Here is a 57,671-nt window from a genome sequence, read left to right as displayed (position 1 = left end):
CGGATGTCGACGGGTTCGTCGAGGCGTTTCAGTATCTCACGGCGCGCGTCGACGGGCCGTGCGTGGTAGCGTTAGACGAGTTCTCGTATCTCGTCGACGAGGACGACACGATCCCGTCAGTGTTTCAGACCGTTGTCGACGACGTACTCGCAGGAACGGACGTCTCGCTCGTGTTGTTGGGCTCGTCGATTTCGATGATGGAGGAGGGCGTGTTGAGCTACGAGAGCCCACTATACGGGCGCCGAACCGGACAGTGGGAGCTCGCTCCACTCTCGTTCGCGGACGTTCGCGCGTTCTTCCCGGACGACGATCTGGAGACGCAGATCCAGCTGTATAGTGTGCTTGGAGGCGTTCCCGCGTATCTCGAACAGTTCGATCCAGGACTGAGCCTCCTCGAGAACATCGAGCAATCCATCCTCTCGAAAGGTGAGTTCCTGTACGAGGAGCCGGAGTTTCTCCTGCGGCAGGAACTCCGTGAGCCCGCGACGTATATGGCGATCCTCGAAGCCATCGCCGGTGGCGCGACACGCGTTACCGAGATCGCCAACGAGATCGGCCGTGATGCAAGCAGTCTCTCCCGGTATCTCCAAAACCTCACGCAGTTGGCAATCCTCAACCAGGAGCATCCGGTGACGGACCCTGGCGGCCGGGGACTGTATCGGCTGACGGACGATTTCCTTCGGTTCTGGTTTCGGTACGTGGCACCCAATCGAGGAACGCTCGAACAGGGACGGACGGCACCGGTCCGATCGGCGATCGCCGAGACGCTACCGACACACACGAGCCAGAACTTCGAAACTGTGTGCCAGCAGGCGGTCCAGACGCCGGCGTTCCCCGTCTCCTGCTCGCGGATCGGCCGCTGGTGGTACGGCGGCGAGGAGGTCGACATCGCTGGGGTTGATCGGGGGACTGGGACCTTGCTCCTCGGGGAGTGTAAGTGGACCACGGAACCAGTGGGTCGCCGGGTGTTCGACGAGCTCACGACGCTCGAATCGGAGGTCCGGTGGCAAGGAACCGACCGAGAGGTACGGTACGCGCTCTTTTCGCGGGCCGGCTTCACGGACGAGTTACGGGCCGTGGTCGACGATCGTTCCGACGCGTGGCTGTATGGCATCCCGGAGCTTGCGACGCTGTTCGACTCCGATCGGTGAGCGGGCGGTACTCTGCGACCCGAGTTTCCTAAGAGAGGCGATTCCAGCAGGAGTCACTCGGGCCGCGGCATCGATTCGAGTTCGGCGACCTCACCGGTCTTCTCCACACGAGCGTCCTGCCGCTGCCACGCGTCTGCCGGAAACGGGTCGTTTCGGTCGAACAGCGCTCGCGCCTGCGAGGTGAGCTGGTAGAACTTGTACGGGTACCCGCGCACGCGATTGCCGGGTGCAACGACCAGTTCCGCGACGACGCCGACCTCTCGTAAATCTCTCCGCCTTACAGCGATTCAATGCAGCCTGTCAACCCGTCGGCGGAGGACCTCTGGGATTGTGATCAGCCCTCGACCGCTGATGTTCTTGAATCACTTGGCGTGATCCGTGTCGACCGATCTGGCCGAGAAAATGGAGTTCAAATCGATCCGGCGATGCTCGTCAAAGCAGACGATCCGATAACAACGATCCCACAAGCGGAGTACCACGCACCAGTCAGAACTGCTCTGTTGAATCCGATGACTGCACGGGGATCACGATCTCTGAAGAGGTGATTATCTCACGCTTCGTCATCGAGGAGTTGGATCGCTCCGCCCAGTGACCTTGGTCCTCACTCTCTCTGTCAAGATTCCATCTCTGAATTCACTCGACAGCGCTCCAGAACCGAGTACAGAGTGACCCGATCCCACCGCCTTCTGCGGATTCAACAGAGCAGTGTTAGAGTAATTTGTGATCGGTCCAAAGTACTATATTCCTTCAACGTATCTGTCTGAACATGAACAACCAACGCCCGCCAGCGGAGTTTACAGATATCAACGAGGCGGTTGGGGAAAAATGGGAAACGGAAACGACGCCCTACGAACGTATTCGACACGTCATTGGACATACATATCGTCCTCTCTCAGCTGAGGCGGTCGCTGACGATGCACGGACCGCTCCGAAGACCGCTCGAAAGCATCTGAACACACTTGCAGACGAGGGATTCGTCGAGACGACACCCGGCGAACACGGTAGCACGCTCTATCGGCGCTCACCCGAATCGCTCGTCGTCGAACAGGCTGCCGACATCCTTGCACACGTCTCGACCGACGAACTGGCCACACGTATCCAAGAAATGCGCGAGCAGCTCACCGAGTATCAGGCTGAATTCGGTGTCGATTCCCCTGAAGAGTTGGCCATCAACCAAACGAATCAGGCTCTCGCCGAGTCCGGATCTCCACAAGAAGAGATCGACCCCGAGCGGATTCGTGAGTGGAAGACGCTCCGTCGGAACCTTGCGTTCGCGAACGCGGCCCTCTCGATTGGCAACGCCGAGCAGTTTGTCGACGGCGATCGTTCAACAAATGATAGCGTCCCGGCCTGAGCGATGGAGGACTCCGCAGATCAAAACGAACACCATACGCTTCGCGGAGCGACGGACCGTCCGGCACTTCTGACGATTCGCGACGTTGTCGAGGAAATGGAGCCGCTTGCGACAGCCGAACTTGACGACTATCTTCATCCATCTGTCCTCGAAGTTGTGCTCGACGACGGGTTGTGTGTGGCAGACGAGGCTCGGATTGACATCCAGTGGACGACACGAGCTGACTACAAATTTCACTACACGGACACGGACGGCGTGAATTTCTGGTGGGGAAAGCATCCACATGCGGGAGACTACATTCACGTCAGTAGGCTCGAACACTATCATTCGCCGCCGACTGCGAGCTCAGATCTGGACGCCGTCGAAGAATCCTGTATCAGACAGTCTCCCGAGGAACTAGTCACTCGCGCCGTCTGTAAACTCTGGCGGGTCGCCTACCACAGAAATTCGTATGCGCCGCTCAATGCTGGTCAAAACCCACCGTAAGCCGCCTCGGGTGAGCGACAGCAACTCGTCCAGCTGTGTCTCCACTCGTTCGGTCTATCGGCACTACCCACCAAGCATGTCCGTACGATGTCGTGGTGGACCTCCTCCGAGCGCTGAACGACCCTCATTCTCCGACGCCTGCCGACATTGAACGCGCCGCGGCGACACTCCCGGCCACACGCTTCCGCCCCGACCTGACCCCGACAGCAACGAAGCTGTACGCCACACTGTTCAAAGCGGATCAGTCGCTCGGCCGCTCCAGATCGAGCGAGCCGGGATCTCCACAAGGAGCTATGACCATCGTCTGAGTGATGTTCGCGACCTTGATTGGGTGAGCGCCATTCAAGTGGCCGGCCACGGTGGATTGTCGACAATATCTCACCGCGAACCACAGCGTGGGAACCGCCAGTGACCGTGCCGTTGAACAAGAGATACGACCACTTCACTGAGTGCCGATTCTGGTGACATGGTCAGTACACGTCGCGTCGTTGAAATAGAAATCCCCCCTCAAGGAATCTACGTTAGCAGACGAGTAGGGTGCGATAGTTCACTGGTGTGGCTTTTATCGGATTGATGTAACCGGACTTTGCCCTAACGTCTCAGTATCTCCAATCTCATCGGGGTCAATATCTGACTTATCAATGAGATGTACAATGACTTTTTCGAGCATCTCGACCCGATGCTGGAGGTCAACCTGTGTGCGTTCAAGCTCCCGTGCGCGGTTCTCACCATCTGACAGGCGTGAATAGACTTCCTCCATCTCTTCGTGTTCGCTCATCACACCCAACTCATCATGCTCGGAAATAAAGCTGGCCATATCATAATCTCTTTGACAGCAACATGTGCTGTCAAATAAGATTGATTGCATTTTTTGCCACTATTAGTTCCACAGAAGTAACCGGAATAATGTTCTCAGCGGTGATGCTGACAGGACGGTGTTCAGATACGGATGGAGAGTGAGGCGAAACGATCTGTGAGTGGTTCATGCTGGAAACCGCCCTCCTCCACGGAGATAGCGACTGTTTCGAATTAGATTTCTGGAGAGGCAACACCCGAGTGGGCGATAGATACTTTTTGTGGGGTGTGAACCCGACTCATTGTACACGCTGCATACAACTCTCGGCCACACGTTGACCGTGTATGCGCACTGGCGAGATGACCGCAACCGAATTGACAGCCGATCCGTACACCCGACAGCGGCTTGCACTGACACTCACCCCGCCTAAGATCCCGCCACGAGTTGGCGAAGCACTCCTCTTACAGTTCGTGAGCGCGCCGGTGGCGACCGTCGATCAAGCGGTGCGCCCGCTGCATCTCGGGCTCAGACTCGACAGACGAATCCCAGCGAGTTCCGCGTTCACCACACTCCGTACAGCCACTGGTAGCGTCGGGCTCATCTACTGTGAGGCGGCCGACCACACAGCCGCTCTGCACACGGGCGGTACGAGCCCGATTACGGATCCAGACACTGCCTTGACGGCGTATTCGTCGATCAGGTTTGCTGGGCCAGATCTCCAAGAGGCAATTGCACAAGGGATGACAACGGGCGAGGTTCCAGAGTGGACGACTGACGGCACCCATCCAGCACCGGGCGCCATCACCGTGACGTGGCGGACGTCTCCTACCCGGCGCCGTGGTGCGTCCGACGATATTATCCCCGAACTGGCGCTGGCAGTTGACGGGGTGGTCACTGCAGATCGCACAGCTGATCGCTGGCTCACCGACACGCGGCTCCCCACGATCGATCCGGTTGAGCCCGCATTTGCCGGCGTGTATCTCGAGTACGCTCGGCAGCGACCAACACCACTCTCTACGGCGGCCCGCGAGCAGCTTGAGAAGATGAACACCGCGACGGAGATCGCCCACGATGTCGACGCCGACAGTACCGAGTCACCGACACAGACCGGCGGAACAGACACCATCGAACGACTCGCAATCGCAAGTGCGCGACTCGAACTCTCCGACATGGTCACGCCAGCCCACGTTGAGACGGCAGCGGACCTGTATGCCAATATGTTGCATGTCGATTAGTCGTCGTGAGTACTAGTGATTGCCTCCTCGCCGTTTGCCGCGAGGAGAGGGTCACAGACAGCGAGCGGTATCCGACCTCACTCGTCGATGAACTCCCAAGGACGTAGCGAGCCAGTTGATCGACTACACTTCTGGTTACGAACTACGGGCCACGATGATCGCCACAGTGACCGTAGCGTGTGTCTCCCGGACGCCTCACTGCACTCGTGGGGTTCCTGTTTCGATGACCCACTGTACACGAGATCGAGGAGAATGTCCACGACTACGTGGTGGGAAAAATCACAGCCACACCATCGAACGCCGCCGCCGCCGAGTTCCCCTACGCGCCTACCAGCGCCCCAACAGCAATGAGCGCGAGAGCCCACCCATGGGTCGGCCCGGCGTGAAGCCGGTCACCAGACCGAGTGATACAGCCAGCCGCCTCCAACGGCTCAAGATGACTCCGTTTGAGATTCGTCTGCAGAATCGTCACAGAGCGTGTTGCCGCAGCCGTGGGGGTCACGTCGTGTTCGATCGCGTACTGGAACTCAGCAACCGTCCGCAACTGCACGCCAGCGGGCGCACAGGCAACGGCGAGGATGATGCTGCGACGACGCGCATGCGAGAGCACATCGAACAGCGTTGCCAACGAAGTGTCAGTGTCAGTCATGGTGGATAGTGAGCTGGATATCAGCAACCGGTTCTCGGTCAGTCACGCGCCACGCACACCCTGTCCACTCGTCGACGATACGCCACCAGCCATCGGCGTGCGTGCGTGGTTCATACCGGACCTGACGCCGGGGTTGACGCTCGGGTGTGTACTGAATCGCGAACCCGGAGGCAAGCACCTGTACACACGGTTGATCAGGAGTCGAGACGACGCTGTCGGTCGAATTTGGTTCTGCGTGGTCAGTCATCTGTAGACACGGTCAAGCGAACATGACCGCACCCATTCCGGATCCACAAACTGCAGTCACAGCCGCAACCAACACATCCACGAACCGAACGCTCGCAGGCCACGGTTTCGTCGCGTGCCGCGGTCTCACCGCGGCCGACAGAGTGAATCGAGATCAGCAGCACTGGCGAGAGCATCAACAATACCAGACAGTGACCCGATCGCGGTCAATACAGGGGACTCACGAATTGCTCAGGATAGATTAACAATAGTTGGTAATACAATCTCGTTGTTCCGAAGTGTTCATGAAAGTAGAGTGTCCGGGAGATACTGCGAGCAATCGACCGGGATCGCTTCCCACGCTGCCTGAATCGCTTGATATCCTGTCCAGCCTTCCCCTCGAAGCATCTCGCCACAGGCCTGACAAAACTCCGCTACAGTACACTCTCCGTCGTCTAGTAGCAGATACAGCAAAAACGTGGGAGCAACTGCTTTTCCAGTCGTCTCGTCGGTGTCACCGAATACTCGATTAATAGCCCGACGCCCGTGCGTATCCATCAAAATAGCGAACCGATACACCTCTGTATGCTGCTCACTTTCCATCTTCACGGACTTCTCCCCAGCATCCTCTCCATGCGGTCGAGGAACACACGGAACCGTCGTAAACGACTTCTCCTCGTCGTCGAACGGCTCAAGTGCCCGCTTACTCCCGTCGTGGACCCACCGCTCTCTCGTCCCGTCAGGCGCGTACTCAGACATCTCCCGAACGTGGCGCTTGAGTTCGTGATAGCACACGTTAGTCGTCGTCAGCTGTATATTATCCGTAATTCGAGACCAGAGACCCGTGTTCGCGACAGCAATTAGTGCGTCTGTATCAACGATAACTGGATGGCGTACATCATCCACCATCTTCACTTCTGGAACACGCCAGTCGTGTCAAGCTCCGCAGCCTCCTCAAAGGCCTCCCGCTCCCGCTCAATTTCTCCCAAGGCATCACCAAGAAGAATCTCTGCAACGTCTTCAGAAAGCTCTCCCTGCTTGTATCGCTGGTGGAGGGTGATCTTCTCCTCGTCCGAGAGGACTTCTCGGAGTTTCTCTTGAAGACCCTGTCGAGCAAGCTCACTGATGTTGATCCCACCAAGACGCATCTGATCGACAATCTGAGTCGCCTCCTTCTCACTTTCTCCCCGGAACTGGATTTTGTCGTTGTTTGTGGCCATCTTACCTCATATTCTCTCTCCGCTGTAATAGACGTTGTGACGCGCCATCCATGTCAGTACAAACTCACAGTAGTCAATACGTAGTCTTTGGCGACCGGCTGTTTCAGGCGGGAATATATCTGAACACTGGGATTTCAACAAAGCCGTTGACCGCATACACGCGTCGGCTCACGGCGTTCACCGGCTAGATTTGTTGATGTCGATGACCAGCCTCACAGTGTTGTGGACTCGTCGCTGGGGTCGTTCGCAATGAGCGCAACGTGGAACTGGATACGGTCGTACGGAAGGTACGGGTGCCTTGAGCGGTTGTCGTCATCAGTCAACTACCCCACCCTACTTCGCTCGGGCAGGTAGACTGCCACTCGCTCGTTGAGGGTGGGGCTTGTCGGTGGACGCCTAGTCCATACGGGAAAAACTCCCGGTGGGCGTGAGCGTCCCCGACACCAAGGCCAGTTGACTGGTGGCCTTCCCAGACAAACACGTGCGGCTCGCCGGGAGTGTCTCGAGGAATTTCAATCCGATATTCTTTGCCGCGTTCAAGTCCGCATTCAATGCATACCCACACGATACGCAGTTGAACTGCTTGCCAGACCGATTGTCTTCATCCACGCAGTCACAATCCGTTCGACTACAGGACCGACTCGTATACCGTGCGGCCACTTGCTCGAAGCTGATTCCATACTCCTCGAGCTTGTATGCGACGTACTCTTGGACACGTCAGAACAACCACTGCTGGAATTTCGGCTCGTTCGAGATGCGCTGTCGAATCCGAGTCAAGTCCTCAAACACGACGTTGGTTGCTCCGACAGCAACGGCGTCTGCAACGATGCAATTTGCCATGTGGTGAGCGTACTGGTCGAACCATGCCCACTCGACGCCTTGCCGAGACTGTAAGCGAAGGTGTGCAGATCGTGTCCCCGTTTCTTGGAGTTCGCCACGCAGCTCCTCGTAGGTGCTCCGACGGTGGTTGAGGTAGTCTGCGTTGCCGTGGAAGCCACCGGCGCTGGTGACTGGTGAGTGCCCGTTGACATTGAGGTCCACGCCGAGAACTCTTGTGAAGTCCTCTTGCGTGTTTGAACCATCGGCTGTCGGTGGGTACTCTGGTGCGTCTGTGTAAGAGCGGTTCATCACGGCATGGAGCCAGAACTGCTCGCCGTCGAAGACGAGCTTGCTCGTGCTGAACCCCCATCGAGAGTCACGCACATACTGGTTGTACGGCGTGGCGTTGAGGGTTGCAGGGAGTTCGTAGCGACAGTGCACGGGATCTCCATCGAGTACGGCGAACGAGGCTTTGTATCGGTGGTATGTCCCCGCTCGCTTGTCATACGTCATCGTGTACGACTCGTCAGCACGGTCTTGGAACTCGGGTTTGCTGATGCGGTCGCCGTTTTCCCATGAGGTCTTGCATGAACCGACTGCACTCACTGCGTCTTTGATGGCCTTTTGGACGAGGTTCGCGTGGAGTTCGTTGTCTGTTTTGTCGCGGAGATCGTCGTAGAGGGCGTCTTCGGCGTCGCCTTTGCTGGTCTTGAGGTCGTCTGGGTGTGTGGGGGTGTCAGGCCAGCACCAGTCGACAGTTCGGTTTTGACAGTATTGATATAGGTTATGTGTGGCGTGAAGGTCGTCCACCCAGTGATCGGGGACAGAGAGTGGGATACGCACAGTGCGGTTCGCCTTCACGCTCATGTTGTATTTATGAGACTACTAGTATTTGAAGGTGAGGTTGTAGCCATGTCGGTTTCCTCCTCGCCCTACTCGCATCACTTCGTTCGCTCCGTGAGGACGGGGCATCCACCTTGATTTCTGGTGACATCCGCCGCCGCCTGAAGGTGGAAAAATCCCGACCGCAGTTGGGATATTACGGTTTGCAGTCTACCACTTGTGCCTGCGGTTGGAGTCCGCCGGACAAGTCGTGCAGGGAGACTCCGGGCTGTGCCACCCAGCCGGTACTCCCATCTCCACCCAAACCAGGCGGAGACTCGGAATCAATTGCTGGACACCGTCCGGGTCGTCACAAGGAACCGGAGACCCATCGCAAACCGAGACCCAGCCTGAATGTGGCCTGTGTCGGTGACGGTAACGAGCCCCATGGCTGCAAGCGCCGGCAGATGCGTCTGTTCGAGTGTGTGCTCGAGTATTTGCACGGATTGCTGTTCGATTCCCTGTGGTGTCACACCAATTTCGAGAGTCCGGATCAGTTCTACAGCAGTCTGCAAGGGAACTCCATGGTCGGGTGCGATCGCAACCACCAACAGGAGGGCGCGACGACGCGGGTGACGCACCAGCGCACACACCCGCCGTCTCTCGGGGACGGCCTTACGCATCGGAGTCACCACCAGACCATGCTGACAGCGCCGATGCAGCGTCCGTAGCGGGTGGCTGTTCAGTCCGCTCGGCGGCGGGATCAACCCAGCCGTCGGCGTCGACGCGCCGCTCGTACTCGACACGCCGGTGGGGCGCGTGTTCGGGCGTGAATCTGGTGGCGTCGTCCAGTGTGGGCACTCCCGGAGGGTGTGACAGTTCGTCGGGCAATGCGATCTCGTCAACGGAAGTCTTCTTCGTCATGACAACACGGTCGAGTGAACACGACCGCACCCATTCAGGCACATAAACAGCTGACCGATGGAATTCGACACGATCGGTGCCATACGTCATGCTCCCGGGAGCATCACCATTGACGGAACCCGTGTCAACACGCCTCATTGTAGTCGCTGCAGATAACACCAACACGGCCGAGCCAGTACATATGGACCCATCTGATGCGGTCGCGGAACTCGCAGCCGATCCACAGATCTTCCGTCGGCTAGCAGCGACACTAACGCCACCAGGAATGGCTTCTACTGCCGGCGAAGCCGTTGCGCTCCAACTTGCCAGTGCTGGCCGGTCAAGCATCGACATGTCACGAGAGGAACTGCAGGTTGGCTACACAGCGACTGTCCCGACATCAACGGCGTCGCTGTGTCGACACGTGCGTGAGACGTGTGGACAGATTGCCACCCTCGGGTGTGAAGCCGCAACGAGAGCTCATGCCGTTGGCGAGCCACTCCAGCAGGGGCCACAGGTCGATACCGAGGTGCGACTCACCATCTATGACGCGATTGCACACGCCACCGCCGACCTGCACATGACGATCAGACGGGCACTCACCACCGGTGAGGTGGCGGTTACCAGTGAGACACAGTATACCACACAGTCGTCAACCGGCGCTGTGGCCGTTACCCACACACGCGCAGCTAGTGATCAGGCGCCGTTCGATCCACACCTTGCGGCGTGTCTCGATTTCGTCGTCGACCTCGACGCCGCAGCTGCCGACGAAGCGCAGCCGACCGATCAGACAGCCGCTAACCCAGCCCCAGCAGACTGTCGCCCAGTTCCGACAGCAAGGCTTGATGCGTATCTAACGGCAGTGCAGGAGACAACCCTGACAGTCACCAGCGCCGCCAAAGAGCGATGGAGTCAGTACAAACAGGCAGCTGACGCGGGTCCCGCGTGGACGCCACCTGGATCACCTTCTCCAATCGAAACGGTTCCGAAAGTTGCGGCCGCACTGGCACGGCTCGAACTCGCCGACAAAGTCTCCGCTGACCACACCACAACAGCCATCGAATGGATTGAAACTGCTACAACCTACTCGACAGTCACCGATCCCTGTCCCGACACAACCGCCGTCGAGCACCCCTGAGCAGCCGCCGCGGTACAGCGAGACCGACATATGTGCCCGCCTTCGTCCCGGTTCAACTAGGGTGGGTTCGCGATGTGTGTCACTGCAGTAGTTATCTCAGAGTCTTCCTGTCGCTGTGGTGTCGTCCCCGGTGGGGGCCAGCCGGACTGTGGGACTGTCGCTGTACGGACCGTCGGAATAGCCCCGACTGAGACAGCCACCGGAGGATGGCCATCGACCGGTTTGTGTCCACCGGTCAGTCACCTCCCACAGATCTGCATGAGAGAGATCAGCGGACCGCCTCCGCAAGGGACAACTCAGGGGACAGCTCCCGCAGCTGCCCCACATGGCCCAGCGATCCCACCTCACAGCCATCCGGTGGACACCTCGCTGTCGGAGTCGCCATACAGACAAACCGATACTCCGGCTGTAGACGGTTTGTTGCGGCCGATCACTGTCTATCGATACTGTCCGTGTCCACTGCGCGGGAGACACACCTGATAGAGATAGCGACGGGAGTCGCGAACTCCATACCCTCACAACCCTGTGGCGTCGGACCTGGGGGCTGTTCCTCCGCACCGTCCAGCGTCATCAACGCTGCCAGCCGTGAGACAGCCAGCGAGACCCGTCTGTCTGTGTGAGACACACCGCTCACGGTATCGACGGTTGCGTGAGTCACGGGAAGCCACTGCTGCAAGACAACAGTCGCGTCACCGTGTCTCCGTTCGTGATGGCCCGCTGGTCGTGACCAGTCAGTTGCGTCCAGTGTGGCCACGCTGGAGACAGACCCGTAAAGCCACGCAGAGACGCAGAGAGATGCGCTACAGTGCTGTACGCCCGTCAGCCACCACAGACAAACACTGTGGTGGTCCGCTTGCAAGCGGGTCGCCGACGCCGCCACGCACCACGGGTTATCGACCAGTGACTTGTGGTCAAATGTGTGACGGCGCCCACATAATGAGACGGCGTGAGAGTAGCTGTGAACCAACAGGTGCTCTCACGACGCTGAGCGCGCTGGCCAGCGATCATGGACGCCACTCGCCAGCGCGCCCGTGTGGACCGCTGAGTCGTCGATCCACAGGCTGTGCGACATCGGGCACTCTCACGCTGACGCGATCACACACAGGGGTCAGCCGGCCACACCGACTGCACCGTGTCACTGCACAGTGGATCCCTCGTGGCCAGCCAGTCTTGGCTCATAGATCGCGTCAGTGTCACTGCCGGTGCATCGGCATCGATCACGCCGAGCCGACGAGTCGCTGGGTAATTTAACACATCGGGCGCCACTATCCACGCTCTCACCGCACACGGATGCCGGGAGAAGACATCCGTCGGTCTCGACGGACACACCGTGTCCATTTTTCTCTCTGGCTATGCGTGGGCTGTACAGTCGTCTCGACGTCGACGAGCGCGACGGCAGTCCAGAGCGCGTCGGGTGCCCACCCAACGATGCGCGTGTAACAGCAGCGTTCGTACGCTACGTCATCACGCGTCGTCAGGTGTGTTGCCGAATGCGGGATGGCTCGCCATGCCGGACGACACCCTCACCGTGTTCTACTGCTTGGGTTCGCGGCCGTCTGTCTCACAACCATCGTTGGTTACGACACCCCACACTGACGCCTGGACGCACAGAACGACCCGCGACACCCGGCCTGTTCGGTCCGTCGACGCCTCAGAGCCGACACAGAGCGATACTGACGATGGCGAACGGTCTCTCAGCCGGACCAGTGTGTGACGCCAATACGCTTACACTCGGCACCGTCTTGTGATGAGAGATGGCCACGATGTCCCATCGCAGACCCTCGTACACAGACACCCACGGCCACTGTGCACCGGTCCGACAGTGTCACTACTGGAACCAGACAACACCTCCAGTCACAGCAATGGTGGTGTCCGACTGCTCGCTCACTACCCAATGCTCGCTCATGCGACGGCACTGTAGCCATGCACCGTGTAATCTGGCTCAGGTGACAGTGGCGTGTTCTTGATGAGACAATACAGGCCAAACAGCAGACAAACCGGACCCTCCAACAGTCTGTCTAGATAATTTGGCAAGATTAAAACAGAGAATAGTTCGTATAAATTGATCTGAGTTGGTCAATCAGTTTGTCTGTGTAGATCATAATTGCTGTCGGAGACAACGTCAGTAGGACTGTGGTAGATCGCGATAAGGTGGAAAGGTTCACTGTGTGACAAAGAGTTTGATGTTATCGACGACCTACACCAGTGCGATGTCGCGGAACTTATGAAACCACGACCGCGCTTGAGCGGCGAAGCCAAGCCACCGATTCCCTGCCAAGTTCACAGCTCCGGTCAGAGTGGGTGATTGTAGCTCATCGCTGATTTTTCTCGCTATTGACTGTCCTGTGAGCACTGGTGCGTGACGGGTAACCGCCGTTGTGAGCGGCAGCCGCCAGTACGACGTTCGCGTCAATCTTCTGGCCGACGGGTTCGACCCGTGGTGTACCTGCCCGTACGACGGCCCAGGCGCGTGCAAGCATGCTGTCGCCGTGCTGCTTCGGTGTGTCGACGAGTTCCCGCCGGACGAGGGCAATCGGGCTCGACACCGCAGACCACGACGATCTCCGGGCGTTCCTTCGCGACGGGTTGGCGACCGGCACTATCCCCCGTGAGCGGTTCTTCGCCCGGTCCGGTGAGTGCTCGACGCGGTCGGTCAACGAGTTGCGCGCCGCTATCGACCGGCGGTTCGAGGAGACGAACCCCGAGTACTACGTCGTCTTCGAGCCGATCGAGTTCACGCAGTGGTTCGACCTCGCGGACGAGTACCGCGAACAAGGCCGAGACGCGTCGGCAGCGACCGTCTACCGGGCGTTCGTTGAGTCGCTCGACGACAACATGGAGCGCGTCGACGGCGCGTACGACCACTTCTCACAGGCATTCGCGCGGGTCCTCGACGGCTACGTCGTGTGCGCCGCGACCGCGGACCGCAAGGCCGGTGGAGCCACGGACGCCGTCGGCTTCCTCAAGGAGCGAATAGAGTCAGGAACGCCATATTGTGCCGACCAGTTCGAGCGAGCGGCGTCCGAACTACGAGCGGAACTGACGACGGAAGCGGACGGGTGAGACCCGGAACCAACAGCGCGATCGCTGACCGTCTGGGAGCGCTAGTCGTTGATAATTGACTTCGGCCCGCTCATGCCCGACCCCTCAGCGACGACTGGAACACGATGTGCGGAAGAGTATCTATTGTCTGCTGAGGCTCCAATAACTGAACAGGAACAGACGAAACGAGGGGTGTTTCGCGCCGGCGAGCCGATCGCGTTCGGAAAGATACGAAATCGGACTGATCTGCTGCTGAGGTGGGTGACCCCTCATTTCGTCTGTTGTCTGCAGGATGGACGGAGGCAGAGACTGTCGATCTGACACCCCTCGTTTCGTCTGTTCTCCCGGTAGGAGCACGGAGTGTAGAACGATCAACCGGCAGTCACACCCCTCATTTCGTCTGTTCTGCCGGACACATTCGGGTGTGGACCTCCTGGTCGATTAGAGTAATCAAACAGGCGAAGCATAAGAAACAGACGAACAGTACAGTTAAGTCACCAAGTGGTGTTCATCGGAGTATCAACGATGTCTGAAGAACTTTTCACGGAGATAACTGAAACACTCTTCGCGGACAAATCAATACTCTCGGAGGAGTATCGCCCGGATGTAATCGTTGAACGGGACGACGAGATCGACGCATACCGATCGGCGCTCAAAGACGTTCTCTTCGGCCGAAACCCCGCAAACGTATTCATCTACGGAAAGACCGGAGTCGGAAAGACGGCCGTCACGGAGTACATGATGAGTGCGCTCCAGCAGGAAGTGAACCGACGGGAAGACGCCGAGGAACTCCACGTCCATTTCCGGAACTGCAACGACGACAGTGTCTATAGGACCGTACGATCGCTTATAAATAGCATCCGTGGCGATGAGGAAGAGACGTTTCCGGAAACCGGTCTATCAACGTCACACGCCCTAGAAACGCTGTACGACGAGATGGAGGCTCTCGGCGGTACCTTTCTGTTCATTCTCGACGAGATCGACCACCTTTCCGATCCCGATTCGCTGCTGTACGAACTCCCCCGTGCACGGGCAAATGGGCACCTTGACGCGGCACGCGTTGGCGTGATCGGAATCAGCAACAACCACACGTTTCGCTCGTCGCTGAGCCCGAAAGTCAAGGACACGCTCATGGAGAAGGAGCTGGCCTTTTCGCCGTACGACGCAGACGAACTGCAGTCAATCCTCACTACCAGAGCCAAGAAGGCGCTCGTCGACAATGCTTACCAAGACTCCGCGATTAGGCTTGCAGCCGCTAAGGCGGCGAAAGACACCGGAAGCGCACGACAGGCGATAGATCTCCTCCGGGAGGGCGGCGACGTTGCCGAAGAACAGGGAGCGGCAGCGATCACTGACGACCATATCGAAGTGGCCGCGGCACGTGTTCAGCGAGGTCGCGTCCAGGACAAACTGCGTGATCAGACCATGCACGGACAGCTCATTTTGGAGTCTCTTGCGCGGATCGAGGCGAACGGCAACGTCCCTGCGCGATCGAAGGAGATTCAGACCGTCTACGAGCGCGTCGCGCGAAACTGGGGCCACGATCCGCTGACCACCCTGAAAAGTATCCAGAACCATCTCGCCGATCTCACCATGCTCGGGTTCCTCGAACGATCCGAACAGAATGAGGGGCGCGCAGGCGGTGTCCACTATCGATACGAACTCGCGTTGGATCCTGAGATCATTCTGGAAACGCGCGAATTGATCGAGAAGCAGCCGTAGCCAGTTCCCCTGAACGAACAGACAAAACGAGGGGCCACAGAAACGCCAAGATACCGACCCTGACGACTGAGCAAGAACAGACGAAATGAGGGGTGTGTGAGTACAACGATATCGCTGCCACTCACGAGTCGGATAACGCGAGCGTGCCCTTCGTCTCCGCTACAGAGAGTACGTTTCGTCCGTGTGTTCCTGAAGGCAGCCTCCACTGACCACCTAGGGATACGGACCTATTCCACCGTCACGCTCTTCGCTAAGTTCCGCGGCTTATCGATCGGCCGCCCCTTCCCGTTCGCCACGTGATACGCAAACAGTTGCAGATACACGTTGGCCACGAGCGGTTCAACGACACCTACATCGGGAACCTCGAACGACGCGTCCAGCGTTGCGTACTCTTTACCGGCCGAGACACACCCCAGCGCCGGCGCCCCGCGCGTCTGCGCCTCGGTGACGTTGTTCATCGTCTCGTCGGCCCGCGCGCCGTCGGTCAACACGGCCAGCACGGGCGTCTCGGGCGTCACCAACGCCAACGGCCCGTGTTTCAGCTCGCCCGCCGCGAACCCCTCGGCATGGTCGTACGAAATCTCTTTGAGCTTCAGCGCACCCTCCAAGGCCACGGGCACGCCCAGCGCACGACCGACGAAGAAGAACGCCTCGCTGTCTTGGTACTCCTGTGCGGCCTCTCGAACCTGTGGTTCCTCGTCTAACACCTGCTGGACCGCGCCCGGCAGCCCTTGCAGATCTTCCAGTACGGACCGCGCGTCAGCCGCCGCCAACGCCCCTCGATCGCGGCCCACGGCCACCGCGAGCATCGCCAGCGTCGCCACCTGTGAGGCGAACGTCTTCGTCGCGGCGACGCCGATCTCCGGCCCGGCCCTGATAAACGCCGTCCCGTCGACTTCGCGCGTCACCGTACTTCCCAAAGTGTTCGTCACGGCGAACGTCCGCGCGCCCGCGGCGTTCGCGCGCCGGACCGCCCCGAGCGTGTCGGCGGTCTCTCCGCTCTGGGTGACGGCGACGACGAGCGTCCGGTCAGGGGTGCGACCCGCGCCGAACTCGTACTCGCTCGCGATCTCGACGGTCGCGCGCACCCCTGCGAGTTCTTCGAACAGCTGCGCCGCGTACCGCCCCGCGTAGTAGGAGGTCCCGCAGGCGACGATCCGAATCTCTTCGAGATCCGCAAGGAAGCCCGGCGGGAAGGAGACATCGAGATCAACGTCTCCGGCGTCCACGTCCAGCCGTCCGGCGAGCGTCTGTCGGAGCGCCTCGGGCTGTTCGTGGATCTCCTTGCGCATGTAGTGGTCGTACCCACCCTTCTCGGCGGCGTCGGCCTCCCACGTCACTGTCTCGATCTCGCGGTCGACGGGCTCCCCGTGTGCAAATATCTCGACGCCGTCAGGCGAAAGCGCCGCCACGTCGCCGTCTTCGAGGTAGGTCACATCACGAGTGTGTTCTAGGAATGCGGTCACGTCGCTGGCGACGAACGCCGCGTCCTCGCCGCGACCCAACACGAGCGGACTGCCGCGACGCGCGACGACGATCCGGTCGTCGCCCTCGCGAACGGCACAGATCGCGTAACTCCCCTCCAACCGGTCTTCGACGCGCCGGACCGCGTCGAGCAGGTCGGTGTCGGGATCGGCCGCCAACTCCTCTTCGATGAGGTGCGGGATGACCTCGGTGTCCGTGTCGCTCGTGAACTCGTGGTCGGACAGCTCGTCTTTGAGCGCCTCGTAGTTCTCGACGATCCCGTTGTGAACGACCGCCACGTCGCCGACGCAGTCCGTGTGCGGGTGGGCGTTCGCGTCCGTCGGTGGCCCGTGCGTACTCCAGCGGGTGTGCCCGACACCGAGGGTCGGGTCCGGTACGTCCGGCAGCGTGAGCGCGTCGACTTCCCCCGAGCGCTTTGCCACGGTCAGTCCGCTTTCCGCGCCAACGAGCGCGACGCCCGCGGAATCGTAGCCGCGGTATTCCAGATTTTTCAGTCCGGTGTGAACGATGTCGCCGACGCTCGCGGGTGTCCCTCCGTTTGCCGTCCCACTGTCTGTGCCACCGGCGGCCACGTGCAACTCGCCGATATACCCGATAATGCCACACATGATTACCCCCTCCGCACCACGGCACCCGGCTCGATTCGCCCGTCTATCACGACCCCCGCCTCGGCCTGCACGTCGTCGCCGACCACGGCGCCGTCGGTGAGCGTCGCGCCGCCGCCGACCGAACTGTTGTCGCCGACGACGCCGCCGAGCGTCACGCCGCGATGGACGGCGTCGCCGACGACGACCGTCGACAGCCCGCCCGTGACGGTCGCGTTTGGTCCGATTCGGGCGTTACCAGCGACAACGGCGTCGCGGACGACCGCGCCGGGACCGATGACGGCGTCGGGGAACACCACGCTGTTCTCGACGACAGCATTGGCCGCAATCGAGACGTTGCTGCCGACCGCTGTCGCCCCGCTCAGCGTCGCGTTCGACCCGACGCGCACGTTACCGGCGAGCACCACGTCGTCGGCGACGGTGACGGTGTCGCCCACCCGCTGGCTTGTTGCGGGCGCGTCGCGAGCGTGGTCCGTGTCGTGGATCAGCGCGGCGTTCACCGTGAGCACGTCCCAGAGGTTCGAGACGTCGAGCCACCGCCCGTCGTATTCCACGCAGGTCACCGCGTCTCGCTCGGCCAGGTCGTTCAGCGTGGCCGTGATGGCGAGTTCGCCCGTCACGTTCGTCGCACGGATCGCGTCGAACACCGTCGGCGAAAAGCCGTACACGCCGGCGTTGATACGGTTAGTGTCGACCGGCCCCTCGGGCTTCTCGTCGATCTCCGTGACGCGGTCGCCGTCGAGGTGGACGACGCCGTAGTCGCGAGGCGACTCCACGGCGGTCGCGGTCACCAGCTGCGCGTTGCCGTCGCCGAGTCGCTCGCGGACGGCGGAGACGGCCGCGCTATCGACGATCCGGTCACCGTTGAGCACCACGAAGGAACCGTCGACGACCGGTTCGGCCTGCAACACCGCGTGACCGGTGCCGAGCTGCGTCGACTGCTCGACGTACTCGATCGTCACGCCCCAGTCGTCGCCATCGCCGAAGTGGTTCCGGATGCGTTCCTGCTTGTACCCGACCACGAGGACGATCCGGTCGATCCCCGCCCCGGCCACGGCCTCGACGACGTGTTCCAAGAGCGGCCGGTTTGCCACGGGCACCATCGGCTTGGGTCGCCGGTTCGTCAGCGGCTCTAACCGCCTGCCCTCGCCCGCGGCGAGGATCACCGCGGTCACGGGCTCGTCGTTCATGTGGCAACCGTCGCCCGCCTGCGGTTTAAATCGCTCGCGGTCCGTCAGCGCTCCGGGCTCCGATCCCGAGTTAGCGTCTCTCCGGGGGCGGTCGTCTCGCCGGCGCCCAGTTTGACGCCCGCATTCAGCGAGGTGTTGATCCCCGTCTTCGCCTCGTCGCCGACGATCGCCCCGAGCTTTCGGCGACCGGTGTCGACGCGGTCGCCCTTGACCGTCACCCGGACGTGCTCGCCGTCGTGCCGGAGGTTGGCGACGTTCGTGCCGGCGCCGAAGTTCACGCCGCGGCCGAGCACCGAGTCGCCGACGTACGAGAGGTGTCCGACCGACGCGTCCGCCATGAGCACCGAGTTCTTCACTTCGACGGAGTGACCGACGTGCGCGTTCGGGCCGACGACGGTCGCGCCGCGGAGGTAGGCGTTCGGGCCGACCTCGGCGCCCTCGCGGATCAGCGCGGGGCCTTCGACGTAGACCCCGGACTTCACTCGGGCGCCTTCCTCGACGACGACCGGGCCGTGGAGGTGAACGTCGTCCTCGACGGTGCCGGCGCCTTCGACACCATCGCCCAACTCCGCGAGCGCGAGCTCGTTGGCTTTTAAGAGTTCCCACGGGCGCCCGACGTCGAGCCACGTTCCCTCGTAGGGCGCGACGTCAATCCGGTGGCCGTCGTCAAGGAGGAGGTCGATCGTCGTCGTGATCTCGTACTCGCCGCGGTCGCTCTCGGGCGTGCGGTCGATATACGCGAACACCTCGGGGGTGAACGCGTAACAGCCCACGTTCGCGAGCGTCGTCGGCGGGTCGTCCGGCTTCTCGACGATCCCGGCGAGCGCGCCGTCGGAAGTTGTCGAGAGGACGCCGTACGCCCGCGGGTCCTCGACCTCCGTCGCGGCGATCGCCGTCCCGTCCGCCTCGGCGAGCGCGCGCGGGAGCGACGCGTCGACTACCACGTCGCCGTTTAAAACGAGGAACTCGTCGTCGACGATCGGTTCCGCCTGTGCAACTGCATGAGCCGTCCCCAGCGCTTCGGGCTGTTCGACGTAGTGAACCGGCAGCCCTCGGTATGACTCGCCGATCGATTCGCGAATCGCCTCGCCGCGGTACCCCGTGACGACGACGAACTCGTCGACGACGTCGCGGGCGGTGTCGAACACCGATTCGAGAAGCGTCCGGTCCCCGACCGGCAACAGCGGCTTTGGCCGGCGGTCCGTCAGCGGTCGCATGCGAGTCCCGCGACCCGCCGCGAGTACGACTCCGTACATGTGCGGTGTCGACGGCGGGATGGGGCTTATCGGCTGCGGTGTCTGATGATTTTCACGGCTCCCCTGCAGAAGCTGAATTTGAAGATATATCTACGCTATCAAATTTATTTATCCTTTAAGCCACTATCACACGACATGTCTGGCGACAACACCGCGAACCCGCCGTCGGGCGAGACCGCGCGGCGTCGGTGGAAGCGCAACCGGACGACGTTCCAGCGGGTGTACGACGTGATAACGGGCGGCACCGAGTACGCGCCGGCGAGCGACATCGCTGAGCGCGCGGACTGCTCCCCTGACGGCGCGCGAACCGCGCTCACCCAGCTGGCCGAGATGGGAATCGCCAATATCCGAGGGAGTCACCCGGCGGAGTATCGTCGCAACGAGTCATACTTCAAGTGGAAGCGCGTCGAAACGCTGGCCGACGAGCACACCCCGGCGGAACTCCGGGAGCGCTTGGACGACCTTATTGGAGAGGACGCTGACTTCCAGCGGTCGTTCGGTGTCCCAGACCCAGACGCCGCCGCCGTCACAGGGATCGAAGACGGCGACCACGAGGCGGTCCACGACCGACTCGAATCGCTGTCGCGGTGGCGTATGGTTCGTCACGATATCGAACTCCTCCAGCGGGCCGTCTCACGGGCTGAAGCGCACGGGCGCGACAGTAGCGACCTTTGAGCGTCGGCCTGATACCTCGATGCGGATGTCGGACGACGACGCACCCGAGGATCCGACGGCGACCGATCGCCTTGACCGGACGACGATGCGGACGCTCGGTCGACGGGCAGAGACGCACCCGCTGGTCGAGTCCTGGCGATTCGAGCCGGACTAGATTACTCCCCGGTCGCTCATCATCTCGCTTCGTTCGACCGCGTATCCGGCCGAGACCGAGGCCGCACGGATCGAAGTCCACTGGTTTGTGACGAGCGATTACTATTTTCACTACGTCGAGGACCGCGGCACCACCCGGTTTCAGTGTCGGTGGGACCGCCACCCGAAGACCGACGCCCCGCGGAGCCACTTCCATCCCCCGCCGGGCGCGAACGGCGTCGAACCGTCGCCGCTCGACGACCACCATCTCGACGTCCTGTTTTCGGTTCTCGACTGGGTCGCCGAACGCGTCGAGCGATTCCACGACGAGCCGAACCGCACCGATTAAGCCGTCTTTCTGGCCCGCTCGATCAGCTTACGCGCCGTCTCGAACAGCGCTGCGGCGTCGTCCTCATCGCGCGCCTCGGCGGTCAGTCGCACTAGCGGCTCGGTGCCGCTCGCGCGCACGAGGAACCAGCCGTCCGCCGTCTCGACGCGGATACCGTCAAGCGTCGTCACGTCGTCGAACCGTTCGCGAGCAAGCGTCGCAACTCGCTCGACCACGGCGGCTTTCTGCTCGGTTCGGACCGAATCGCGTCGGATCGGATACGCCGGCAGGTCGTCGACGAGCGCCGCGAGCGACCCCTCCCCGCCCACCAGCGCGGCCAGCGTGCAGGCGGCGAGCGGCCCGTCCGGACACCGGGTCTGCTCGGGCCAGATCCACGCGCCGCTCGGCTCGCCGCCGAACACCACGTCCGGCCGCGTCGTCTCGGCCGCGACGTACGCGTCGCCAACGGGCGTGTATATGACCTCGGCGTCGACCTCGCTGAGCGCGTCGGCAACGAGCAGGCTCGTGTCGACCGGGACCACCACGCGGTCGCCCGCTCCCGCCTCGCGACGTGCGAACAGCGTGAGCAGCGCGTCGCCGGCGACGAACCGCCCCCGCTCGTCGACCGCCATCATCCGGTCGGCGTCGCCGTCGTGGACGATCCCGAGGTCCGCGTCGGTCGCGGCGACGAGTTCGCACGCCGTCTGGCAGTTCGCCGCGGTCGGCTCGCTCGGCCGGCCGGGGAATCGCCCGTCGCGCTGACCGTTGAGCGTCTCCACGTCGCAGCCGGCCGCGTGGAGCGCGTCGGCGGTCACGCGACCGACCCCGTTGCCGAGGTCGACGACGACGGACAGATCGTCCGGGATCGCGACCGACTCGCGGAGCGCGCGTTCGTGCCGCCCGCGCGCGTCGTCGCCCTCGCGATGCTCGCCGAGGTCGTCCCACGCGGCGAGTTCGAACGCGCCCTGTTCGACTATCTCCGCGATCCGCGCGTTCGCGTCCTCGCCGAACGCTCGGCCGTCCTCGGCCCAGAGCTTGATCCCGTTGTCCGGCGCGGGGTTGTGCGAGGCGGTCACGACGACGCCAGCGTCGGCGCCTTCGTCGACGACGGTTCGCGCGACGGTCGGCGTCGGCTGGACGCCGACGTCAATCACGTCGCCGCCGCACTCGGTGACGCCGGCCGACACAGCGCGGCTCAGCGTGCGGCCGCTCTGCCGGGCGTCGCGTCCGAGGACGACCGCCTCGGCACCGTCAGTGGCCAGCGCGCGCCCGATGTCGAGCGCGAGAGCAGCCGTGACATTCTCGCCGACCGGGCCGCGAACGCCGCTGGTTCCGAACATACCGCGAGTTCACTCGCGGGCGAAAAGACGCTTCGGGTCGATCCGGAGCTGATTGAAGTGCGTAGGTGTGCTCTCTACCATCGGACGATCTCTTACACGACCTCGCTCTCCTCGTTCGGCGGTGAGAAACGCCCGATGGGCCCAGCGGGACCACACCCGAAACGGACCTCCGGGTATCGCGTGACCGCCGTCTCAACGCCACCCGTCTACCGTCGAGGCGGCTTCGAGGTATGCACGAACGTACTCGTGACACGGCTCCGGTGGCGACCGAAACACTCGAAACTCGTCGTGTTGGTCGTCCGGATCCAGCGTTCCATCAACCACGTCGACCACGTAGCCGTTCGCGAGGTAGTGCTTGGAGTCGACGCCCGCGATGTCTGAACTCTCGTACCGGTGCTCGAACGCGCCGAGCGATTCGACGATCTCGACTTCGAGTGCTAACTCTTCTTCAGCGACCCGATGGACGGCTTCGCGGCGCGTTTCCCCTTTCAGAACGCGTCCGCCGGGCACGAACCAGTATCCCTTCACGGGCTCGTTCGTCCGTCGGCCCAGCACCACGCCGCCGTCACGCCTGATCACCAAGTCGACGGAAACGATCGGGACGTTGGCGACGATCGTCCGCCACTCGTCGTCCGGAATCCAGTGGTCGTCCTTGACATCCTCCCCGCCCTGAAGGGCGAGGATTCCCGAGCGTTGGGATATTAAGGTTCGCACCCCACCTGTTCTCTCGGGTGGAACGACCCAGAGGTTTGGTTGAACAGGTAGGCTACTGGCCGTGCCAAACGACCGTTACTCATATCCCCTGTGGGGGGATTCTGAGTTATCTTTCTGCGAATATTCACCGCACCATTCACGTCCGCGTTCATCGTTGTACCGCACGACTCACAGACGTACAAACCACGCTCGACACGGTTTGAGCCACACTTCCGACCACAACACGAACACGTCTTCGACGTGTCGCGCTCGCTCTTTCGGTCAACGAGGATACCGTGTTCCTCAGCCTTGTATTCAAGCAACGTGGTGAAGTGGTCGAACTCCCAACCGTGGAGCTTCTTGTTTCCACTTCGACCCCAGTTCCGAGACTCATCGTTCTCGTCCTCACGAATCTTGCTCAAGTCACCGATGGCGATGCGTCCGACCTCGTGGTCGATACACCGCTCTATGACGTGCTTGGCGAGTGAGTGAAGGAAGTGGTCTTTCCGGCGTGAGAGTTTCTGGCGGGCACGAAGGGCACGGCGTGACGGGCCATTCTCGCCCTCCGTGTCGTACTCGTCGCGGGTGAAGTAGTGCTTGTCCTGTTTCAGCACATTCCCCGGATATAACTCTGCCTCACCGTCGTCGTAGACGATAGCGAGGTAGTTCTTGATCCCGAGGTCGATCCCCGCCGTGTTGTCTCCCGGTGCGTCCTCAACAGGTATCTCGACCTTGCAGACGAGGTGAAGTTCCCAGTTGTCGCCGTTCCACACGGCTCGCACTTGCTGGATGTTCTCCACGGTCACGTCCGGTCGCGTCTCGTACTTACACAGGATGAAGTCTGAGCGGTGGTTCTTCAGGTTGAATCCCTTGCTCAGTCGGAGTTTGTTGTGTTTGGAATCGTGCTTGATGCCCTTCTGCTTCCACGTCACGGTGGAGCGCGGGTGTTCGTCGCCGTGTTTGCGATAGCCGGGTGGGTTGGCGTCCTCATCTCCGCGTTGGCGTGCTTTGTACCAACTGGTGAACGACTCAGCAAGCTCTTCGAGAACTCGCTGACTTGACTGAGAATGTAGGTCACTGTATCGTTCGTGTTCCTTGAGTTCGGATTTGAGTTCGCCGTCGTCGGGTATTTCCCCGTCTTCATCCCACCGACCTTGTATGTAGTATCGGGCGACGTTCCACAGTTTTGATGCGGAGAACCCACACTGGTCGAAGTCGTCACTCACCTGAGAGCGGTTGACGATTTTCGCCCGATAGGTACGAGTGGTCTCCAGCATCAGACTGTGATTATAACTAGTTATGAAAGAATGTATATTAAAAGTAACGGCTGAGTGTGGAATATCCAGCAGTGCCATCGAACGTGGTTAGTGGAGGAATTGTCGGCTGTATCCCCGCTCTGAAGGGCGGGGTTTTAGCCTTGAATCTTCCATAATCGACCGAGAGAGTACAGACGGATAGTGTTGTGGCGAGCGGGATCGAGTGGAGAAAGCGACCTGCGATGGCCGCAGTACGATCACTGCGGTTTTCAGTGTAAAGATTAACTACGTTGCGGACACAACCGACACGTATGTCGACAGCGGTGAAAATGGACGAGGAGGCGAAGTCCAAACTCGAGGAACTCCAGGCGGAGATCAAACTGAAGACCGGGAAGAAGGTCACACAACAGGAGATCCTCACGCGGCTGATCGAATCGGTCGTCGAGTCCCGAACGGAATTCGTCGATTCGTTTCGCGACGGGAAGACGAGTCTGAGTGAGACGGAGGTTCGAGCGTTCAACGAGGGAACGATCGCGTCCGGTGTGAAGACGGACGAAGAAGATATCGACGACGTACTGTACGGATGAGCGTCTTCGTCGATACCGGAGTGTTCTACGCGCACCACGATACCGATGCCGGCCGGCACGAGACGGGGATGGCGGCACTAAACACCGTTCTCAGATCGCCCGAATACGGTCACGTGATGACGAGCGACTACATTTACGACGAGACGGTAACGCTGACCCAGCGACGAACGGGTGACGTCGAGGCCGGACTCGAAGTCGGCCGACGAATCCGGGGCGAGGGATACCCGTCGGCTATCAACCTGCTCCACTCGTCCCAGACGCTCTTCGACCGCGCGGTGACGATACAAGAGGAGTACGCCGAGCACCGTCTGAGCTTCACTGACGCGATGACCGTGGTCCACGTCGAACACCACGATATCGACTCCGTGTTGAGTTTCGACGACGATTTCGACGGTGTCGTTACCCGACTCGTGCCGAGCACGCTCTCGTCCGGAGAGTAGCAGCTGGCGATCTCCAGCTGAGAGGACCCATCGGCGACAGCGAACCGAAGCCATAATCCTCCGGCCCTGACGACACAAACCTATGCAAGACAAACGCATTCTCGTCACGGGCGGCGCGGGCTTCATCGGCTCGAACCTCGCGAACCGGGTCGCGGCCGACAACGACGTGATCGCCGTCGACGACACCTACCTCGGCACGCCCGAGAACCTTGACGAAGACGTGAAATTCGTCAAGGCCTCCGTGGTCGACGACGACTTCCCCGCCGACGTCGACGTCGTCTTCCACCTCGCCGCGCTCTCTTCGCGGAACATGCACGAGTCCGATCCCCAGCGCGGCTGCCGCGTCAACGTCGAGGGGTTCGTCAACACGGTCGAGCGCGCTCGACAGGCGGGCTGTGACACCGTCGTCTACGCCTCCACCTCCTCCATCTACGGCAGCCGCACCGAGCCGTCGCCGGTCGAGATGGACGTGGAGGCGCACACCGCCTACGAGGCCTCCAAGCTCGCCCGCGAGCGCTACGCCGAGTACTACGCCAACCACCACGAGATGGACATGGCGGGGCTCCGCTTCTTCTCGGTCTACCAAGGCTTCGCCGGCAACGAGGAACACAAAGGCGAGTACGCGAACACGGTCGCGCAGTTCGCCGACAAGATCGCCGCAGGCAAGGCGCCCAAGCTGTTCGGCGACGGCACCCAGACGCGCGATTTCACGCACGTCTCCGACGTGGCGCGCGCCTGCGAACTCGCCGCCGACCACGAGCTGACGGGGGTCTACAACGTCGGTACCCAGGAGGCGTACACGTTCAACGAGATGGTCGCCATGATCAACGACGCGCTCGGGACCGACATCGACCCGGAGTACATCAAGTGTCCCTTCGACGGCTACGTCCACGATACGATGGCCGACTACTCGGCGTTCCACGACGCGACCGGCTGGGAACCCGAAATCGAATTCGAGGAGGGCGTCGAGTTGGTGTGTGAGCCGTACCAGTAGCCGATAGCGAATCCCAACCGACTCATCAGGATCCAATTTTGGAGATTTTCCTAGGTTGAATTATCACTATCAAGAAAGATACTACACCCGGTTCGCCATCCTTTACCTCGGCTTTAATACCGATCTAAACTTGTGACGCGTTCGATGGAACTGTGAGTGTTGGTGCAATTTATCGCCTCAGATATCGAGTGTAATCGGTAAGGCGAAACTCTGCTTGCCTGAAATGGGCCTTGTTTAGACGCCGTACAGATCGTGTTCTACAGTCGTTGTCCAACGAACAAGGGTGGGTAAAGAGCTACTCTCGGAGTGATTAAGTCGTCCAACAGAGCAACTAACCGCAGTCGACGAGAGCGTCTAAAAAAGGCTCCTGAAGTGTAGGTATGAAGTAAATACGAATTGCAACAGTACAAAGAGCAACAGACTACGATGCGGTCGAAAGCAGACACACGGACTCTGTTTTAGTCCATCTAAGTTGGGGATTGGAGACGTATTAGACGTGCGTACTGATGATGGGACGTTGAATGACGGGAGTCATCGTGCTAGATCTGGCGGCTGAATATCGGAATTTCACATCTGATTATCATCAAAGATCAAGCCGCGAAACACTAAACCGGTAGAACAGGGTAGCCTACCTGATTCGGGTTGGGCCGGCGATCGTGGTATCATTTTGGCGGATCGATACCTCAATTGTGAGGTCGCTCCCGGATTCAGATAGGTCGAATCCACAACTGATTTTCCCGTCAGGTTGAACTGTTGCCACACAGTTTTGCACCTGACTAATTCCACCAGCTTCTTCTTGAGCGTCAATCCGAATAATGACTGTATTCCCGGGCGCGAGGTTCGTGTTTGCGGTGACAGAAAGCTGTGAGCCTTCGTCAATAGAGTGATTCGTGATATCTGCAGCAGGCTCGACAGTAGTGAACTGTTCTGTAAGGTCAACCTCTGGGAGAGCTGTAGGCGCGGTCTCTTCGGTGTGAAGTCGAATTGCATACTCTCCTGGTGCAAGCACTGATGTGTCTGTATCGGCGATGAGTTCACTCGTAGCTGTATCGTAAGTGAGATTCACCGCCGACAGCGGGGCCGTCGGCAATGACTTGTCTGTAGTCGATTCGAGTTGGAGGTTAACGCCGTACCCAAGCGTACCCTGTCCAGCTGGTCCGTACAGTATGGTTCCCGATTCGTGGTAGGTCGCTGATTCTCCAGTTAATGTAGTCTCGACAGTCTGTGTCCCCAGGGTATCGGGGTTCTCGGCCTTATAGGTCGCTAAGAGGCGTTCACCCGGTGAGACAGTAATCGGCCGGTCAAACGTAACTTCTATTTGACCGTTGGTGCTTGTCTGGATATTTCGGATCGCGATCTGTACGGACCGATCGACATAGCCGTCACCGTTTTCATCGATGCCAAGTGTCTCAATATCACTTTCTGTGAGTCGATAGACTTTCGCGCTCATGTCACTCTCACCGGCGCCGTAATTGATCAGTAGCGAACGCATGGTGACTGTCTGATTTGGTGAGACCTGCATTGTGTGCGTCGTGCGGGCGCTAGGGGAACTGTCCGCGGAAAATATTAGGTTATGTGCAGGTGGTGACGCATCAATGGCACCTCCAATACCTCCAACTGAAAACCGCGTCCGGACAAAATCACCAATGGCTGCCGTTGGAACCTGATTGTCTGTGGTCGATGACTCGGCGTTGGAGTTGCTTGGAGCAGCTTCCGTTGACTCGTTTGCGGGTAACGTAGACTCCGAGGGCGGAGTTCCAGGTGCAACGATATTAGTGTAGCTCTCCGCCTCGCTTGGAGGGGTGATATGGAGCACCGCTGAGACACTTGTCGTCGCAGTCGAAGCAATCATATTATACCGGCCAGTGTCAAGTACAGTTTCTGGGTTATCTGCTGATTCAACGAGAAGTTCGGCGCTATCAGCGCCACTAGTAGCCGTAAATCCGGCAGTATCGTCACTGTTGGGGCCGCGGAACGTGTTGATTTGGACGTTGACGGTCCCATCATTGTCTCCATCCACCACCCGTACCGTTGCCCGGTACCGCTGGTCTGCGGAGAGAACGCGCAAGAGCGCCTCATCAGTGTTACGCAACTGGATTTCAGCCGTCGCAATATCTCCCTGCGTCGTTGTAGTTTCCGCAGTTCCAAAACCAACTGCGGACCCTGACTGCGCTGCCGCTGGAGCGGCAAACGGCGCAGCAACGCCAATAAGGAGCAATGTCACGACGACGGCGATATGTGTATGCATATGTATGTGGATGCCTACGCATACTGCTGTGCTGGGTAAATACTTTCTGTCACAGGGGTTGTTCAGGTGTATCTCAGGACTGCATAGTTGTAGAAAATAGCCAGCTGAGTATTGGGCGGTGGACTGTATGAGGTAGCCTCGAATTCATCCCTGCGCTAACCTGCAAGGCATCTATTCGGTTCTCTGAAATCCCACAGTAATCGTAGTAATAGAGTCACTCAGGGCGTCACATCGGGCAAAAAATGAAGCCGCAAACTGCGAAAGGCCGAACGGAAGGTCCGCTCGGTAGTTAGTCTATATTAGTTGTTGCGACGGGTCGCGAGCAGCGCAGCCGCGATGAGGGCGACGAGCGCGACGATGGCACCGAAGCCGGGCGTTCCGTCTTCAGAGCCGGAGTCGTCGGAGCTACCGGAGTCGTCGGAGCTACCGGAGTCGTCGGAGCTACCGGAGTCGTCGGAGCTACCGGAGTCGTCGGAGCTACCGGAGTCGTCGGAGCTACCGGAGTCGTCGGAGCTGCCGGAGTCGTCGGAGCTGCCGGAGTCGTCGGAGCTACCGGAGTCGTCGGAGCTACCGGAGTCGTCGGAGCTACCGGAGTCGTCAGTCTGGCGCTCTTCGACAATCTCGACAGTGACACGGTCCGTACTCTCGCCATCGTCAGCTTCGATGATGTACGTGCCGGTCTCAACGTCAGATGTGTCAAAGGAAGCGCTCCACTGGCCGTCGTTCTCCCACTCGTCGGTGGAAGCCGACGCAACAGAGTCATCTTCCTGCGTCAGGAGTTCGAGCGTGATCGCCGCGTTGTCGGGCTGACGGTTGGTGTCACCGTCGACAACGAGCGTCTCGCCGGTCGCGACCGGGTTGATGCCCGAGGCCTCTGCCTGCTCAGGGTAGACATCGTTGATCGAGAGCGTCGGATCGTTCAGCCGGAAGTTCTGGTTGACGATCAGGTCGTCGCTCCCAGTGTCTTCGACCGTGTTCGAGAGGATCTGACTGCGGATCTGGTCGCCGGTACTGCTACCGTCGCCGAAGTCTGCAATCTTGCCGGCAACGGTCTGCGCATCAGTCCCGAATTCGTCACCGTACTCACCGTCACGGCCGGGTGAGATCACGTGACCAGTAACCGAACCCTGGGAGATGTCGCTGATGTCGATATCGTCTTCTTCGAATGTCTCATCGCTGTCAACGGTTGCGGTCGTGGTGACCGTGTCACCACGCTCACCAACGAATGCGATGACCACTTCGTCCTGACCCGCTGCAGTACCCTCAACGTCAATTTCGGAATCAACGTCGTCTATCTGTCCGTTGATCGTGCCGAAGTTGGCGGTCAGATCACCGGGCTGGACACTGAGCGTGTACCGAGCACTCGATGCACTGCTGAACTGCGATGTGGTGAGTGTGCTGGCGTCGCCAACATCGGCACTGCTCAGGTCAGAGGTATCGACGACACCGATGTCATACTGACCCTCGAAAGAGTAGATGTTGCTGGCCGACGAGAGCCGGACATCTTCCTCTTCGAACGTGTCGTCCGAGTCGACGGAGATGTAGTCATCCTCAACGTCGCCATCTTCGCCGTCGATGTCAAGCAGTTCCCAGTCGCTGTTGTCACGAGCGTAGATCGCAACTTCGTCGGCGCTCTGGGCAGTCCCATTGATGTTGACTTCAGAGCCGACCGTGTAAGTATCGGTCGGGTTGTTGAGGGAAACTTCACCTTCTTCGACATCGAAGCTGACATCGTCTGCAGACACCATGTCACTCGCGTCATTCGGAGTTGAGTTGGTGTAGACATCGATATCGATTGAGGAGTCATCGAGATACGCTGTCTCGATAGAACCAACGCCCTGCGTACCATCAATCTCGACAGTGGCGTACGCGTACTCCATGTTGCCCGTTTCAGAGTTGTTGTGGACGCCAGTGGCGTTGACATCCTGAACGTTACGGAAGATGTCCTCCGCATTGTCGAAGCTGACACCGTCGCGGAAGTCACTTGCGTCAATGCCAACAACGTGTTCGACGCCATTCGTTCCGCCGCTCAGGGTGTATTGGAGATTGTCACCGCGCGTGACAGAGTCCTCTGCAGTGTCGATCGCAAGCTGATCCTGTGAGGTGGTCTCGATGGTGTACTCTTGGACCACGCTGCTCTGGTCAAGATTGTTGGCACCCTCGAAGATGACGCTGTATTCACCGGCATCTTCGGTGCTCAGGTCGAGGGGGACGCTATCGCCGCTGTTGTTGAGTTCACTTCCATCTGTGAGGACCTCACCAGTAATCTCGTCACCAGACGGATCCTCGACAGACACTGACAGATTTTCAGCGTCGTCGAAGTTCCACTCTGCGTAAACGCTGAGATCTTTCGCGTTCTCAGTGGAAATCTGCTCAACATCGCTGTTCTCGTATTGGACCTCCGCGGTGGTGATCCGAGGCGTGACGACCGTTACGTTGAACGCCCCGTCAGCTGCGTCCGGGCCACCTATCGCGTAGGAACCAGTTTCCTGGTCTACTGGAATAGGCATCTGCAACGGAGTACCTTCTCGGTTTCCGGAAGTACCTTCTAGATCACTGGCCGTGACTTCTTCGCCATTAGGGCGAACAAAGGCAAGGTTTTCTTCGCCTTGGTAGACCGTATTTCCACTTGTGATTGCGATACTTCCGTCAAGATCGCCATTTGTTATCTCATCACGATTCTCTGCATCGTCTGCATTAACCGCAGCAGCAGGTGCAGCCGCAAATCCAACGGCCACCATGGAAATTACCATGAGGACGCTGAAGAAGACCGCATTGGCCTTCGTGCGTGTGTTATTTTCGTTTGTCATTGTATGTTCTTTTGGTCTGCATCGCGACAGTGTGCTTTGTCCGCGCCTTACTCGCCCGTTCGTCGTCGACCAACACTGCATCGAGGGCACGACCGGACTCGGGTTAGATTACTCGCTCCCATGTCGCATTCGCATTGAGCAGGGGTTCGCAAACAAACCTTAATGTGGCGCATATATATGCTTTGTGTGGATCTGCTTCAGTGAGAATGACACACATGGCAGTCTAAGGCAGTCAGACTCCATTTTCCAAATTGGGGTGGTCATTGGATAGCCGCCGACCGTGACTGTGGGTCGCAGTCCAGGTCTCAATTCTACCCTACTTCTTCACGTTGAGGAGGCATTAGTTGGACGTACGGTGGGGTCACTACCTGTCCATTCTCTCCGACTGCGGCGCCACAATCTACGCCGACGAACTCTCCTCCCTACGAATGGTCTAACCAATTAAGGAAGTCTATCGGGAAGGCCATCCTCCGACAGGGAGAGTAGATAATTAAGCACATCAGTGGCGGGGAAGCGCAAAAGAGGACTACAGCCTCCACAAGGTTGCTCAACAACTTATGAAAGCTCTCAAAGGGGGAACCAATCATTGCCATGGGTGATATCTGCAGGATTCGCACGGACAACGACAAGCGGACCTCAACAGCCCACCAATCTTAGAATCAACAACTGAGAGGACAACTATTGATCACATTGGTTCCTCTACGTAGGTGTACTCAGTGACAGATTCATCTGAAATCCGGTGCTGTCGGCGGCCAGGAATGTTCAAACAGTAATTTGACAGGAAGACAGGTCAGAATCCACTTTGGGTAAGTCCGTGTCGGTATAGGAGATAAGAAACGTGTAACACTGCCGGATGTGTGTCTCCGTCAGACCTGAGGGCTGTCGTCTACGCGAGTGGTTGTGATTCGGTGTGAAATGCGAGTACGTTTCCAGCAGTCACCGACCCCCGGTGCGATGTTCAGCACGGACGAACTGATCAACAAGTCGGGCTTTACAGCCACCAACCCCAAGAACCGCTAGTTTCATGAGTTCAGCAGCAGCCGAAAGCGATGGCGGCTAACAAGATGGTGTTCCGTCTGTGGGACGGGCCGCTGGCCACATATAGGCTCAGACAATCGGGTCCAGATCATTGCCGTCATCGGTAATCAATGACGAATTTATCCTTTGCGAACTGCATCCTGTTCTCGAATCTTATTTTCCGCGTTAACAGCTTTGTCTTGGATTTCACTGATTCGTGGCGTGTCAGTTATATTCGAGAGTGACACCACTACCGCAAGCGTAGAGGAGTCCGGGCGAGGGTCGTCACCAGCAAGGACATCAACAGTGTCAGCCTTTTCCTCAAGCCATTCGCGGGCAGACTCCACGCCCTTCCGAGAAATCACATCCGGCGGCCCAGCAAACACGATCAGCGCACGGTCCGCACTCAAGACATCACACGGAACGGTGAGCCGGGAGTTCGTTGCGCGCCCAATCAATCAGATTGATTTTTTCAGCATCTGTTGACTCGCTTTGCGGCTCCTCGGCTTCTTTGAAATGAGCCAACCCTTCTTTCGCAGGCGTAACGTCAGTAGAAGCATACCCAATTGAGGAGACTCCGCCAGTATCAAGCGTTCGGGTAATGTCACTTGTATTCATCGCGTTTTCGCCAACCACTGACTCATCAACTTCGCCAGCGACAAGTAGGGTGACGATGCGTGTTGCAAGCGCTTCGTTCATGTCCTCGTAGCCCTGTTCGATTGTCTGACCGTGAGAGCGTCACGCGTCGTTATCGAATGCGATGAAGTTGTCACCTTGGTGACGAATGACTGAAGCGAGCGGGCAGCATTAAGTCCTGGCCGACCGTCCCTGTACGTGCTAGGTAACACTCCAAGTCTATACACCGGCTCATCATACATTTTCTGTAGCCCCTCCATGACAACCGGGGCAGCGCCACTACCAGTTCCGTCACCGAGCCCGGCTGCAACTAAGGCAGCGTCGACCTCGTGGATTTCAACGTCGTCGAAGACGCGTCGGATCTCATCGATATCCCTTTTGGCTACCTCCGCGCCAATCTCAGCATCACCACCAACACCGTGCCCACGGGCTTTCTGGCGCGTGTCGCCAATCAGTACGCGACGGTCCTCATCAAGATGCTGTGGTTTGGCGAGATCTGTTTTGAGCCGTGTTAATGGCAATTGCGTGGCGGCACAGGTTGCGACCCGTCTCGAACTCAAACTCAGTCATCTAGTCGATGAGCTTGCTTCCAGCGTTACCGACTCTCAATGTGGCTAGTTTCATTGGCTACCTCTTCGTTGAGCCGTATGTAGATGGACTGGTTGCGAGTGGGGCTTATGACGCTTTGTGTAAGTCTTATAAAACAACACATTGAACGCCCATCTGTGTGGTCCCAGACGTATTAATCTGCTTCGGGCAGAATTTGGAGTAGATATCAATTTGATATGAAAGGGTCTCAAAGACCGAGATGATCCGTGTGATCGGGCCGTGTCGAGCCCGGTCTTCCGGCGTCATTCGTGTTGTGTGACCGGACACCGAGCCTAAAATGCCCACCGTGCGGAATTCCTCTTTACAGAGATGCTGGAGTCAATTCGCCCGGACTACTGTGTGATTACCGCTGAGGACGGCGTCAGTGGGTATGGTCACAGATTGGGAACCAACCTGATACTCCCCAGGATGGGCAACCCGGATCGTTGCGGTTCCATTCGTGACAACAGCGCGACGAATGTACTCGAACGTTGTGCCGTTAGATGCGGCTTCGGGAGACGAATCGGGAACTGTCACGGTGGTGGATGCGGTCACCGTCCCGTTTGCGGCGCCGACAGAACTGGGCTCAGAAACCTCGATCGTCGCGCCGGGGACGACCGCAAACGTTTGGACACCCTCCGTACTTGTGAGCAGTTGATAATGGCTGGTTGCGGCGGTGTTGTTGATACCGATACCAAGCCCGTTATAGAGCGAAGTGTAGGTAGACCCCGCTGGCGGCGTGGTTTCACGCTCGGTAACGACGATGTATCCGACACGATCTTGAAAGCGGTTGTACCAGTCGTCTGGGTGCGCAGCGGTAAGGAACTGATCGTAGTTGCTTCGTGCATAGCCGTAGCTTCGGGCTTCACCGTTCACGAAGTAGTTGTACATTCGATTATCTCCCCACTGGCTCAACACGAAGTTGCGTGGATACTCGCGGTCGGCCTGCTCGGCGTGGGCGCTAATCGCCTGGGTGGCGTCGAACTGCGCGCGGTCATAGGTCGTCTGGCCGACGAGCGACGGGACGAGAAGAAGGTTGAATAACAACACGAGCGCAACCGTCGCGGCGAGGTACCCGCGCAGGCGGGTCTTCTCCGGAACCGCAAGCGACGTGATCGACTGCCCATCCTCTACGTTATCATCGCCCTGATGCCGACTTGGCCGAGAAGTGGTATTGCTCTCATCGTCCTGACTGAGAGCCACGACGGGACGCGCGATATCGATTACCGACAGGAGATAGACGAGGCCAATCCCCGCGAACGGAGCGATCATGATCGCTAACTGCCCGGCGAACCGCACCTGAATCGTCGCAAGCAGTGTGTAGTACCACGCAAAGCAGACAAGAACCAGCCACCCAGGCTCGTCGTGCCGCGCGACGCCCCATGTCGCGACCACGAGGACGGCAATTGCGAAGTAGAATCCGAGCCCGAGCTGGAGCAGCGGCCCGAAAACCACCGCGAAGTCCGGCGAGAAAAGCGAGACCGTCTCAGAGATCCCCTCACGAAAGAACAGATCATCGGCGCGCGTCCATATACGGTCGATGTCGCTCGGGCGCAAGCGCGCGTAGGTGACAAGTCCGCTGATAGCGACGACCACCTCGCCCGCGATGAGCCCCAGCGGCGGCAATGAGACGCGACGCCACAACTCACCCAGCCCGGCAACGACAAGCGCCCCGCCCGCGACGAGGGTGGGCGTGACCGCGGCGATCGACTCGTGCCAGCCTAACACGACGTGTGCGGCGACCGCTCCCACAGCGCCGAGCGCGAGCCCAGCAATCAGCGGCGCGTTCGCGTAGGCTGGAGAGCGGCCGTGCCGAACGTCGAGTGCGACGCGGAGCCCGACGATGGCCGCAACCGGGACGAACGTGAGCGGCGAGCCGCCATATACGTGCGCGGACGCCGCCACGGCGACGGCAAGCGCAAGCGCAATGAACCACATTCGCGCATCGCGTGCGTGATCGCGAGCGGTCGCCTGTGGATCACTGTTGTCCCGTCGGGCGACGTTGACCCCGAGCGTGGTCAGCGCCGCGACGAGCAAGCCGAGCCATAGATACTGATGTGCCTGGTGGTCAAGGAAGCCAACAGACGTATACACAACGTTGACTGGTGCGAGCCCGTAGAACAGCACCGCGGCGAGCGCGACGCGAACGTCATCGGTGAGCAGACGCGCGGTCCGGTAGACGAGGTACCCCAGACAAACAGATGCGACGATCGGAAGCCACGCGGCGACCGCGGGCGCGGCGTCGACACCGCCGAGTAGGACCGTTATCCACCAGTTCGTTGCGTGCGCGAGCGGGCGAGTGCTCGCGGCGCCGCCCATGTCTGCGAACAGCCCAAGATCAAAGAGCCCGTCCGCGCGAGCCGCGAGTCGTTCCTGCCAGTAGCGGAAAAAGTACGTGTCGTTGCTCGGGGAGACGATGAATCCGTTACGAAACACAGCAGGGGCAGCTACGAGCCGCGCTACGGCAACTGTGAGGAGTGTCCCGATAAGTCCGAGTGTAGTCCATGGATCGACAGAAGTGTGGGTAGTAACGTTCGATATCGCGTCGCTGTTGGTATCATGAGCTGGTCCGGGGTCAGGACGCGTCGTTGCTTGTTCAGATGTCGACAGATGAGCGTCATCAAGTGTGTCAGACTCCATCTCAATGGCGGCTCGGATCGCATCGGGATGTTCCAGCCGATAGCCACCATCTACACTGGTCGCGAGGTCACGAGATACAAGTTCTCCAAACCGGCCGGAGTCGAGATCGATTTGATCAAAGGTCCACGGCTCGCCGCGGGCGTCACGCTCGACGAGTGCTTCGAGCGGTTTCTCGGCTTGAGGGTGTTCGTCGAGAAACGCCCGGGCGTTTGCAGTTGTCTCCTCGGGCGAGGGCATTGTTCATTCTGTGTGTGGGGGTGCCGATTATCGTTTCGGTCACAAGAGCGGACAGCAGTATGGGCTAAGGGGCCGCAACCCCGCTCGGCTCCCCCGACCAGACAAGCATAGTGCTTAACGAGATGTTCGTACCAACTCGTTGATGATGAATACCGGCTGCCGATATTGGCTCGTGAGCGTCACTGGCGTTGCGCTGGTAGCGGCGGTTTCAGTGGTATTTGAGAATATTGGGCTGTGTTGAATCGCTATACAGCAGCGGGGTAGGCCGCTAAATCAAAGTGTCTGAAACGGGTGACTTCAATTGTCTACCCAAATCTCTCGCTTCATCGGAAAGGGTGTGCCGGTTGCTCAAAGAGTTACCGCCGATTAAGCACTCCATTCCACCACTGTACCCGGATTTTCCTCGATACATTGTACCGCATGACGATCGACTTGTTCAAAGAGATGCCACAAATAACCAGAGAGGTCTGCCTCAGCGCAGCCGACCTCCCCCCCTATCCACGCACGTTGTGTAAGGCGTTCGATCGGATCAGCATGAGCGTCTGTCGAGTGCTGCTGCGCCAGTCGGCGCAGCTGCACGATTTTTCCGAACACGCCGCGGTTGACGCTACGTCCTACGACCGCTCACCAGCGAACCGCCACTACTGCCAGCGAATCAAACGGGACCGCCAACATCTATACCAGTGCTGTTGCCGTCGTTATCGATATTCTCACTGGCGAAGCGTCTGGTGGCTACCAGCAGACTCGCGATACGTTCATTCAGTCTCATCCTGATACGGGGGGCCACATCAAGTTCGCCATTCCGGAGTGGGAAGCAGTGCTCGCGATGGCCTCTTGCGCTGCGATCTCCAGCGGGCTTGGATTCGCCGGTGTTGGCATAGTCCTTGATGAGGCCAATGGACCGATGGTGTTCAAGATGAACCGGCGTCCTAGTCTGGGCATCCGAAACGCGAATATGGACGGCTTGCTTTGCCGTCTTCGCTACGTCGAAGACCACGGCGATCACGGCCAATTCCAATCTGCGACCGATCGCGTGCGACGCGCGCAAGAATGGGCCAAACAGGATTGCGAGACGTTCACCCAGCCGTCGACAGACCTCGAAATCAGTTCGGAGGTGGGGGCCTGGTGTCTTCGACAGATAGCGGCGACAGATTATGGCCGTACACGCGATTGACGGCCGCGTTGATGTTCAGTACGTTCCTGTTCATCCCCATTGTTCTCGCGGGGGTGCCTAGTGTCAACAGAAGTGCGATCACCGGGCTGTTCACGCGTGAAGAGGTACTCTTGATCTTCTTCATTGAGACCCCCATTGTGTTCTCTGCATTCGCTGTGTATCGTGTTGGGCAATTTTATCGGCGGACAAGGCGAATACCCCGAGGCTTGACCTCGGAGATGAAGCCGACAACTCGTGATACAAACCACTAAATGAACACATCACTAATCAATAGACAGCGATGGAACACAGTCACCGCTACCACGCTTACCCGACACAAAAGGTAGCGGCTGGACTGGAACACCATCTAGATGTTCATCGCCAGCTCTACAACCACGTCCGCTGGGACTACGAACAAGCCCCGGAAGACAATAAGCCGAGTGAGTACGACCAGAACAACAAACTTCCCGACTGGAAGCGAGAGTGGCCCGTCTTCAGTAAACTACACTCGAAGGCCGCCCAAGCCACCGTCGCACGCTTCTATCGGAACCTCTCGAACCTTCGCAAGAAGAAAGAGAAGGGATACAACGTTGGTCGGCTCAAACGGCAAGCACCCACCGATTATCGAAGCGTCACGTACAACCAGTCTGGTTTCGACCTCGATGAAAAGAGGGGCCAAGACAGGTTCGCGTACGTCCGCTTCAGCAAAATCGGTTGGATGAAGATTCGTTACCACCGCCCGATTCCCGACCACGCCAGCATCAAAGAGATCACGTTCAAGAAGGAGACGACTGGCGAGTGGTTCGTCTCCTTCGGCCTCGAAACCGACGACGCCGATCTCCCCGAGAAACCCGACGTGGAATCGCTGGACGCGAGCAACAGCGTCGGCATCGACCTCGGAATACTCAACTACATCCACACTAGCGACGGCAAACCCGTGGAGTGGCTCGACCTCGAAAACGACTACGAGCGACTCGGACGCGAACAGCGTAAGTTATCTCGGAAGGAGAAGGGGTCGAACAACTACGAGAAACAACGAGTCGAAGTTGCCAAACTCAAGTGTCGAATTCGCCGGAAGGTGCTGGACTACCAGCATAAGATAACGACATGGCTTGTCCGCGAGTACGACGCCGTATTCGTCGAAGACCTGAACGTGAAGGGGATGCTTGAACAGTCGCACAACACTCGAAACAAGCAGGATGCGGCGTGGCGACAGTTCATCACCCTGCTCGAATACAAAGCAGAATTGTACGGCAGTCACGTCGTGCAGGTCGAAGCCCGAGGTACAACCAAAGAATGCGCGTCGTGCGGTGTGGAGACAGCGAAACCCATCTGGGTCAGGGAACACTCCTGTCCGTCGTGTGGATTTGAGACGGACAGGGACGCGAATGCGGCGATGAACGTCTTACAGAGAGGCTTTGCTGAATTAGGGCTGGGATGGCCCGAAGACACGCCCGTGGAGACTGTGACCGCTACGGACACGACTCACTTCGAGTCCGTGTCTGCAAGTCATGTCGTGGAAACGGGAAGCCTCGGGGCTTGACCCCGAGGCGATTCACGAGATTAGTGGCGCTTCTCGATCGAGGTTGAGACAATAACGCCTGACGGTGGGTACTTATCATTGAACGCATCGGACCGCGCGGAGGAACCTGAAATCACAGTAGATGATTTGTCCTTGCAGAGACCGTGACCGGCAAATCACATTCTCCTAGTAAATTAAAAAATATGTGCCAAGTCCACTTCATCGAGGAGCAACACAGGGACCGAAGCAACCGGAGAGCGAAATACAGTGGAATAATTCACACAGCACCACGCTGCTGTCACCGACATCGCAGTTCATTTATATAGACTCGTCCTTACATACGACTAATGCTTTCCGGGTGGCAGTATCGACTGCGCAGCGTTGGCGGCGTCGCAGTCGTTACTGCCCTTGCGGTTGCAGTCGCAAACAGCACCGTAGTCCACACGGTGCTCACTCAGTTACCAGTGATCGGTCGGCTGGCCGTGGACGCGCCGATGGGCACCGAGTTTGTGTTCGAGATGGCGACGACGGTCCTCATCGTCACGGCGGCGTTTCTGCCGTTGTACAAACCCCGGCCGCGGCGCATTCTTGACACAGTCGCACTCACGCAAAAGCGGGTGATGGTTGCCGTGTTGACGCTCGCCGCAATCGGTTACTTCGATTACACGTATCGACTCCCGCGGGCGACGCTCATCGTGATCACGCCGCTGTTGCTCGTCATGCTACCTGCGTGGTTTGTTTGGATCCGAGGGCGGCCAAGTGGTGACGCCGAGCGCGCAATCATCGTGGGCGACGACCCGGGCGAGATCGAGCGCCTCGCGAACGATATCGAGATGCCACTGCTCGGACATCTGTGTCCCACGAGTGTGTTTCTAACTGAGCGGTCGTCAACTCCGGTGACGGCTGTCGCGGACGGTGGGTTCACACTCGGGGGGCTGGATCGACTGGGTGGGCTCTCTCGCATTGAGGACGTGCTGGTCGAGTGTGACGTTGACACAGTGGTTCTGGCGTTCGAGCACACAGACCGGGCCGAGTTCTTCGGTGCACTTGATGCCTGTTACGAACACGGTGTTGACGCGCTTGTCCATCGCGACCACGCCGACCGGGTGTTGACTGCCGACGACGATGTCGGAACGCTGGTCAGTGTCGATGTCGAGCCGTGGGACATCCAAGATCACATCCTCAAGCGTGGCTTTGACGTCGTGTTTGCGGCGGTTGGTTTGGTGACGTTGAGCCCCGTCATCGGTGCAATCGTGGTCGCGATCAAACTGGATGACGGTGGGTCGATCTTGTACAGTCAAGAGCGCACAGCGGTGTTCGGGGAGACGTTCGAGGTGTTCAAGTTCCGGTCGATGGTCCCTGAGAGAGAGTCTGTCGAGCCGGTCGATGACGAGGTGAATGATCGGATTACGCGAGTCGGGAAGGTGTTGCGACAGACGCATCTCGACGAGATTCCACAGCTGTGGTCGATCCTTGTCGGGGACATGAGCGTCGTCGGGCCGCGTGCCGTGTGGACTGAAGAAGAGTCGTTGTTAGAGGCCCAAGAACGGTCCTGGCGTAAACGCTGGTTCGTCAAGCCGGGACTGACGGGGCTTGCGCAGGTGAACGACGCAAAAAGTACGGACCCCGAAGAGAAATTACGATATGATCTACAGTACGTCAAACAGCAGTCGTTCACCTACGATCTGAAACTCGTCGTTCGCCAGATTTGGAAGGTCGGACTGGATGTGGTGGCGACGATCCGCGGGACGCCTACAGAATGAGAAGTTGGTGTTTCTGTCACCCCACCGTGTCGAGTGTTTTGTTAACGACACGGTGAGTTGTGGACTTGAGACCGAACGAATGTGTGGAACTGCGTAGTCACTTGGGGTGACCGGAGCTCAGTCGTCAGATTCGGCCGTACTGTCTGTACTCTGTTCTCCGCCGCTCTGTGAGCCACCAGTGAGACGCTGTTCGGCCTCGTCACGGTCTTTGGGGTACCCCACGTCGATGCGCCAGCCGTCGAGGCCGATGGCGTCGATGGTCCGACCAGACTGGATGAGGAGGTCGACGGCGTCGCTGATCTCGTACTCGTCGCGGTTCGATGGTTGGACGAGGTGACACGCGTGGAAGATGGCGGGCGAGAAGGTGCAGAATCCGGTCATAACCAGATTGCTTGGCGGGTTCTCGGGCTTCTCGACGACGTCTCGCTCGAAATTCGCGCGTACACGAACAGCGACTTTCACGTCTCGTACCACGAGACATACGCCGGCGTCCGACGAGGGTGTCAATGGGACCGGCACGACCAGCCACACAACGCCCGGGATCACTACCATCCGCTTCCGGACGCGGGCACGGCTGCCGCGGTCGACCGGAACTACGCGACGGATCTCACGCGCGTTCTCGAGGAGACTGTGCTCCCGTGGGTTGACGAGCGAGTCGGCACGCTGTGGGAGTCGACCACCGACTGAGCCCGTTCGAACCTAGGCGAGACGTTCCGTCCTACCTCTTATTCCGACTGTAGCAGGTCGAGTTAACTCAGACCCAATGTCCAAGTAAGTAAGTCCCTCCCACAACGACGATTCCACCAAGAGCATCACGTGTGCGGATTGGGAGAAGCGTCGGAGACTCTGGTCCAGTGTCCGATGGTGGCCCGTCCTCGCCAGTGCTCTCTGTATCGTTGACGCTTTTGTTACGTGTGTCCTCACTACGTGCGTTCTGTATCGTGGTATTCGTTTCCGTAGAATTTGTTGAGTTTATGGTAGTAGCAGATGCTGTGTCAGTGTCTGCGTCTGTGTCCTGTTGTGTGTCCGATACGTCTGGAGTGATTTTTGTTGAGTACTCTCCAGTACGATAATTAACCAACACGTATACCAGTGTATTCTCAGGAGAGGCTTTGAGCTCTTGATCAATATTTACTTTATCAGTAAATCTCCCTGCGTCATACAGCCGAACGAGGTCAGTCCGTTCACCAGTGCGTGTATCAACTGTCTCAACCGTAACCCGACTAATCTCTGCTTCCGAAACTGTCCCGGTAACACGGACTGTTTCTGTTTCTACATTAGTAGTCGCCTCTGTAACACTCACATCTGGCTCAGGCTCATACCGAATTGAGAGCGTCCTATTCCGGATGTTCCCCGCAGCGTCTTCTGCTGTGATTTGAAACTCGTTGTCCTCGTTATTATCATATAGATCTACTGTCGTATCAAATTCATATCTCAGCATATCTGGGTTTGGCTTTGCGTTTCCACTCAACAGCAGTACCTGTGACCCATTATTGGAGGTCCGGTTTATTTCAACGCGTGTGAGTTTAGTCTCATCCCGGATTACTCCACTGATGTGCGCGGTGTCAGTATAGCTTTCATTTTCGGCTGTGAACTCAATCTGCGGGTCGGTTTCATCGTCGAGGATAATCGAGAACCGATCGGTGTTTGTGCGGCCTCGACTGTCCGTGTACTCCGCAACAATATCGTTCGTTCCGTTTGCGAGTAACAATTCTTGAGAGAATGAATCCCCAGGATTCGAAATACGATGGATTCTTCGATCGACTTGAGAACTATTTTCACCAGGTCCGTAGTTAGTGGTTCGTTCAATCCGAACCCGCTCAACATCCAACATCGTATGGAAATCACCAGCTAGTGCAACCTGTCCACTCGTCACGTTTATTGTGCTATTTGGCCCCCCTTTGACGGTTGTCGAGAACGGCGAAGTATATCGCACACGAGGCGCGGCTGTATGCTTCGTTACGGAGGTTTGTATGGTTGTTAGCCCGTCCGTTTTGACAATTGTCTCAACTGTATTCTCGTTGGGGTCTAACTCAAGTGTAAGAGAGCGGTCAAACTGGGTGGAGTTTGGCCGGTATGAACGGTAGATGTCACCATTAACACGAATTTCGAGTAAATCTATCGGAGTATTTGCCGTGACTGTAATGTTTGTATCCGGGTCTTCAAAGACTACCAATTCGGCCTCATCCGTAGCATCTTCATTATTTATAGTCATGTTGACTGTCGTCCCCTCTGCTGTTACAGACCCGGCCCCCGTATACACGGCTAGGAGTAAGAGACACATAACACACAAAGCAGTCGCCAAGTGCCTGTAAGTGATTTCTCGGAGTAGTTGCGTGATGTGGAGGGTCATATTACACTGATAAACTCGTCTGTGTACTATTGTTGATGTAGTAGAGTATAAGAATATACTGCGATAATTATCAAAATTGAGATAATGATGGGCCGCGACAGAGACGATTGCGTGAATCATGCCACGGATAGGTCATCAACAACAAAAACAACGACTCAGCTACTTCGGCACCCACTGTGAAGTCGTAGGAGAAAACTCAGACCGGCATTTCGATTTCTGCCAACCGCTGCGCGCGATAGAACCTGACCCGACGTGTCAGCACCCGCCAACAGACCGCGGCGACGCCGGCACCGACCGCGTTCACGAGAATATCGTCGAAAGCAGCCGTCCGTGTCGCCAGCGTTGATTGAAGCAGTTCAACTCCCACTCCGTAGCCAACTGCCATGAGAAAGACACCGACGAGAACTGTGCGGTCTCGCCATGGCCTGTCTTGAACGGCGTATGCGAGCGTGATCGCAAGCCCGGCATATGCGAGTCCGTGCAGCCACACGCCGTACGCAAAGACTCCAAACGGCCCGGTTCGGATCGCGCCGCTTCCTGGTGGGGTAAACACCGAATAATACAGAATCATCGCTGCGACGGCAATGACTACTCCCCACCGCAGCGTCCGTGGAACCAGCGGCACGCGGATCCGACCCATCTCGCGTGAGAATTCACGTCCTAAGTGTAAAGAGTGTGGATTAGTCGGAGCGACACACCAACTGGTGTGGCGTCTATCTCTTGGCAAACAGGTACGTTTTTGTCTTGCCCGACACACCCACATCGTAATGCAGCCTCTGGAGGTTCTCGCATGGAGCTAATCGACGACGATGGCCGACTTTTCGGCGCGGTAAACGTCATCGACGCGCTTGTCGTGCTGGTTATTGTTGCGGTTGTGGTCGCGGGGGCCGCGTTCGTACTTTCCGATGATCCTGCCCCTGCCCCCGACACCGAGACGACGTACGCCACGCTAGATCTGGGCGTTCAAGAGTCGTACATTGTTGACGCAATCGAAGAGGGCGACACCTACGAACCCGACGGCTCCTCGACGCTCCGGGTGACAGACGTCCATCTCACACCACAAGACGGGAACGCGAGAGTCCTACTCCGTGTGGCATTGGAAGGGCAGCTCAACAATCAGAACAACCTCGTGTACGCTGGAGCCCCACCGCGACTTGGCCGGAGTCTGACGCTCGAAACGAACCGTTACACCGTGACCGGCCAGCTTCGTGAGGTTGGTGAATCTGATGCGCTGACGCAATCACAGCAGCGCGTCACTCTCACGACAGAGCTTGATGCAGGAACAGCCGAGGCAATCAGGCCGGGCGATGAAATTCGCGTCGCCGGCCGGACTGTAGCCCAAATTGAGGATGTCACCACGTATGCAACTAATACCACCAAGCGGCGTGTGTTCGCAGCCGTCTCGCTTACTGCACACCACCAACAGGGAGAACGCCGCTTCAGCGGTCAGCCGCTCCGTCGTGGCCAGACGATTACACTCCCAACAGAGGAGTATGTGCTTGACGGGCAGATCGAACAGGTCGGTGGTGATGGGAGCCTCGGCGCGATGACGACACGGACAGTGACGCTCCGGATGGAAGATGTTCGTGAAGATTACGCCGATGCAATCGAGCCCGGGATGATAGAACGCACCGGAGATACGACCGTGGCCCGCATTACCGACGTCGAGACCGAGCCTTCACTTATTATCGCGACGGGTGAAGATGGAAGCATCAACGTTGCCGACCATCCGGTCAACCGTGATGTCACAATTACGGCTGACCTGCAGCTACGCGAGACGCCCGCCGGACTCACGTTCAAAGGTGACCAACTCCGGCAGGGATCGACGGTTGTACTCGATCTCGGAACGGTAACTGTCGAAGCGGAAGTCGTCATGGCCACACAGTAACTCCCGGTATGGACACCAGCACTGACACTGGAGACACCACCCAAACACTCCGGCAAGCGGCGCGTAACTCACGCGTTGCCACACTCTGGCGGCGCCTTGTGGCTGTCGTCCAGGCGTCGTTTCTGTATCAGTGGCTGACTGCTGAGCCCGACCCAGAGGTGATTGTGATCGACCTCCGCGAGACGTGGACTGTTGGCCCCATCCTTCGGCTGCTCGATATCGTCATACACCGGCTACGGCCCGCGGTCAAAAACGCAGGGGTGCTGCGTGTTACACAGAGAGGATTTCGGATGGTATACGCTGCACCACTGGCAGCTGGCGGAGTCAGTCTCGCGATTGGCGGCCTCCTCATCACACTGATAGGCGTTATGCGCGACACGATGTCAACAACGCAGCTAGCTGTCGGACTCGGTGCCGTTCTCGCTGGCATCGCTGTAACCCGCGACCGCCGTAGCTGGGATACACTTCGTGAGACACGACCAGTCGAACTGCTCGTTGCAGCGCTTGAACCGCCTGACCCGCCTACTCAGACCGACTCGTCTGATACAGAAATTGATAGCGGTGGGCTGCCCCACGATCGGCCAGATCAGACGGATGCGACGGCTGTGTCCAGCGAGCACTCAACTAAACCGGAATCGCCGCCAAGAGATGAATCTTAACCGCGCCGCACAAGCTAAAACTGTTGGCTCTCTTCAAGGATCTGTAGCTGACCGACAAACGAATCGGTTTAAGTTCATTCGCAAACCTGATGTGTGTAGTGATTACTACGGAGATTACAGTTGCCATCCTCGCGGGGGTTGTCCAGGGCATCGTTGAGTGGTTGCCTGTCTCAAGCCAAGGTAATCTCGCACTCGTGTTGACCTTTCTTGGCACTAGTCCCGCTATGGCCGTTCAGCTTGCGCTGTTCTTACAGCTTGGAACGACAGTCTCTGCAGCGGCATACTATCGAGACGAAGTCGCGGCTGCGCTTCGTGCAACACCCGGCTGGCGGCCATCACACGCATACGAGGGTGAGTCTGCGATTGTCTCATACATCGGGATCGCCTCACTGTGTACCGGTCTCGTCGGGATTCCGCTGTACGTTTTTGCGGTTGATATTGCCGGTCAGCTCACGGGTGGGGTGTTCATCGCTGGAATCGGCGTCCTGCTTATTCTTACTGGTGGCATCCAGTTGGCCTCCGAGTCGGTCGGACTTGGCGGTCGTGAGAAACCGACGTTCACTGATTCCATACTTGTTGGCGCCGTACAGGGAATAGCAATTCTCCCCGGTGTTTCACGCTCAGGTGTCACGACAAGTGCACTTCTATTTCGGAGTTATGATCCACCGGCTGCCTTTCGACTGTCATTTCTGCTTTCAATTCCAGCGAGTCTCGGTGCCGCTGCCCTGACGCTCGTCGGCGCAGGCGGGCTTCCGGGGATTACGCCGATCGCTGCTGGGGTAGCACTCGCAGTAAGCGGCGTAGTTGGGTATTTGACCATTGGTGCGTTAATGCGATTCGTCGACCGTGTCCCATTCTGGGCGGTCTGTTTCGGATTGGGGGGGCTCGCAATCTTGGGTGGTGGTGTTGCCGCTGTAGTCGTATGATGAGTCCGTCGTCCATCACGGCTTTGACTATGGAAAGTTTACAACGGCTCCGCACGGCGGACCACGATTTCTAACTCGAACTCGGCCGGATCGGTTGAACCATTGGCGTCCTCAGCGTCGTACTGCACCACCACATCCTCGAAGGTCTGCGTCCCGGAGTCGAACGACTCGAACTCGTCTTCAACGTATGTCCGCCCAATAGCCGTCCGCTCGTTGACCCGTGGTGGGTGGTACGTTCGGTCGTCTTCCGGCGGTTCGTAGTAGGCGTCAACCCGGAGTTCGAGCGTACCGTACGTGCGCTCGCCGGTGTTGCGAATAGTTATGTCAGCCACCACCTGCGACAGCAGATTCGACTCAACAATCCGAACAATCTCAGTCTCTTCGACCGTGATCCCAGCAGGGTCAGGCAGCGCCTCACTGGAGTCGCCGGCTGTATCCCCGTTCGACCCCCCGTCACCGGGCCCGTCGTTTGTCTCACCCGTGGTCGACTCGGCGCTTGTCGCCGGTGTCGGCTCCGCAGTTTGGTCACCGTTGGCCGTCTCCCTGGTCTGATCGGCCGCGTTCGATTCGCCCTCCACGAGACATCCCGCGAGTGCGATAGGGATGGCGGCCGCAAGGAACTGCCGCCGCGAGGATAGTCGAGTCATATCGTCACCCATACATCGGACAGTCGGCCCTGCCAGCGTGGGCGCTCTTCCCATGCATCGCCAGAAAAGCCCGTGGCAAGAAGGAACTCGCCAGCCTGCAGAAAGTAGCCGTACTGAACGCCGGGGAACCGATCGAGGTCAGTTCGGTCGCTTCGCGCCTCACGATGGTAGTATCGGTACCAACGAGCCGCATCGTCGGCCGCCTCGGTCTCGGGCAAGAGCGGTTCCTGACCGTCGGTTTCACCAGCCTCGAGGACGGTCTCCATTGTGTCAGCCGCAGCGTCAACATCTGCGTACTGTTGGACGTAGATAGGGACCACGTCAAGATCACCCGGAGACCCCGAAAACGCATCCGCAGCCCGATCAGTAGCTGACGGGCGCGGTGCAACCGTGTAGAACACCTCGCGGACGCGGTTAGGTGCTTGGACAACTGGCCCCAGACGCTTCCGTAGCTTATCTCGTCGAGTCTGAGCGAGCGGCTCCGCAGTGAACTCTGGCGGGAAGCGATCGTCGTCAGTATACGGACGATGTGCAACCGTTGTGAACCGGTGAGCTGGTACTGCCAGCTCCACGAGGACTTCAGATGCGTTGCTTGGGGCGAGACGGTCAAGGAGTCGATTGTGGATTGGATCCCGTGAGAACGTCCCGTTGATATATATTGGTGTGCGAATCTGTGAAATCGTCCGGGAGACTCGGTTGAGTTCCTCGACAAACCGATCAGCGTCGTTCCGTCGAGCTGATCGAAACAAAGCTGGGAGGTGGCTATCGATCCGCGACTGGATGAGCTCACGGGGGAAAAAATGCGGTTCAAGCGCTGCTGCCGCCCGCTCAGCCGCCTCATAGCTGACCGTTTCGAGCCGTGTAACCATCTCGGTGGCTGGGTCACTTGGGTCCCGGATCTGTTCTCGAATCGAGGAAACCGCGGTGAGGATGTCAGCGGTCGCGTCACGATACGTGTCGATCGCTTTTCGATACACGGTTGCAAACCAAACTGTGTCGGTAACAATGTCGCGGGTCGCGGCCGCTATCTCGGAGTGTGGAACAGACGATTCACCGTCAGGGCGCTCATCAGAACCATCTGTCCCGTCCGTTTCATTTTCGTCAGGGAGTTCATCGGGATATCGAACACCTTCAACACTTAGACACCCGCTAAACCCAGCGGCAACGGCTCCTACAGTTAATAGCTCGCGCCGTGTCCGTTGCATACGGCGAACTTTTGTAGCCAAGGATTTAAATTAGTACACTCAACAATCGGAGCAGATAGTGAAACCAAGTTTCAAACAGTGAAATTGTAGCCTGTCACCCCCTGCATATTGACACGCTCTTTCATCTGAGTTGAATGTGATCTAAAACAACGACAAGATGACGGTAGCAACAAAATATATATTTCGTGTGATCAAAACTATGAATTGGCCGTATAGCAGGTGCTAATGCCATTTTACCTGACAGACAGACCGGTCGCCGACACGTCTTTCAGATGTTACTGTACGGAAAGCTTGGTGATTGATGTGCTCCAGATCGTGTCGGACTTCTTTCAGTTGGACTCACAGTAGTACTTATGATTGGACAAGTGCAAGATGGAATTGAAGCGTGTCAAGACGAATGCGACCGGTTGGTTGCAGAGCGAGATGCCTTCCAGACGTTTTTACATTATGTCCGTTCAATTAACACAGTTGGAACTAACTCATCATCTGAGTCGGCACCGAATCTAAGTGGGATCAAACACCCAACGATTACGGATTCAGATCCTCAGGACGCAACACTAAAAAGCGTCCTATCGGGTTATAAACAGACCGTCCAATCACTTCCACATTACCGAGACGAGTATGATGAAACGCTCACTGAAAGCCTCTCTGCTGAACTTGGACAAGATATCGCTACCTCGCTAGCCACGAATAATGTCCTTGTCCCAGCTACAAAACGTGCGCTCGTTGAACGGAGTCAGCAAGCGATCGACAGTCGCACAAACCTACTAGAAGCAATCGCAACCGAGATTGATGCACTTACTGACGCTCAGACAGATCTTGAAATGATCGAGACGCGTAAACAGAAACTCCGTGCCCACCTCGAGAGCGTCGAGCGAAATCGATCGGAGGCAGCATTTGACGTGTTGTGTGTTCTCCGCGATCTCGAGTCTGACGTTGATACTATTGCGCAAAAACGACAAGAGAGATTACAAGATCCTCCAGTAAAAGTGAGTGAAACCTCAACCGATAGAACAAATAATACGGGGTTTTATGTGTATCTTTATTCGGTAGAGGGAGTTCCTCGATACCCTGTCTTATCAGCTGTTGCTGAACTTGGAACAGCGATTCAGACAGAACAAGACTGGATTCTTAAACAATTGTGAATGGCATCTTCCGGGTGTTAGTGTCAAATACCTCGGGGTCGAGTCTCAAAGCTTGTCAGTGGCATTTTATTCTACCAGGTGTGTCTGACGCAGGTTAATACGTACTGAGTCAAATACACCAACATCTGATGAGTAAACAGAGAGGTATCCGTGTAAGCCACGGTGAGACACAACTGCGATCAGCACAATCTCACAGTCACCAAATGAGGGATACACAATGAAGCTTGCAACCATCGGCGTCGGGAATGCAGGGAGCAAACTCATCGATCAGATGATCGAATTCGAGTTTGAAACGGGCCGTAATCTTTGTCGGCATGCGCTTGTCATTAATACCGCTCGAACTGACCTCGCTAAGCCACAACACATCGATGAAGACCGTCGCGTCTTGATCGGCGACACCCATCGGAAGGCTCGTGGTCACGGTGTCGGCGGTGACGCCGAGATCGGGGCCGAGGTTGCCAAAACGGATATCGATGAGATCAGGCGCGTCTTTGACGACGTCGAGATACACGAAGTTGATGCGGTTCTCGTCGCTGCCGGCCTCGGTGGCGGGACTGGCAGTGGCGCCGCGCCGGTTGTCATCGAGGAGCTACAAAAGATGTATGACGAACCGGTCTATGGGCTTGGGGTACTGCCCGGAACTTATGAGGGTGGCCGACCGGCACTCAACGCCGCCCGCTCACTTCAATCGTTTGTTAATAAAGTCGACAACTTCATCGCCTTCGATAATGATGCGTGGCGCTCTCGCGGACAGACGATAGAGCAAGGATACGAAGAGATGAACGAAGAGCTGGCAACACGGATTGTCACGCTGCTCGCGGCAGGGGAAGTTGATGAGTCGGAAGTCGGTGAAAATGCCATGGACTCCAGTGACATCATGCGAACGCTTGAAACCGGGGGTGTCTCTTCAATTGGTTACGCATCAACGGATGTTACTGTCGCAAAAGAGGGGTTACTGGCAAAATTCAACGAGTCAGAAGAAGTCCAACGCGAGTCTACTGACGCGGCAAAAATCAAGGGACTGGTTCGCCGAGCAACCAACTCGCGGCTTACTGTACCGTGCGATGTATCGAGTGCTGACCGGGCGCTCATCGTGTTCGCTGGTCCGCCGGATGTAATTTCCCGGAAAGGTGTCGAGTCCGCCAGAGAGTGGCTCGAACAAAAAGCGGACACTGTTGATGTCCTTGCCGGTGACGACCCCCGTCCGGATTCTACGACACTTGCGGCTGTAGTGTTACTTTCGAACGTGACCGACACGCCCCGGATCAACGAAATTCAGAATCAGGCTGTTGACGCCCAAAATAAGATCCAACAGCAAGATGCCGTTCGCGAGGAGGAAATACAGTCGCTAATTACGGATGACGATAATGACCTGGATCCGATCGTCTGAGTCCACAACGAGGCGCTTCGGTTGTTGTCTCCATACGGGTGATCCGAGCCTGCAGTTAGGTACATGAAAATCGCGTGTATCGGGGTTGGAGACTGTGGAACGCGACTTGTCGACCGGTTGGTCTGCGCTGAACGCGAGACAGACCGATCTGTGACGAGTGGAAATGTGCTTGCGTTCAACACTGAGTCTCAAGCCTTCGACCAGACAATAGCACTCACTGATGACCAGCAAGTGCTTATCGGCGATACCCATCCCGAAGTCACCCGGCGAGAGCCAGATGATGATCGTTCACACGGAGACGACAAGCCACGCCCCGCCGATGAGACGGCAACTGCAGTAGATGCGGCCACTGCCGCGGCGACACCACGCGAGTCACATAGTACGGTCAACGCCGACGGAAGCCACCTGACCGCAGAAGTGACCGAATACGGCGTGGGCGGCGATCCAGAAGTGGGTGCAGAAGTAGCACGAGCTGATGGGCCAGAGATTCGCCGAGCGCTTGATCGGATCGATGAAACAGAGGTTGCAGCCATACTGCTTGTTACTGGGCTGGGTGGCGGGACCGGTTGTGGCGTCGGAAGCATCCTCTTGGAGGAACTCCAATCGATCTACGAGACATCAGTGTATGCACTCGGTGTGCTCCCGGCTTGTGGGGAGCCTGACCGCCGGATCCTGACCGCAGCTCGTGGGGTCCGAACAGTGGTCCCGAAAGCAGACGCTGTGTTTCTCGTTGACAACGATGCGTGGTGTCAAGACACGGATCGTGTCGCTGACTGCTATGAGTCGATCAATACGATGGCTGTCGAGCGGGTGTTGGGAATCTTCGGTGCGGGAGAACGTGACCGGGGGTCTGCGTCCGAGGTGCGGATCGACGCGACAGATATCAAGCGAACGCTTGAGATTGGTGGCGTTGCGACGATCGGTCAAGCAAAGGTTGACATTGATATGAAACCCGAAGGGTTGCTTGCCCGGATTCTTCAGCTTCTCGGGCGGTCACCCGAAAGCAATACTATCTCAGTTGACGCATCAACTGTGAAAGACCTCATCAGCCGATCAGTTCAGTCAAAAATGACCGTCCCGTGTGACATCACCTCAGCGGACCGTGTCCTCGTTATCCTCACTGGTCCACCAAACACAATCTCGCGTAAGGGCTTCGAGACGGGGCGGTATCTTCTTGAAGAAGAGACCAAGACTGTCGAGGTTCTTGCGGGTGATGAGTCAATAAAAAACGCCACACAACTCACGGCAACAGTAGTGCTCTCAAATGTGACGGGCGTCCCACGAATCGATCAACTACAGCGTCGAGCAGTTGCTATTCAAGAAGCTACTGATTCAGATAAAACCGTGGAACAGCCGTCTGAAATCAAAGGGCCTGATATGGTGAGTGCCGATCAACAAAATACCCAGTCACCCGTGGACGAGGGTGTACGAACCGATGAATTTGATTTCGGTGACATTGAAAGCGACAGTAGTAGTTGACATCCTCCCCGCGCTGAAGCGCGAGGCGTTCTCGTCAATTCTCTCTTAGAGGAGCAGTCTCAACTCGTTATTGCTAGGTCGATCCCAGTCCAGACACCTTGGTACCGTTCCCACAGAAGGACTGCAGGAGGAAGTGCAATAATTGTGAACACAAATGAGTAGATGACACTTATCGCCATTAGCAGGCCAAAATCACCTAGCACAGGTGTAATAGCAAGCGCAAGCGCGCCCGTCCCGAGCGACGTTGTAAGCATACTCCCGAGGAGCGCACCACCAGTTCCCGAAAGTGTGATAATCATTGACTCATAAGCGCCAGCACCCGCGTTATACTCATCAACGAAGCGATGGGTAGCATGGACTGAGTATGCAATCCCAAGTCCAATTGAAATGGAGAGGATTGTCCCAGTTAACGCGTTTAGTGATATCCCGAGATATCGCATCGTACCGAGTAGGAACGCGATTGCGATCAGGATTGGGAAGAGATTCACAATTCCGAGGAGCGGCTTGCTTTCGAGTACTGCGTACGCGATGATGAGGAACAAGCCAGTTAGCCCTATCGCAATCACCAATCCTTGGATCGAAGAGTTGAATATGATGTCAGTCACCGCATCAAAAACGACAATTTGACCAGTTGCAGTCGTTTCATACCGGAAGTCCTCGACGAATGCTCGGGCATCACCAGCAGCCTCACTTTGTGAAGCACCCGAATCAATTGCGTATTGGACCTGTGCGCTCCGTCGATCTGGTGTGAGATACTGCTCGGCACGATCGCCGGACGATGACGCGAACAGCTCATCATAGATACGATCGAGATTGCGGTCAGGAATTCCGTTGTCGTTGAGGTCGTTTCGAGCGACCAGTCTGGCGAACTCCTGATCCTGTTCAGCATGTGACTGGATGACAGTCACAATACTCGTGGGACGAGCAGCTCCGCCGCTGCCGACTGCGAGTGCCCCTACAGCATCATCGTTTGGATCTGCGAGGGCCTCCAACGCGTGGCCCTCTTCGAAGTTGCCTTGCACGTACAACTTTACTGATTGATCTTGGTTAGTCGAAAAGCGATCTTCAAGCAGATTTAGTGTCTCAGTAACGGTGTATTCACTTGGTGCAAACGGTTCTGGAAGTGCCGTTATGTAGTCCGGCTGCTCTTCTGGGGGAAGAAAGTCTTCGGTCTCAAAAGAGGTGTCAACTCCACTCCCGTATGCAGCTGCCATCCCGCCAGTCACAAGCAGTACGAACACAAACGCAATCGGTGCGTACTGGCTGGCCTGCGCCGGAAACGTCAGGATTTTCCCGAGCGTAGACTCCTCAGATGAGATTGGTGCTGAATTGAATTCGGGGACGTTGTAGGCATCTCGCAATTGGTCAACTTCCAATTTGGCTGCTGGGAGAAACAGCCCGAAAATCAGGAAGGTGAAAATGATCCCAATACCTGAGGCGATTCCAACGTTCCGGATCGGCGTGAGATCAGAGATGACATTTGCGCCGAACCCAAATACCGTAGTCACGGTGACGATGATGAAGGCAATCATCAGTTGATTGTTTGCTTCCCGCATCGCCTCGGTAGCGTTGTATCCCGCAACAGCCTCCTCACGATAGCGATTGATAATATGGATCCCGAAGTCAACGCCTACTGCGAGTAACAACACAGGAACCGTAATCATCTGTTGATTAAACGGGATCCCAGACAAGCCGAGGAATCCGAAGGTCCAGATAACGGTCATTAATAGTGATAGCAGCCCCAGCGAAAGATCGATCGGATCGCGGTAAGCCACGATTAAGAATAACAGCAACAACACCACGACAACAGGCATGACAATGATCAGTGAATCGCCGATGACACTGGCGGTCTCAGCGTTCGTGACGCCACTGCCAAAGGCAGTTATGTCACCGGGTTGTTCCGCTGCGATAGATCGAATGTCTGTTTGAACGTCTTGGAGGTCGCCACTAGCGAATCCAGCCGGGACATCGTGTGTAACGACCGTAATTGACGCTGAGGCACTTGCACTCGTTGGGTTGAAATCAGTCGCGAGTGATCGGGTGAATCGTGCGTTCTCGGAGAGGCTGCGGACGATTTGTCGAACCCGAGTTGCACTCGTTGACTCAATAGCGCGTCGCTGTTCTGCTGCTGTGGTCGCTGTCGGGTCAACCTGCTGGGCAATGACCGTCGCTGGGCCGCTTGTGGACGCAACACGGAGGTCGTCGCGTGATTCAACCTCTTCAAGGATTCTGAGATCCCTAAGCAGAGCTTCCTTCGTCAGAACGTTACCGCCCGAATGAATAATCTGTGTTGATTCGCTGTCTGGTTGAAATGGGTCTTCGAACTCTTGATTGACCGCGTCAAGCGCTTCCTGTTCTTCAAGCCCCTCGGTAAATGAGTCAGTTGCTTCGGTGTCTGTGCTGACGAGTCCGATTCCGCCAGTAAACACGAGTGTGAGCACAAGAAACGCAATGATGACTCGGCGTGGGCTATCGACGATGGTGTCATTTAGCCGCCGCGTCCACGCCTCAATCCGCTCGCCGAGTGTCATTGGTTACTGCCGCCTCCGGTAGACGACAAGAGCCCCCGTTCCGACAACGAGAAGCGCGACGATGATAACGGGTAACGGTAGCCCACCATCCTCGCTTTCAACCACATCAATAGGGACACGGAAGGTGTCAGTGAGCTGGCTGTCACCGTCAGCATCATCATACCGGAAGTCGAGCGAGATTGGGTACGTACTTCCTGCGGTCGCAGACCCGGTCGTTGTCAGCTCGAACGTCATCGTCGTCGTCTCGCCGGGATCGAGTGACTGGACGTATCCAGTATCGGTGTCACCAGTGTCAAGCGGGTCATCGGCAAATAGCCGAGCCTCCACGTCGCTTGCAGTTTCATTGAGATTGTTTGTCACCGCAACGTCGACAGTACGGGTCCCACCAGACTGAATCGACCGATTTTCGATAGCAACATCAAACCGGTCACGTTCGGGCGCAACCTCAACATCGACGACAAGTTCTTCAAACGCTCGCATCTCGTCCTCATCGTTGCGGTATTGAACAGCCATATCCAGCGATCGGAGTCCGGCCTCAGCTTCACCGCCGATTGCGATGGGCAAAGAGAAAGTCGCTGACTCGCCGGAGTCAAGTGTCCCCACAGCAGTCGACCGCTCCGCCGGGATCACGCTCTGGGAATCACCGGCATATTGAACAACAACGCTACGGGCCGGAACAGGACCATCGTTACGAACGGTACCGACGAGTTCGCCGTCCTCAGCGACGCGAAGTTGTGACTCCACGTTCGCGAAGGTGAATTCTTGCTCGGCAAGCGGGAGGATTCCGAGCGAGAGTCCGTCATCGGTGCGGGTGATCCCATCGGGGTCCTCGTACTGCACGGAGCCGGCGAGGGTGTATTGCTGGACGGGGAGATCGGGTGCGACGCCCACGTCGTATGCGACGGTCACCGTTTCACCGGGGTCGATTTCCTCAATCCGCACGGTGTCAGATTGCCCATCACTTACTGTGACGCTGGTACTTTGCGTCCCGAAAGTCACGTCAGCACTGCGGGCCGTCTCCGCACCGACGTTCTCGATTGTCGCCTCAACGGTGCCGCTGTCACCGATCTGTGCGTCACTGTCGATGTCGACCACTTCGAACCGGGCGTCGTCACGCACGCGAACTTCCACATCGCGGGAGACGGTCACGGTTCGGCTCTCACCCGAAGAAATGTAGCTGTAGGTGAGATCCAGATCCAGTGTGTATGTTCCAGGCTCGACGCCTTCTGGTACGTTCAGACTCACCGGGAGTTCGCTGGGGACGCTTGTTGTCACGCTGCCGATCGATGTCTCACCCGACTCAACAGATAGTGGACCGTTCGCCTCGACTTCGGCACGGACATTGCGCGCGGTCGTGACAAGATCGCTGTTCGCAGCGTTCCCGAACCGGAAGTTCCCATCGTTAGCTATCTGAAGCGTGATTGCGTTCGTCCGCCCTGGGACAAGGTTCGGGTTCGGGGCGTACACGTCGAGGTCAGGAGACCCACCAATGTTCGAGGCCTGTGCAGGTGTTCCAACGCCAACGCTAGGTGCAGCGTTGGAGCCGGTTAGCTCGGCACCAACTGCACCGACGCCGACACCACTACTGACCAGTAGAATACTCACGAGGACGACTGACAGCGTTCGGGTCTGCATACACTACTCCCTCCTCACAGTAGAGACAGCCACGCGTAGCAGTTGCGTTGGAATCAAAGCAGGACCATTTGACAGGTAACGATGTCGTTGCACAACAGATACTCCCCTCACGAATCAATAAACCTTTCTTTCCTGAAGTCCCACAGCCGATATGGAATTGACAAATACTGTAGTTCTGTTGATAAAGAGGGACCAGTTGTGACGCAATTTTCTGACGAAGATCGGGAACGAATTCGTGCCGAAATGATTGAGGCAGGCCACGAGTTATTTGCCCGTTACGGGTTTGATCGAACGCGGGTGAGTGACATAACAGACGCTGTCGAAATCGGTACCAGCACGTTTTACCAGTTTTTTGACTCAAAAGAAGAGTTGTACCTTGCGGTGTTAATGGCCGAGCGTGAGCAGTTATTTGGCCGACTGGAGACAGCAGTTGCTGAGATGGAAACGCCACAAGCAGAGGCAGAGATGATACTGCGAACGACACTTGAGCAGGTGCGGTCAAACACGCTTATTCGACGACTCTTTGTTGACGGGGAACTCCAACGAATCGAGGATCAGTTGGAGGGGACAAAGTATGAGAACAATGCTCAGACTGATCATAAAACTGCTTCTGGCGCCGATTGCGGTGAGGAAAATATCAGCGCTGATTTACACGG

General features: G+C 57.9%; 44 protein-coding genes and 5 pseudogenes (2 of these 49 cut by a window edge). 24 read left to right on the top strand and 25 right to left on the bottom strand.

Annotated features, from left to right (window positions below; translation table 11 throughout):
• Window positions 1-1,151, top strand: the 3' portion of a protein-coding gene (locus tag DOS48_RS19040; protein WP_127117253.1) for an ATP-binding protein. Its footprint begins 232 nt before the window's first position; the window shows 1,151 of its 1,383 coding nt (coding positions 233-1,383); the start codon falls outside the window, past its left edge; its stop codon occupies window positions 1,149-1,151.
• Between the two features lie 53 nt (window positions 1,152-1,204).
• Here the strand turns inward: DOS48_RS19040 and DOS48_RS29265 are convergent, their stop codons facing one another.
• Entirely contained in the window at window positions 1,205-1,366 is a 162-nt protein-coding gene (locus DOS48_RS29265; RefSeq protein WP_210755405.1) for a hypothetical protein, read from the bottom strand.
• A 551-nt stretch (window positions 1,367-1,917) separates the two neighbouring features.
• Here DOS48_RS29265 and DOS48_RS19030 point away from each other — a divergent pair.
• Together DOS48_RS19030 and DOS48_RS19025 are read left to right on the top strand one after the other, a co-directional pair.
• A complete protein-coding gene (locus tag DOS48_RS19030; RefSeq protein WP_127117252.1) occupies window positions 1,918-2,505 on the top strand; it encodes an Rrf2 family transcriptional regulator in 588 nt (195 codons plus the stop codon).
• Between the two features lie 3 nt (window positions 2,506-2,508).
• Window positions 2,509-2,991: a hypothetical protein gene (locus DOS48_RS19025; RefSeq protein WP_127117251.1), complete on the top strand. Its 483-nt coding sequence runs from the start codon at window positions 2,509-2,511 to the stop codon at window positions 2,989-2,991.
• A 562-nt stretch (window positions 2,992-3,553) separates the two neighbouring features.
• On the opposite strand, the gene DOS48_RS19020 is transcribed toward DOS48_RS19025, so the two are convergent.
• Entirely contained in the window at window positions 3,554-3,769 is a 216-nt protein-coding gene (locus DOS48_RS19020; protein WP_127117250.1) for a hypothetical protein, read from the bottom strand.
• A gap of 362 nt (window positions 3,770-4,131) precedes the next feature.
• On the opposite strand from DOS48_RS19020, the gene DOS48_RS19015 reads away from it, so the two are divergent.
• On the top strand, window positions 4,132-5,022 hold the full coding sequence (locus tag DOS48_RS19015; protein WP_127117249.1) for a minichromosome maintenance protein MCM: 891 nt from the start codon (window positions 4,132-4,134) through the stop codon (window positions 5,020-5,022).
• 1,177 nt (window positions 5,023-6,199) lie between these two features.
• Here the strand turns inward: DOS48_RS19015 and DOS48_RS19010 are convergent.
• The 6 genes and pseudogenes from DOS48_RS19010 to DOS48_RS18980 form a co-directional block, all read right to left on the bottom strand.
• Window positions 6,200-6,805 carry a hypothetical protein gene (locus DOS48_RS19010; protein WP_244629372.1) on the bottom strand — a complete coding sequence of 202 codons (606 nt, stop codon included), beginning with the start codon at window positions 6,803-6,805 and terminating at the stop codon, window positions 6,200-6,202.
• A 2-nt stretch (window positions 6,806-6,807) separates the two neighbouring features.
• Window positions 6,808-7,116, bottom strand: a complete 309-nt coding sequence (locus tag DOS48_RS19005; RefSeq protein WP_127117247.1) for a hypothetical protein — start codon at window positions 7,114-7,116, stop codon at window positions 6,808-6,810.
• Window positions 7,117-7,512: 396 nt separating this feature from the next.
• Window positions 7,513-7,821, bottom strand: a pseudogene (locus tag DOS48_RS29635) (zinc ribbon domain-containing protein); the annotation flags it as partial.
• 12 nt (window positions 7,822-7,833) lie between these two features.
• The gene (locus DOS48_RS18995) at window positions 7,834-8,802 is read right to left on the bottom strand and encodes a transposase (RefSeq protein WP_127117246.1); all 969 of its coding nucleotides are present in this window, start codon (window positions 8,800-8,802) and stop codon (window positions 7,834-7,836) included.
• A gap of 299 nt (window positions 8,803-9,101) precedes the next feature.
• Window positions 9,102-9,440, bottom strand: a complete 339-nt coding sequence (locus DOS48_RS18985; RefSeq protein WP_127117245.1) for a hypothetical protein — start codon at window positions 9,438-9,440, stop codon at window positions 9,102-9,104.
• On the bottom strand, window positions 9,433-9,681 hold the full coding sequence (locus DOS48_RS18980; RefSeq protein ID WP_127117244.1) for a hypothetical protein: 249 nt from the start codon (window positions 9,679-9,681) through the stop codon (window positions 9,433-9,435). Before DOS48_RS18980 ends, DOS48_RS18985 begins: the two co-directional genes overlap by 8 nt.
• Before the next feature lie 181 nt (window positions 9,682-9,862).
• Here DOS48_RS18980 and DOS48_RS18975 point away from each other — a divergent pair, with 181 nt between their 5' ends.
• The 3 genes and pseudogenes from DOS48_RS18975 to DOS48_RS18965 all read left to right on the top strand — a co-directional run bounded on the left by DOS48_RS18975 (window position 9,863) and on the right by DOS48_RS18965 (window position 15,562).
• The gene (locus tag DOS48_RS18975; protein ID WP_127117243.1) at window positions 9,863-10,798 is read left to right on the top strand and encodes a hypothetical protein; all 936 of its coding nucleotides are present in this window, start codon (window positions 9,863-9,865) and stop codon (window positions 10,796-10,798) included.
• A gap of 2,366 nt (window positions 10,799-13,164) precedes the next feature.
• A pseudogene (locus DOS48_RS18970) lies at window positions 13,165-13,861 on the top strand (SWIM zinc finger domain-containing protein); the annotation flags it as partial.
• A gap of 504 nt (window positions 13,862-14,365) precedes the next feature.
• The gene (locus DOS48_RS18965) at window positions 14,366-15,562 is read left to right on the top strand and encodes an orc1/cdc6 family replication initiation protein (RefSeq protein WP_127117242.1); all 1,197 of its coding nucleotides are present in this window, start codon (window positions 14,366-14,368) and stop codon (window positions 15,560-15,562) included.
• Window positions 15,563-15,789: 227 nt separating this feature from the next.
• On the opposite strand, the gene glmS is transcribed toward DOS48_RS18965, so the two are convergent.
• The 3 genes from glmS to glmU are packed head-to-tail and all read right to left on the bottom strand — an operon-like array spanning window position 15,790 to window position 20,098.
• Window positions 15,790-17,655 (bottom strand): glutamine--fructose-6-phosphate transaminase (isomerizing), encoded by a 1,866-nt coding sequence (glmS, locus tag DOS48_RS18960; protein ID WP_127117241.1) that lies wholly within the window; start codon window positions 17,653-17,655, stop codon window positions 15,790-15,792.
• A gap of 2 nt (window positions 17,656-17,657) precedes the next feature.
• Window positions 17,658-18,842, bottom strand: coding sequence for a sugar phosphate nucleotidyltransferase (locus DOS48_RS18955; RefSeq protein ID WP_127117240.1), 1,185 nt, complete (start codon window positions 18,840-18,842; stop codon window positions 17,658-17,660).
• Between the two features lie 44 nt (window positions 18,843-18,886).
• Window positions 18,887-20,098 carry a bifunctional sugar-1-phosphate nucleotidylyltransferase/acetyltransferase gene (gene glmU, locus DOS48_RS18950; protein ID WP_127117239.1) on the bottom strand — a complete coding sequence of 404 codons (1,212 nt, stop codon included), beginning with the start codon at window positions 20,096-20,098 and terminating at the stop codon, window positions 18,887-18,889.
• A 135-nt stretch (window positions 20,099-20,233) separates the two neighbouring features.
• Here glmU and DOS48_RS18945 point away from each other — a divergent pair, with 135 nt between their 5' ends.
• The 3 genes from DOS48_RS18945 (at window position 20,234) to DOS48_RS29260 (ending at window position 21,254) form a co-directional block, all read left to right on the top strand.
• Window positions 20,234-20,773, top strand: coding sequence for a hypothetical protein (locus DOS48_RS18945; protein WP_127117238.1), 540 nt, complete (start codon window positions 20,234-20,236; stop codon window positions 20,771-20,773).
• Between the two features lie 25 nt (window positions 20,774-20,798).
• Complete coding sequence (locus DOS48_RS29535; protein ID WP_256370866.1) at window positions 20,799-20,927, top strand: hypothetical protein; 129 nt, start codon at window positions 20,799-20,801, stop codon at window positions 20,925-20,927.
• An 87-nt stretch (window positions 20,928-21,014) separates the two neighbouring features.
• Window positions 21,015-21,254 carry a hypothetical protein gene (locus tag DOS48_RS29260; protein ID WP_210755404.1) on the top strand — a complete coding sequence of 80 codons (240 nt, stop codon included), beginning with the start codon at window positions 21,015-21,017 and terminating at the stop codon, window positions 21,252-21,254.
• Here DOS48_RS29260 and glmM read toward each other — a convergent pair.
• The 3 genes from glmM to DOS48_RS18925 all read right to left on the bottom strand — a co-directional run bounded on the left by glmM (window position 21,251) and on the right by DOS48_RS18925 (window position 24,543).
• A complete protein-coding gene (gene glmM, locus DOS48_RS18935) occupies window positions 21,251-22,573 on the bottom strand; it encodes a phosphoglucosamine mutase (protein WP_127117237.1) in 1,323 nt (440 codons plus the stop codon). The genes DOS48_RS29260 and glmM overlap by 4 nt on opposite strands.
• Before the next feature lie 192 nt (window positions 22,574-22,765).
• A complete protein-coding gene (locus DOS48_RS18930; RefSeq protein WP_127118843.1) occupies window positions 22,766-23,257 on the bottom strand; it encodes an NUDIX domain-containing protein in 492 nt (163 codons plus the stop codon).
• Window positions 23,258-23,274: 17 nt separating this feature from the next.
• Window positions 23,275-24,543 (bottom strand): RNA-guided endonuclease TnpB family protein, encoded by a 1,269-nt coding sequence (locus DOS48_RS18925; protein ID WP_127117236.1) that lies wholly within the window; start codon window positions 24,541-24,543, stop codon window positions 23,275-23,277.
• Between the two features lie 290 nt (window positions 24,544-24,833).
• On the opposite strand from DOS48_RS18925, the gene DOS48_RS18920 reads away from it, so the two are divergent.
• From DOS48_RS18920 to DOS48_RS18910, 3 genes are all read left to right on the top strand, one after another.
• Window positions 24,834-25,109 carry a hypothetical protein gene (locus DOS48_RS18920; protein WP_127117235.1) on the top strand — a complete coding sequence of 92 codons (276 nt, stop codon included), beginning with the start codon at window positions 24,834-24,836 and terminating at the stop codon, window positions 25,107-25,109.
• Entirely contained in the window at window positions 25,106-25,549 is a 444-nt protein-coding gene (locus tag DOS48_RS18915; protein WP_127117234.1) for a type II toxin-antitoxin system VapC family toxin, read from the top strand. Before DOS48_RS18920 ends, DOS48_RS18915 begins: the two co-directional genes overlap by 4 nt.
• A gap of 82 nt (window positions 25,550-25,631) precedes the next feature.
• The gene (locus DOS48_RS18910; RefSeq protein ID WP_127117233.1) at window positions 25,632-26,543 is read left to right on the top strand and encodes an NAD-dependent epimerase/dehydratase family protein; all 912 of its coding nucleotides are present in this window, start codon (window positions 25,632-25,634) and stop codon (window positions 26,541-26,543) included.
• Window positions 26,544-27,171: 628 nt separating this feature from the next.
• On the opposite strand, the gene DOS48_RS18905 is transcribed toward DOS48_RS18910, so the two are convergent.
• From DOS48_RS18905 to DOS48_RS18890, 4 genes and pseudogenes are all read right to left on the bottom strand, one after another.
• Window positions 27,172-28,767, bottom strand: coding sequence for a hypothetical protein (locus DOS48_RS18905; RefSeq protein WP_127117232.1), 1,596 nt, complete (start codon window positions 28,765-28,767; stop codon window positions 27,172-27,174).
• A 323-nt stretch (window positions 28,768-29,090) separates the two neighbouring features.
• On the bottom strand, window positions 29,091-31,601 hold the full coding sequence (gene csg / locus DOS48_RS18900) for an HVO_2072 family ArtA-dependent S-layer glycoprotein (protein WP_158283834.1): 2,511 nt from the start codon (window positions 31,599-31,601) through the stop codon (window positions 29,091-29,093).
• 1,107 nt (window positions 31,602-32,708) lie between these two features.
• Window positions 32,709-33,824 (bottom strand): annotated as a pseudogene (locus tag DOS48_RS29630) (tubulin/FtsZ family protein).
• A 357-nt stretch (window positions 33,825-34,181) separates the two neighbouring features.
• On the bottom strand, window positions 34,182-36,719 hold the full coding sequence (locus DOS48_RS18890) for a hypothetical protein (RefSeq protein WP_127117230.1): 2,538 nt from the start codon (window positions 36,717-36,719) through the stop codon (window positions 34,182-34,184).
• A gap of 384 nt (window positions 36,720-37,103) precedes the next feature.
• On the opposite strand from DOS48_RS18890, the pseudogene DOS48_RS18885 reads away from it, so the two are divergent.
• From DOS48_RS18885 to DOS48_RS18870, 4 genes and pseudogenes are all read left to right on the top strand, one after another.
• Window positions 37,104-37,373: pseudogene (locus DOS48_RS18885) on the top strand (IS5/IS1182 family transposase); the annotation flags it as partial.
• Window positions 37,321-37,893: a sugar-transfer associated ATP-grasp domain-containing protein gene (locus DOS48_RS18880; protein WP_244629369.1), complete on the top strand. Its 573-nt coding sequence runs from the start codon at window positions 37,321-37,323 to the stop codon at window positions 37,891-37,893. The pseudogene DOS48_RS18885 and the gene DOS48_RS18880, both read left to right, overlap by 53 nt.
• A 280-nt stretch (window positions 37,894-38,173) precedes the next feature.
• Window positions 38,174-39,415 carry an RNA-guided endonuclease TnpB family protein gene (locus DOS48_RS18875; RefSeq protein ID WP_127117229.1) on the top strand — a complete coding sequence of 414 codons (1,242 nt, stop codon included), beginning with the start codon at window positions 38,174-38,176 and terminating at the stop codon, window positions 39,413-39,415.
• A gap of 326 nt (window positions 39,416-39,741) precedes the next feature.
• Complete coding sequence (locus DOS48_RS18870; protein WP_127117228.1) at window positions 39,742-41,157, top strand: sugar transferase; 1,416 nt, start codon at window positions 39,742-39,744, stop codon at window positions 41,155-41,157.
• A gap of 117 nt (window positions 41,158-41,274) precedes the next feature.
• On the opposite strand, the pseudogene DOS48_RS18865 reads toward DOS48_RS18870, so the two are convergent.
• From DOS48_RS18865 to DOS48_RS18855, 3 genes and pseudogenes are all read right to left on the bottom strand, one after another.
• A pseudogene (locus DOS48_RS18865) lies at window positions 41,275-41,721 on the bottom strand (UTP--glucose-1-phosphate uridylyltransferase); the annotation flags it as partial.
• A gap of 190 nt (window positions 41,722-41,911) precedes the next feature.
• Window positions 41,912-43,510 (bottom strand): hypothetical protein, encoded by a 1,599-nt coding sequence (locus DOS48_RS18860; protein WP_127117227.1) that lies wholly within the window; start codon window positions 43,508-43,510, stop codon window positions 41,912-41,914.
• Between the two features lie 196 nt (window positions 43,511-43,706).
• Window positions 43,707-44,150, bottom strand: coding sequence for a VanZ family protein (locus tag DOS48_RS18855; RefSeq protein ID WP_127117226.1), 444 nt, complete (start codon window positions 44,148-44,150; stop codon window positions 43,707-43,709).
• Between the two features lie 150 nt (window positions 44,151-44,300).
• On the opposite strand from DOS48_RS18855, the gene DOS48_RS18850 reads away from it, so the two are divergent.
• From DOS48_RS18850 to DOS48_RS18840, 3 genes are all read left to right on the top strand, one after another.
• Complete coding sequence (locus tag DOS48_RS18850) at window positions 44,301-45,398, top strand: DUF4330 family protein (RefSeq protein WP_127117225.1); 1,098 nt, start codon at window positions 44,301-44,303, stop codon at window positions 45,396-45,398.
• A 98-nt stretch (window positions 45,399-45,496) separates the two neighbouring features.
• The gene (locus tag DOS48_RS18845) at window positions 45,497-46,057 is read left to right on the top strand and encodes a hypothetical protein (protein ID WP_210755403.1); all 561 of its coding nucleotides are present in this window, start codon (window positions 45,497-45,499) and stop codon (window positions 46,055-46,057) included.
• An 89-nt stretch (window positions 46,058-46,146) separates the two neighbouring features.
• Window positions 46,147-46,983, top strand: coding sequence for an undecaprenyl-diphosphate phosphatase (locus DOS48_RS18840; RefSeq protein ID WP_127117224.1), 837 nt, complete (start codon window positions 46,147-46,149; stop codon window positions 46,981-46,983).
• A 38-nt stretch (window positions 46,984-47,021) separates the two neighbouring features.
• Here DOS48_RS18840 and DOS48_RS18835 read toward each other — a convergent pair whose 3' ends face one another.
• Both DOS48_RS18835 and DOS48_RS18830 read right to left on the bottom strand, forming a co-directional pair.
• Window positions 47,022-47,642, bottom strand: a complete 621-nt coding sequence (locus DOS48_RS18835; RefSeq protein ID WP_168654247.1) for a hypothetical protein — start codon at window positions 47,640-47,642, stop codon at window positions 47,022-47,024.
• A complete protein-coding gene (locus tag DOS48_RS18830) occupies window positions 47,627-48,835 on the bottom strand; it encodes a hypothetical protein (RefSeq protein WP_127117222.1) in 1,209 nt (402 codons plus the stop codon). Before DOS48_RS18830 ends, DOS48_RS18835 begins: the two co-directional genes overlap by 16 nt.
• Before the next feature lie 353 nt (window positions 48,836-49,188).
• On the opposite strand from DOS48_RS18830, the gene DOS48_RS18825 reads away from it, so the two are divergent.
• The 3 genes from DOS48_RS18825 (at window position 49,189) to DOS48_RS18815 (ending at window position 52,849) form a co-directional block, all read left to right on the top strand.
• Window positions 49,189-49,980 (top strand): hypothetical protein, encoded by a 792-nt coding sequence (locus tag DOS48_RS18825; RefSeq protein WP_127117221.1) that lies wholly within the window; start codon window positions 49,189-49,191, stop codon window positions 49,978-49,980.
• A 217-nt stretch (window positions 49,981-50,197) separates the two neighbouring features.
• On the top strand, window positions 50,198-51,370 hold the full coding sequence (locus DOS48_RS18820; protein WP_127117220.1) for a tubulin/FtsZ family protein: 1,173 nt from the start codon (window positions 50,198-50,200) through the stop codon (window positions 51,368-51,370).
• A gap of 165 nt (window positions 51,371-51,535) precedes the next feature.
• A complete protein-coding gene (locus DOS48_RS18815; protein WP_343203727.1) occupies window positions 51,536-52,849 on the top strand; it encodes a cell division protein FtsZ in 1,314 nt (437 codons plus the stop codon).
• Window positions 52,850-52,908: 59 nt separating this feature from the next.
• On the opposite strand, the gene DOS48_RS18810 is transcribed toward DOS48_RS18815, so the two are convergent.
• Window positions 52,909-55,380, bottom strand: a complete 2,472-nt coding sequence (locus DOS48_RS18810) for an RND family transporter (protein ID WP_127117218.1) — start codon at window positions 55,378-55,380, stop codon at window positions 52,909-52,911.
• 3 nt (window positions 55,381-55,383) lie between these two features.
• The gene (locus DOS48_RS18805) at window positions 55,384-57,015 is read right to left on the bottom strand and encodes a COG1361 S-layer family protein (protein ID WP_244629368.1); all 1,632 of its coding nucleotides are present in this window, start codon (window positions 57,013-57,015) and stop codon (window positions 55,384-55,386) included.
• Window positions 57,016-57,096: 81 nt separating this feature from the next.
• On the opposite strand from DOS48_RS18805, the gene DOS48_RS18800 reads away from it, so the two are divergent.
• On the top strand, window positions 57,097-57,671 hold the 5' portion of the coding sequence (locus tag DOS48_RS18800) for a TetR/AcrR family transcriptional regulator (RefSeq protein ID WP_244629367.1). It continues 235 nt past the right edge of the window; 575 of the gene's 810 nt are visible here — the first part of the coding sequence; its start codon is at window positions 57,097-57,099; its stop codon lies off the right edge, out of view.

It is taken from the genome of Halorubrum sp. PV6 (assembly GCF_003990725.2).
Taxonomy (GTDB): domain Archaea; phylum Halobacteriota; class Halobacteria; order Halobacteriales; family Haloferacaceae; genus Halorubrum.
The sequence above is the reverse complement of the archived record's forward strand: the minus strand, read 5'-3'. Positions and strand labels throughout refer to the sequence as shown.

Excerpts from the sequence above, each read along its gene's own strand:
- DOS48_RS18820 (WP_127117220.1), top strand. The coding sequence starts at position 50,198 with ATGAAGCTTGCAACCATCGGCGTCGGGAATGCAGGGAGCAAACTCATC.
- DOS48_RS18980 (WP_127117244.1), bottom strand. The coding sequence starts at position 9,681 with ATGACGAAGAAGACTTCCGTTGACGAGATCGCATTGCCCGACGAACTG.
- DOS48_RS19010 (WP_244629372.1), bottom strand. The coding sequence starts at position 6,805 with ATGGTGGATGATGTACGCCATCCAGTTATCGTTGATACAGACGCACTA.
- DOS48_RS18925 (WP_127117236.1), bottom strand. The coding sequence starts at position 24,543 with ATGCTGGAGACCACTCGTACCTATCGGGCGAAAATCGTCAACCGCTCT.
- DOS48_RS18915 (WP_127117234.1), top strand. The coding sequence starts at position 25,106 with ATGAGCGTCTTCGTCGATACCGGAGTGTTCTACGCGCACCACGATACC.
- DOS48_RS18910 (WP_127117233.1), top strand. The coding sequence starts at position 25,632 with ATGCAAGACAAACGCATTCTCGTCACGGGCGGCGCGGGCTTCATCGGC.
- glmS (WP_127117241.1), bottom strand. The coding sequence starts at position 17,655 with ATGTGTGGCATTATCGGGTATATCGGCGAGTTGCACGTGGCCGCCGGT.
- DOS48_RS18835 (WP_168654247.1), bottom strand. The coding sequence starts at position 47,642 with ATGGGTGACGATATGACTCGACTATCCTCGCGGCGGCAGTTCCTTGCG.
- DOS48_RS18875 (WP_127117229.1), top strand. The coding sequence starts at position 38,174 with ATGGAACACAGTCACCGCTACCACGCTTACCCGACACAAAAGGTAGCG.
- DOS48_RS18850 (WP_127117225.1), top strand. The coding sequence starts at position 44,301 with ATGGAGCTAATCGACGACGATGGCCGACTTTTCGGCGCGGTAAACGTC.
- DOS48_RS18985 (WP_127117245.1), bottom strand. The coding sequence starts at position 9,440 with ATGCGTAAGGCCGTCCCCGAGAGACGGCGGGTGTGTGCGCTGGTGCGT.
- DOS48_RS18965 (WP_127117242.1), top strand. The coding sequence starts at position 14,366 with ATGTCTGAAGAACTTTTCACGGAGATAACTGAAACACTCTTCGCGGAC.
- DOS48_RS18995 (WP_127117246.1), bottom strand. The coding sequence starts at position 8,802 with ATGAGCGTGAAGGCGAACCGCACTGTGCGTATCCCACTCTCTGTCCCC.
- DOS48_RS18825 (WP_127117221.1), top strand. The coding sequence starts at position 49,189 with ATGATTGGACAAGTGCAAGATGGAATTGAAGCGTGTCAAGACGAATGC.
- DOS48_RS19020 (WP_127117250.1), bottom strand. The coding sequence starts at position 3,769 with ATGAGCGAACACGAAGAGATGGAGGAAGTCTATTCACGCCTGTCAGAT.
- DOS48_RS18955 (WP_127117240.1), bottom strand. The coding sequence starts at position 18,842 with ATGAACGACGAGCCCGTGACCGCGGTGATCCTCGCCGCGGGCGAGGGC.
- DOS48_RS18810 (WP_127117218.1), bottom strand. The coding sequence starts at position 55,380 with ATGACACTCGGCGAGCGGATTGAGGCGTGGACGCGGCGGCTAAATGAC.
- DOS48_RS18975 (WP_127117243.1), top strand. The coding sequence starts at position 9,863 with ATGGACCCATCTGATGCGGTCGCGGAACTCGCAGCCGATCCACAGATC.
- glmU (WP_127117239.1), bottom strand. The coding sequence starts at position 20,098 with ATGTACGGAGTCGTACTCGCGGCGGGTCGCGGGACTCGCATGCGACCG.
- DOS48_RS19005 (WP_127117247.1), bottom strand. The coding sequence starts at position 7,116 with ATGGCCACAAACAACGACAAAATCCAGTTCCGGGGAGAAAGTGAGAAG.
- DOS48_RS18860 (WP_127117227.1), bottom strand. The coding sequence starts at position 43,510 with ATGACCCTCCACATCACGCAACTACTCCGAGAAATCACTTACAGGCAC.
- DOS48_RS18805 (WP_244629368.1), bottom strand. The coding sequence starts at position 57,015 with ATGCAGACCCGAACGCTGTCAGTCGTCCTCGTGAGTATTCTACTGGTC.
- DOS48_RS19015 (WP_127117249.1), top strand. The coding sequence starts at position 4,132 with ATGCGCACTGGCGAGATGACCGCAACCGAATTGACAGCCGATCCGTAC.
- DOS48_RS19030 (WP_127117252.1), top strand. The coding sequence starts at position 1,918 with ATGAACAACCAACGCCCGCCAGCGGAGTTTACAGATATCAACGAGGCG.
- DOS48_RS29535 (WP_256370866.1), top strand. The coding sequence starts at position 20,799 with ATGTCGGACGACGACGCACCCGAGGATCCGACGGCGACCGATCGCCTT.
- DOS48_RS18855 (WP_127117226.1), bottom strand. The coding sequence starts at position 44,150 with ATGGGTCGGATCCGCGTGCCGCTGGTTCCACGGACGCTGCGGTGGGGA.
- DOS48_RS18945 (WP_127117238.1), top strand. The coding sequence starts at position 20,234 with ATGTCTGGCGACAACACCGCGAACCCGCCGTCGGGCGAGACCGCGCGG.
- DOS48_RS18890 (WP_127117230.1), bottom strand. The coding sequence starts at position 36,719 with ATGCCCTCGCCCGAGGAGACAACTGCAAACGCCCGGGCGTTTCTCGAC.
- DOS48_RS18830 (WP_127117222.1), bottom strand. The coding sequence starts at position 48,835 with ATGCAACGGACACGGCGCGAGCTATTAACTGTAGGAGCCGTTGCCGCT.
- csg (WP_158283834.1), bottom strand. The coding sequence starts at position 31,601 with ATGACAAACGAAAATAACACACGCACGAAGGCCAATGCGGTCTTCTTC.
- DOS48_RS18870 (WP_127117228.1), top strand. The coding sequence starts at position 39,742 with ATGCTTTCCGGGTGGCAGTATCGACTGCGCAGCGTTGGCGGCGTCGCA.
- DOS48_RS18840 (WP_127117224.1), top strand. The coding sequence starts at position 46,147 with ATGTGTGTAGTGATTACTACGGAGATTACAGTTGCCATCCTCGCGGGG.
- DOS48_RS19025 (WP_127117251.1), top strand. The coding sequence starts at position 2,509 with ATGGAGGACTCCGCAGATCAAAACGAACACCATACGCTTCGCGGAGCG.
- DOS48_RS18920 (WP_127117235.1), top strand. The coding sequence starts at position 24,834 with ATGTCGACAGCGGTGAAAATGGACGAGGAGGCGAAGTCCAAACTCGAG.
- glmM (WP_127117237.1), bottom strand. The coding sequence starts at position 22,573 with ATGTTCGGAACCAGCGGCGTTCGCGGCCCGGTCGGCGAGAATGTCACG.